The organism is Jeotgalibacillus malaysiensis, assembly GCF_044789845.1.
In the GTDB taxonomy this organism is placed as follows: domain Bacteria; phylum Bacillota; class Bacilli; order Bacillales; family Jeotgalibacillaceae; genus Jeotgalibacillus; species Jeotgalibacillus malaysiensis_A.
In genome coordinates, this window is sequence record NZ_CP085252.1 from 1,674,943 (window position 1) to 1,732,613 (window position 57,671).

Sequence of the window (57,671 nt, forward strand, 5' to 3'; positions counted from 1 at the left end):
CTTGACCGGATCAGAAGTGAAAAAAAGTTTAACGGTGTAGATGAGCTGATCGCCCAAATAGAAAAAGATAAACAAAAGGCGATTGCTATCCATCAAAGATAGGCCTGTGCCTCAGCAACTCCAGGTTGCAACGGCATTTAGCTTATGATAGTATATTCATGTACGAATGAACCTTTGCTTGGCATCGCGGTTTCTCCGCCGTCTGCTCGGTAACAGGGGATTTTAATAAAAATAATAGGAGGCTATTTACTATGGCTATTACTCAAGAACGCAAGAACGAAATTATTCAGGAATTCCGTACACACGAGGGAGATACAGGATCTGTAGAAGTACAGGTTGCGATTCTTACTGAAGATATCAACAACCTGAACCAGCACCTTCGTACTCATAAGAAAGACCACCATTCACGTCGCGGACTATTCAAAATGGTAGGACGTCGCCGTAACCTGTTGTCATATCTTCGTAATAACGACGTAGCTCGTTACCGCGAACTGATCAACAAGCTTGGTCTTCGTCGATAAGAATGCAATGATGAAAAGCGGGCCTCGTCCCGCTTTTTTATTAGGATAAAAATGATACATTTTGTACATAGTGAAAAGAACAGTAAATTGATTTACTATGTTTAATACAGAAAGGGGTTTTTAGATGGACCAGAACAAACAGGTTTTTACAACCACCTGGGCAGGAAGAGAGCTTACAGTTGAAGTTGGCCAGCTTGCAAAGCAGGCGAGCGGAGCTGCTCTTATCAGATATGGTGATACAGTTGTACTAAGTACAGCTACAGGTTCTAAAGAGCCTAAGCCACTTGATTTTTTCCCGCTGACAGTTAACTATGAAGAAAGAATGTATTCAGTAGGTAAAATCCCTGGTGGATTTATTAAACGTGAAGGCCGTCCAAGTGAACGTGCTGTTTTAACGAGCCGTCTGATTGACCGTCCGATCCGTCCATTGTTCCCGGATGGTTTCCGTAATGATGTGCAGATCATGAGTATGGTCATGAGTGTAGACCAGGACTGTTCATCAGAAATGGCAGCAATGCTTGGATCTTCACTTTCACTTTCCGTATCTGACATTCCATTCGGCGGACCGATTGCCGGAGTAATGGTTGGTTTAATTGATGAAGAATTTATTATTAATCCTACAATTGATCAGCAGAATAAGAGTGAAATGGAATTAATCGTTGCAGGAACAAAAGATGCAATCAACATGGTTGAAGCAGGAGCCTTTGAAGTGTCTGAAGAGAAGATGCTTAAAGCGATTATGTTCGGTCATGAAGAGATCAAAAAACTAATTGCATTCCAGGAAGAAATTGTTGCTGCATGCGGTAAAGAAAAAAGAGAAATCGTTTTAGCAGAGCTGAATCCTGATGTTGTCAGCAGAATGCAGGAAATGGCTGGAGAAAAGCTTGTTTCAGCTGTTCAGACACATGAAAAGCATGCGCGTGAAGAAGCAATTTCAACAGTGAAAAAAGAAGTGCTTGCTGTTCTTGAAGAAGAAGAGGCAGACGAGGACTATACAAAAGACGCGAAGAAAGCACTTGATCAGATGGTCAAAGCTGAAGTTCGCCGACAGATCACTCAGGACAAGCTTCGTCCGGATGGTCGTAAACCAGAAGAAATCAGACCGCTTTCTTCTGAAGTTGGCACACTGCCAAGAACACACGGTTCAGGTCTGTTCACACGTGGACAAACGCAGGCTCTAAGTATTGCAACACTTGGACCTCTAGGAGATGTTCAGATTATTGATGGACTTGGCCTTGAAGAGTCTAAGCGTTTCATGCATCATTATAATTTCCCGTTATTCAGCGTAGGGGAAACAGGACCAATCCGTGGACCGGGTCGTCGTGAAATCGGTCACGGTGCGCTTGGAGAGCGTGCGCTTGAAAAAGTGCTTCCTGATGAAAAAGACTTCCCTTATACAATCCGTCTGGTATCAGAAGTACTTGAATCAAACGGATCTACATCTCAGGCAAGTATCTGTGCGAGTACGCTTGCAATGATGGATGCCGGGGTTCCTTTAAAAGCGCCAGTAGCCGGTATTGCAATGGGTCTTGTGAAATCAGGGGAAGATTATACGATCCTGACAGATATTCAAGGTATGGAAGATTTCCTTGGTGACATGGACTTTAAAGTTGCAGGTACAGCTAAGGGTGTAACAGCACTTCAAATGGATATTAAGATTGAAGGTCTAACAAAAGAAATTCTAGAAGAGGCACTGATGCAGGCGAAAGAAGGCAGAATGCATATTCTTGATTCGATGCTTGCGACAATCAGTGAACCGAGAAAAGAACTTTCTGAATACGCACCTAAGATCATCCAGCTGAAAATTAATCCGGATAAGATCCGTGATGTAATCGGGCCAAGCGGCAAAACAATTAATAAAATCATTGAAGAAACCGGCGTTAAAATTGATATCGAGCAGGATGGTACAGTTTTCATTGCGTCAGCTGATTCTGAAATGAATGCGAAAGCGAAGCAGATTATCGAAGATATGGTCAGAGAAGCAAAAGTTGGCCAAAATTATCTCGGTAAGGTAAAGCGGATTGAAAAATTCGGTGCTTTCGTTGAAATCTTTAACGGAAAAGATGGTCTTGTGCATATTTCTGAACTTCAGGAAGAGCGCACTAATAAAGTGGAGGATGTCCTTTCACTTGGAGATCAGATTGAAGTAAAAGTGACAGAAATTGATAATCAGGGACGCGTTAATTTATCGCGTAAAGCAGTTATCAAAGAGCAGAAGGAAAGAGAAGAACAAAAATAGAGTATATAAACCGGCTGAATAGCCGGTTTTTCTATGTAATAAACTCTTCCTGAAGACATTTAAAAGCTTTTTTAGATGAAAAAATCCATTAACCATAGTAAAATGTTTCATTAAGTGCAATAAGTTTAGGAGATGTTTTAAATGATTACACGACATACTTGTAAAAACGGTTTACGAATTGTTTATGAGCATATTCCATCAGTCAGATCAGCTGCAGTTGGCATCTGGATTGGAACAGGCTCAAGGGATGAAGATCAGAATAATAATGGGATCTCCCATTTCATAGAACATATGCTGTTTAAAGGAACGAAAGAACGTTCAGCACGAAGAATTGCGGAGGAATTTGACAGAATCGGCGGACATGTAAATGCTTTTACGTCAAAAGAATATACCTGCTATTATGCGAAAGTACTTGATAATCACGCGAAGCATGCGTTAGAAGTGCTTGCTGATATGTTCTTTCATTCAGTGTATGACCCTGAAGAGCTTGAAAAAGAAAAAAATGTGGTGCTGGAAGAAATTAAGATGTATGAGGATACACCTGATGATATTGTTCATGACCTTTTAGGAGAAGCTGTTTATGGCAATCATCCACTCGGCTATCCGATCCTCGGTACTGAATCAACTTTAAAATCTTTTACAAGTAATGATTTGAAAAAATATGTCTTTGAGATGTATCGTCCTGAAGATGTAGTTGTTTCAGTGGCGGGTAATATTACTGAGGAATTCATCAAAGAAGTTGAAGCATTATTTGGGGATTATACTGCTTCTAAGGAAGAAAAAAGAAGTAACGAACTGCCCGAATTTAATGATACTCACCTTTCAAAAAGGAAAGAAACTGAACAGGCGCATCTCTGTCTCGGCTATGACGGACTTCCGATTGGACATGAAGATACTTACAGTCTGATCGTTATGAATAACGTGTTAGGCGGCAGTATGTCTTCAAGACTGTTTCAGGATGTAAGAGAGGATAAGGGACTTGCTTACTCAGTATTTTCTTACCATTCAGCCCACCGTGACAGCGGTTTATTAACAATTTATGCAGGAACGGGTGCTGACCAGCTGGATGCGCTGTATGAAACCATTCAGTCAACAACAGCTAAATTGAAAGCCAGTGGCTTAACAGATGACGAGCTTCATTCCTCAAAAGAGCAATTAAAAGGAAACCTGGTGCTTGGTCTTGAAAGTACGAATGCAAGAATGAGCAGAAACGGTAAAAATGAATTAATGCTCAAAAGACACCGGTCAATGGATGAATTGATCGAAAAAATTGATCAGGTATCTCAAAACTCAGTAAAAAGGGTAGCTGATCAGATACTTGGAGCCAGATTTGCTTCTTCAGTCATCTCTCCTCAGGGGGAAAAGGTATCAATCTAATCATGGATATAAGGATGAGACCTCAGCGTCTCATCCTTTTGTTTATATATTTTTTTCTTTCTTCATATAGTTAATGATCAAATGATTTAACTTAGAGGAGGAAGAAAAATGAGAATGAGCGAACTGTACAGAAAAGAAATGATCGATATAGATCAGGCTGAAAGAATGGGCATTCTTGGTAATGCGGATATTGAGTTTAACGATGAAACAGGAGAAATTATTAACATATTAGTACCAGCCGGTAAAATCAGTCCCTTTAAAAGCGCTAAAGAGGAATATGCAATCCCGTGGAAAAGTGTTCATGCTGTAGGAAAAGAACTGATTCTTATTAAGGGTAAACAATCACAAACAGACCAGCAGTTACATAGTATACCGGAGAATAAAGAAGAATGAAGTGAGTGAATGCTGAGTGAAAAACGAGGAACTGAGGGGTAGAAGAACCGCTGTAATCGGTGGGGATGCAAGGCAGCTTGTAATCGCTGAAGCATTATGTAAAAAAGGAGCAGAAGTTTTCCTGTGCGGCTTTGATCAGCTCAACCTTTCTGAGCCTGGCTATCGAAAGACATCCTTAGATCAGATTCCTTTTGAAGAACTTGACGCACTGATCTTTCCGGTAAGCGGAATAGGGGTAAATGGGGATATTAAATCGTCATTCAGTGCCAGTAATCTTTATATACATGAACAACTATTGAATCGGATACCGGAAAATTGCTTATTATTCACAGGAATTGAGACATCATGGTCGACAGCCAGTAAAAGAAACTTCGTATATTTGTTTGAAAAAGATGAGATTGCAATTCTAAATTCAATCCCGACGGTTGAGGGGATCATCTGGCTGATCATTCAGCATACGGAGTATACAATTCACGGCGCTCAGATCGTCATTACCGGATGTGGAAGAGTCGGACTGACAGCAGCCAGGGTACTTCATGCACTCGGTGCAAAAGTGACAGCCTTATCAGAAGTGAAAGCTGAAGTTGCACGAATGAGTGAAATAGGTGTAAAAACAAAACCGCTGAAAGAGTTACAAACCTGTTTAAATCAGGCTAATATCTGGATTAATACAATCCCGTCAATTGGAATTATTAATCAGCAAACTTTAACAGCATGCAATCCAAATGTTTTTATTGTGGAACTTGCATCCCATCCACCTGCAGTCCAAAAAGAATTAGCCCGGGAGAAAAATATTAATTATCTTGAAGCACCGAGTCTGCCGGGCCTTGTGGCACCAAAAACTGCAGGTGAAATTCTGGCGAAGTCCATTCTTGATCAGATCATTGAAAAAGGGGAATAAACAGATGTTAAAAGGAAAGAGAATTGGTTTTGGATTTACGGGTTCTCATTGTACCTATCATTTGGCATTGCCTGAATTAATCAGGCTGAAAGAGCTTGGAGCGGAGATCGTACCGGTTGTAAGTTATACAATGCAAACAACGAATACCCGTTTTGGTGAAGGTGAAGAATGGGTAGAAAAAATTGAAAAGGCAGCGGGACAGCCATGTATCAGATCCATAGCAGATGCAGAGCCCCTGGGTCCTGGAAAGCCGCTTGACTGTATGGTGATTGCGCCATTAACGGGGAATTCCCTTGCCAAGCTTGCGAATGCATTAACAGATTCACCGGTACTAATGGCAGCAAAAGCAACGATGAGAAATCATAAACCAGTTGTCATTGCCATCTCGACAAATGACGGCCTGGGACTGAACGGGATGAATATAATGAAACTGATGGGTGCAAAAAACATATATTTTGTCCCATTCAGTCAGGATGATCCTTTTAATAAACCGAACTCTCTTGTAGCCCATATGGACGAAATTCCGGAAACGGTCATAAAGGCTTTAAAAAGAGAACAGCATCAGCCTGTCATAACATTAAGCACTTTAAGTAAAAGAGATTGAGAAAATCAAAGAATAAGTGATACAATGTGTTGTATGAATACACATTAGTGCTTTACCTGTCTAACGCATTACAGGGAAAGAGTGGAAGGGAGTTTTTTATATGAAGGGTACAGGATATAACGTAGCAGTAGTAGGTGCAACAGGAGCAGTCGGAACTCAGATGCTCTCAATGCTTGAGCAGAGAGATTTTCCAGTCGGAACAATTAAACTCCTTTCATCGGCAAGGTCAGCGGGTCAGACAATCCAATTTAATGGTGCGCCAGTCACAGTAGAAGAGGCAACTCCTGACAGCTTTGAGGGAATTGATATTGCATTATTCTCAGCAGGAGGCAGTATTTCAAAACAACTCGCGCCTGAGGCAGCAAAGCGCGGTGCGATCGTAATAGATAATACGAGTGCATTCAGAATGGATCCGGATGTACCTCTGGTCGTTCCTGAAGTAAATGAATTGGATCTGCAGCAGCATAAAGGAATCATCGCGAACCCAAACTGCTCAACAATTCAGATGGTCGCAGCTTTGGAACCGATCAGAAAAGAACTTGGTCTGTCAAAAGTAATTGTTTCTACTTATCAGGCTGTTTCAGGGGCCGGCGTACAGGCAATTGATGAGATGAGAGCACAATCACAGGCCATCCTTAACGGAGAAGAACCTGAAGCGAACGTTTTGCCGGTTAAAGGAGATAAAAAGCATTATCAGATTGCCTTCAATGCAGTACCACAAATTGATGTATTTGATACAAATGGCTATACATTTGAAGAAATGAAAATGATTAATGAGACTAAGAAAATTATGCATATGCCTGAACTTAAAGTATCAGCGACATGTGTAAGGCTGCCAGTAGAAACAGGTCATGCAGAGTCTGTTTATATCGAAGTTTCCGAAAAAGGAAAAAACACTGCGGATATTCACAGAATTCTTTCCGGGGCACCAGGTGTGACCCTTCAGGATAATCCTGACCAGCAGGAATACCCGATGCCAAGCACGGCTGCAGGCAAAACAGATGTGTATGTAGGCAGAGTCAGAAAAGATCCGGATGAGGATCATGGATTCCATATGTGGATCGTGTCAGATAACCTATTAAAAGGAGCTGCGTGGAACTCAGTACAAATCGCAGAAAGCCTGATTAAACTAAAACTTGTATAATACGCACTGAAAGAGAGGAGCGTAACATTGCCAATTTCAGTATTGAAATTCGGTGGAACTTCGTTATCTGAAGCATATAAAAGAGATGCAGCAGTACGGAATGTAAAACGTGAGCTGGATCAACACCATCAGGTGATTTCAGTCGTTTCAGCGATGGGCAGACTGGGAGACCCTTATTCCACTGATACATTATTATCACTAACTGATCCGGATTGCCTTCCTTTCCACCAGCAATCTCTTTTACTTTCATGTGGAGAGCTCATTTCAGCTGCTGTATTTTCATCTGCTCTTCACAGAGAAGGTATAAAAAGTGAGATCCTGACGGGGAAGCAGGCGGGTATTAAAACGGACAAAACGTATAATGCCGATATTTGTTCAGTAGATACCAGTGTGCTGATAGAAACATTAAAACACGCTGAAGTGATCATCGTGCCCGGCTTTCAGGGAGAAGATGATAAAGGTAGAATTTCTACTCTTGGCAGAGGTGGAAGTGATACATCAGCGTGTGCGATCGCTGCAAGTTTAAAAGCATCTTCATGTAAGCTCTACACAGATGTAGCGGGGATTATGAGCGGGGATCCGCGAATTGTCGATCATGCATCAGTTGTGAAGCGGCTACATTATGATGAGGCCTTCCATGTTGCGCATCAGGGTGCAAAGATTATTCATCCTAAAGCGGTCGAATGGGCGAGAAAAGGAAATGTACCGGTCTGGACTGGAGATTTATCCGGTGAAGGTGGAACGTGGATCGGATCAGAAGCTCATTCTGAATCCATCCATTCTGTTACTGCTGTAGAAGATCTTGTACAGATATCCGTTCAGGCTCAGGATTGTGATTATATATTCAAGATACTTGCTGAAAAAGGGATCAGTATTGACCTGATCTCCATTCAGCCGGTTGAAGTGAAATTTACAATTCAATCTGAAGATTTTCAAGATTTAAACAATACTTTAAAGCAGCATCAGGTTTATTTTAAATTCAGAAAGAACGTGTCAAAAATCGCGCTGATTGGCAGCAGTATCGCTGGACGCCCGGGAGTTGCATCAGCAATTGTTACACTGCTCACAGAAAATAAAATCAGTATATGGCAGACAGCTGACAGTCATATGACTTTTTGGATACTGCTCGACAGTGACAAATCATTTATCGCTCAGCAGCTGCTGCATCAATTCTTTATTAATCATGAACTAGTAACTATACAGGAGTGAAGAAGATGAACTTTGGCAGAGTTTCCACTGCAATGGCGACTCCTTTTGATCAGGATAATCGCATTGATTACAGCAGATTGGAAAATCTTATCAACCACTTAATCGAAAACGGCACCGATTCACTTGTCGTAGCAGGTACAACTGGAGAATCACCAACACTTTCGTCAGAAGAGAAAGTGGAACTTTTTAAAGAGACAGTAAGAATTGCAAATGGCAGAGTACCAGTGGTAGCAGGAACAGGAACAAATAATACTGAGTCGAGCATCAGCCTTTCCCTTGCTGCAAAAGAAGCTGGAGTAGATGCTATTATGCTGGTGGCTCCTTATTATAGCAAGCCGAGTCAGGCTGGTTTAAAGAAACACTTTAAAACAATTGCAGAGCAGATTGGTCTGCCTGTAATGATCTATAATATTCCGGGACGTTCAGCTGTAAATATTGAACCGAAAACAATCATTGAATTGTCTGAAGTGCCGAATATTGTTGCTGTGAAGGAAGCGAGTGGAAGCCTGGATCAGATGACTGAAATCATCGCAGGAACAGATGAACGCTTCCTCATATACAGCGGTGACGATGGATTGACATTGCCGCTTCTTTCAATTGGTGGAGCTGGCGTAGTATCTGTCACTTCACACGTTGCAGGAAATGAAATGCAAACCATGATCAGATGCTTCCAAAACGGAGAGCTTTCAAAAGCTGCATCAATTCATCAACTGCTTTTACCTTTGACAAGAGCGCTGTTTGCACAGCCGAGCCCGGCCCCGGTGAAGTCAGCACTGAACCACCAGGGAGTATTATGCGGGGGTGTCAGACTTCCGTTAGTTGAACTTGATCAAAATGAAGAGAGCAGTCTGTTAAAGGCAGTCAGCCATTTTCGATCAGAAATGTCCAGTATTTCATAAAGATCACCAGAAGGTCTTTTTCCAATCCGGAAAAAGACCTTTCTGATTTCCAGCACCGGCAGTTCACAAATACATGTACAGTTTTCCAATCTTACAGTATAATGAACACAGCTGTTTTAAAAGGTCGGATAACATTTTTGTAGGAGGAAATTAGTTTGTCTAAAGATAAAAACGAAAAAGTAAAAATCATTCCTCTCGGCGGCGTAGGCGAGATAGGAAAAAACATGTACGTCATTGAAGTAGACGAAGATTTATTTATTATTGATTCAGGATTAATGTTTCCTGAAGATGAAATGTTCGGAATTGATATTGTCATCCCGGATTTTCAATATATTGAAGCAAATAAAGAGCGTGTGAAAGCGATCTTCCTGACACATGGTCATGATGATTCGATTGGTTCACTGCCTTATTTACTTGAAAAAGTGAAAGTGCCTGTATATGGTTCAAAGCTGACTGTGGCACTTGCTAAAGCGCTGTTAAAAGAATATGGATTTAAAGAACGCGTAAAGTTCTATACAGTTCATGAGAAAAGTAATATGAAATTTGATTCTGTGAATGTCACATTCTTCAACACAACTCACAGTATCCCGGATTCACTCGGAATTGCGATTCACACATCTGAGGGTGCAATTGTACATACTGGTGAATTTAAATTTGATCAGGCTTCAAAAGGTGGATATGCATCCAATATTGGAAAAATGGCTAAGCTTGGTGACAAGGGTGTCTTTGCACTACTTTCAGATAGTACTGAAGCAGAAAAGCCAGGACACACTACTTCTGAAGCTGTCATTGAGAAGCACGTTTCTAACAGCATTAATCAGGCAAGCGGAAGAGTGATTGTCACATGTTATGCTTCAAACCTGATCCGTATTCAGCAGATTTTTGATGCAGCTCAAGCTTCAGGCAGAAAAGTCGCTGTTATCGGAGAGGCTGCTGAACGTGTAGTCAATGTTGCCTCTAGACTTGAACACTTAACGTATGATGAAGATACGCGCATTAAGCCGAACGAAATAGATCAATATCATAACGATGAAATTGTTATTATTTTATCAGGAACACATGATGAGCCGTTTAAAGTAATGGAGAGTATGGCGAATCAGACACACCCGATCGTTAACATTCAGCAGGGTGATACCGTATTAATTACGTTTACACCGTCACCTGGAATGGAAGTATATCTGTATCGATCGGTAAATGAAATGACGAAAGCAGGGGCAAACGTACTTACATCAAGTAAAAATGTCCATGTTTCCGGTCATGGCAGTCAGGAAGACCTGAAAATGATGATGAACCTGATGAAGCCAAAATACTTTATTCCAATTCAGGGAGAATACCGTCATTTAATTACGCATGGACGTCTTGCTGAAGAAATGGGTATACCGCGCACTAACATATTTATTGCTGACAAAGGTGACATTGTTGAATATCAGGCAGGCAAAATGAAAATGAGCGGCAGAGTCCAGACAGGTAATGTCCTTATTGATGGTAAAGGTGTAGGGGATGTCGGTAATATTGTCCTGCGCGACAGAAGATTACTGTCCCAGGATGGAGTACTACTGGTTGTCGTTACATTAAACCGCAAAACTAAAACAATTGCTGCAGGTCCTGAAGTGATTTCAAGAGGCTTTGTTTATGTTAGAGAATCAGAGAAGCTGATGGAAGAGTCAGTTACTGCAGTTCGCAATATTGTAGAGAAAAACGTTGAAAACCGTACATTTGACTGGTCTGGTATTAAGCAGGAGATCAGGGATTCACTTAACCATCTGCTATATACACGTACAAAGCGTCGTCCGATGATATTACCAATTATTATGGAAGTTTAAATTCAGCAGAGTCTGAATGAAGTAATCAAAAACAGACAGATTTTTCTGTCTGTTTTTTTCAGCCGGAAAAGGAGGTTGTTCATATGGCTGAAGCCAAAAGAAAGCCGGTAAAAAGAAAAACGCAAGCACGCAAAAAAACAAAAAGATCTCGTAAGGACACACCGCTTACATATGAATTAACAGGTATAGTGATGATTGCACTGGCGCTGATTGCCGCTTTTCAGCTGGGGGCAGCCGGGCGTATACTGACGCTGATTTTTACTTATTTAATCGGTAATTTTCAGCTTCTGATTCCGATTGTGATCATTTTACTGTCTGTTTACGCTATTCTTTACAGAGGTCTCCCATCACTTAAAGGCTCAAGGATGATTGGCACGCTGCTGATATTAATCAGTTTACTTCTTTTAAGTCACGTTTTATTATTTGATCAGCTTGTGCGCGATCAAATGATTACGAGCAGCAGTGTACTGGTTCAGACACATACAATTCTTACAGATGAGTTTACAGAAAACGCCGGAGCCGGGATGGTTGGTGCATTTATTTATGCCATATTTGACCTTTTGTTTGGTTCAACAGGTTCAAAGGTTGCCTCAGCTACACTGATGATTATTGGTCTAATCATGTTATCAGGTAAATCAATCGGGGAAACAGGGAGAAGCATAATAGGTTGGTTTGGAGAAAAACTGAAAGAGTTAATTTCCCTGTTTACTGATTGGTTAATTGAAAAACGCCAGACAAAAAAAGCCAAAAGAAAGCAGACCCAGATTTCAAGACGATCTGCTTCAAAACTAAAAGCTGCACCGGAAGAATGTATTGAAGAGCCGGATGATGAATCGGAGGGCTTTGAACCGCTGATCTCCAGCTTTGCTGAAAAAGCAGCACCTGTGCAGGAAGATCATTCAGCAGTAATACCGGCTGATGAAAAAACGAAACCGGAAGAAGACATTCCGGATCCTGCACTTGAAGAGTTTACATCATCTCCTGGGGTTGAAGAAGTCGAAAATAAAGAATATAAAGTCCCGCCGCTTGACCTGCTGGCAGTACCGCCACACGCTGATCAGAGCAGTGAATATAAGGCGATTCAAAAAAATGCATCCAAGCTTGAGAAAACATTTCAAAGCTTTGGGGTCAGAGCTAAAGTTACACAGGTTCACCTTGGACCGGCTGTCACGAAATATGAAGTGCATCCTGACGTCGGCGTGAAGGTGAGTAAAATTGTGAATCTGAATGATGACCTCGCACTGGCGCTTGCAGCAAAGGATATCCGAATAGAAGCGCCAATCCCGGGTAAATCTGCGATCGGGATTGAAGTGCCCAATACAGAGGTTGCCATGGTGTCACTTAGAGAAGTGCTCGAAGCGAATAAAAACAAGCGTGATGAAGCGAAGCTGCTGATTGGACTGGGAAGAGATATTACCGGTGAAGCAGTAGCAGCTGAGCTGAATAAAATGCCACATATGCTTGTAGCAGGTGCAACAGGAAGCGGGAAATCCGTTTGTATTAATGGCATTATCGTTTCTATTCTGATGCGTGCAAAGCCCCATGAAGTAAAGCTGATGATGATTGACCCTAAAATGGTTGAGCTGAATGTCTATAATGGAATCCCTCATTTACTGGCGCCGGTTGTGACAGATGCCAGAAAAGCATCACAGGCACTTAAAAAAGTAGTCAGTGAAATGGAAAGAAGATATGATCTTTTTTCACACACGGGTACAAGAAATATAGAAGGCTACAATGAATACGTAAGAAAGCATAATGAAAAAAATAAAGAAAAGCAGCCTCAGCTTCCATTTATCGTTGTCATTGTGGATGAGCTTGCCGATCTGATGATGGTTGCCTCCAATGATGTGGAGGATTCTATCACAAGACTCGCTCAGATGGCACGAGCAGCGGGCATCCATTTAATTATTGCAACGCAGAGACCGTCTGTTGATGTCATTACGGGAGTCATTAAAGCGAATATTCCTTCAAGAATTGCGTTTGCTGTTTCTTCACAAATTGATTCAAGAACAATACTTGATACCGGTGGAGCAGAAAAGCTGCTCGGCCGGGGGGATATGCTGTTTATGCCGGTCGGTGCGAATAAGCCGGTCCGTGTGCAGGGGGCATTCCTGAGTGATGAGGAAGTTGAGAAAGTAGTAAATGCAGTCATTGAGCAGCAAAAAGCACAATATCAGGAAGAAATGATTCCTGATGAAGTGGATGAATCCAAACCTGAAGAGTCTGATGATGAATTATACGGGGATGCGGTAGATCTGGTGACTGATATGCAGACTGCTTCAGTTTCAATGCTTCAGAGACGATTCAGAATTGGTTACACACGTGCAGCAAGATTAATTGATGCAATGGAACAGCAGGGAATTGTAGGTCCATATGAAGGCAGTAAGCCGCGGACAGTTTTAAAAGGTAAAATAGAAGATGAATAGATTAAAGAGCGGGTCATCAATTCCCGCTCTTTTTTAACTGAAAAAGTTACTGAATAAAGAATTTTAAAGATTTATGCCAAAAAAATCAGACCTTTGATGTCAGACCTATATACAAAGAATAGATGAATAAGTTATACTATTGTTACCGCTTTCAAAAATACTATAACGTTATAAAGAAATATTTATTTTCCTTTAATTTACAATGTTGAGGGTTTCATTTCACTGATTTTTATAATCTTGTAACAAATGTAATTATTATGTAACTTAATAGAAAGAATTTTTGTGAAAACTACACAATTGTATTCCTTTTAGAAAAGAAAAGTGTTATAGTATTTTCGATTAGTAGGAATGAAATACATCAGATGTCTGATGTCAAAAGAGTTGGTGGTGTCTTTATATGACTATTAAATCAGATAATCGGCATCTGTATCTTCAGGTGATTGACCGACTGAAGAAAGATATCGACAAAGGCGTTTATAAAGAAAAAGAACGCCTGCCTTCAGAGTTTGAACTTTCAAGGCAGCTGGGTATCAGCAGGGCTACACTGAGAGAAGCGCTGAGAATTCTCGAAGAAGAAAACAGAATTGTCAGGCGTCACGGTGTAGGAACATTTGTTAATGCGAAACCATTATTTTCCTCAGGAATTGAACAGTTATACAGTGTAACTGATATGATTCGAATGGCAGGAATGGAGCCTGGGACAGTATTCTTAAGTTCCTCTGTTCACCAGCCTACTGATGAAGATATTAACCGTTTTAACTGTACACCCGATGATGATATGACGATCATTGAGCGTGTAAGAACAGCTAACGGTGATCCGGTGGTCTATTGTGTTGATAAAATCCCGTCAGATCTGATGCCTACTTCATTTACACATCAGGACCGGTCGATTTTCTCACTGCTTGAGGAAAGTGGGGGTATGTACATATCTTATGCTGTGACCCACATTGAACCTGCCGGCTATCATGAGAAGGTGTCGCCAATCCTTGGATGTGAACCTGAAACTGCTTTACTCGTTCTAAAGCAGCTTCATTATGATGATAAGGATCAGCCTATTCTGTATTCTCTGAATTATTTTAAAGCTGATCGATTCAGTTTTCATGTTGTACGTAAGCGTGTTTAATGCATTTATGCATTCCTACTAATACACGAAAAATTTTTAGGGGGTAACAAAATGAAAAAGCGTAAGTACGGAGTAGCACTTTCAATGATCCTTGCAGCAGGTACTGTTCTTGCAGCGTGTGGAAGCGATGAAGCTGACACGGGTACTGATGAAGGCAATGGCGGCGGAGAAGGCACTGAAGAAACAAGTGACTTTAAAGTAGCAATGGTAACAGATACTGGCGGTGTAGATGATAAGTCATTTAACCAGTCAGCGTGGGAAGGTCTTCAGCAGTTCGGTGCTGATAACGGTCTTGAAGAAGGTACAGACGGTTTCACATACTTCCAGTCAAATAATGATGCAGATTATGTAACAAACATGAACACTGCAGTACGTAATGATTTTAATCTCGTTTTCGGTGTTGGTTTCCTTTTAAATCAGGCACTAACAGAGGTAGCAAGCCAAAACACTGATACAAACTTCGCTCTGATTGATGATGTATCGGAAGGCGAAAACGTAGCTTCAATTACATTTAAAGAGCATGAAGGTTCATTCCTTGTTGGTGTGGCAGCAGGTCTTGCAACTGAATCTGATCAGATCGGTTTCGTAGGTGGGGTTGAATCTGACCTGATTAATAAATTCGCAGCAGGTTTCCAGGCTGGTGTTGAAGCAGTTAACCCTGATGCAGATGTTCAGATTGAATTCGCTGGTGACTTCAACGATGCAGCACGCGGTCAGCAGATTGCAGCTTCAATGTACGGATCAGGCGTTGACGTTATTTATCACGCTGCAGGCGGTACAGGTAACGGCGTATTCACAGAAGCTAAAAACCTTAAGCAGCAGGACTCGGATCGTCAGGTTTGGGTAATTGGAGTTGACCGTGACCAGTGGGAAGAAGGTCAGGTTGGAGAAGATAACGTAACACTTACTTCAATGGTTAAGCGAGTTGATGTTGCTGTTCAGGATATTTCAACTCGTGCTATGGAAGGCAACTTCCCAGGCGGAGAAATAATTGAATACGGTATCCAGGAAGAAGGCATTGCAATCGCTGAGAGCCAAGACAACCTTTCACAGGAAATCCTTGATGAGATTGCTAATTACCAGCAGCAAATCGTTGATGGAGAAATCGAAGTACCATCTACACTTGAGTAATAACAAATGCATAGGGAATGGAGGGGCTGTTACAGTCCTGAAATTCCCTTTTTTTTTGCAAGAATGTTAACTGAATAAGGGAAAAATTCTTCCTTCTTCATTTAGCATTTTTCTGAAAAGGTCTGGTAAAAGAAGTCAGACCTCATTCAACCTACCACCGTACGATAAATAAAGGAGTGATAACGGATGGATTATGTAATAGAAATGCTCGACATCCGAAAAGAGTTCCCGGGAATTGTAGCGAATGACAATATCACACTTCAATTAAAGAAGGGTGAAATTCATGCGCTGCTTGGGGAAAACGGAGCAGGAAAATCTACATTAATGAATGTTCTTTTCGGACTTTATCAGCCTGAAAAGGGAGAAATAAAAGTACGTGGAGAAAAAGTAAATATTACGAGTCCAAACGTTGCAAATGAACTGGGGATCGGAATGGTACACCAGCACTTTATGCTTGTGGACACTTTCACTGTGACAGAGAACATTGTTTTGGGCCTTGAACCTAAAAAAGGTTTGAATATTGATATGAAAAAGGCTGAGCGCGAAGTTCAGGAGATTTCCGACCGCTATGGCTTAAAGGTTGATCCTAAAGCAAAAATAGCTGATATCTCAGTCGGGATGCAGCAGCGTGTTGAAATTCTGAAAACATTATACCGAGGTGCAGAAATTCTAATTTTTGATGAGCCGACCGCTGTACTGACGCCTCAAGAAATTAAAGAATTAATACAGATTTTCAGAACACTGATTGCAGAAGGAAAATCAATCATCCTGATCACTCATAAGCTGAAAGAAATTATTGAGGTGTGTGACCGCGTAACCGTTATCCGTAAAGGGGTAGGGATCGATACGCTGGATGTGGAAGGCGCCACACCAACACAGCTTGCAAGTCTGATGGTAGGACGTGAAGTTACTTTTAAAACAGATAAAACAGAAGCAAATCCCAAGCATGATGTACTTGAAATTTCAAAACTGAATGTGAAGGATTCACGCGGAGTAAATGCAGTAAAAGATCTTGATCTGAATGTCAGAGCAGGTGAAATTGTTGGTATTGCCGGCGTTGATGGTAATGGACAATCTGAATTGATCGAAGCCATTACAGGGCTTAGAAAGATCACTTCAGGAAAAATCAAGCTGAATGATAAAGATCTGTCTTCTTATAAGACAAGAAAAATTACTGAAGCAGGGGTAGGGCATATTCCGCAGGACAGACATAAACACGGTCTGGTGCTTGACTTCCCGATCGGTGACAATATGGTACTTCAGACGTACTACCATAAACCATATTCAAAATACAGTCTTCTAAATAATAAAGAGATCAATAAACAGGCAAAAAAACTGATTCAGGAGTTTGATGTGCGTACGCCGTCAGAAACAACACCTGCACGTGCACTTTCAGGTGGTAATCAGCAAAAGGCCATTATCGGTCGGGAAGTTGACCGCGATCCTGATCTTCTCATTGCTGCTCAGCCTACACGTGGACTTGATGTAGGGGCAATTGAATTTATTCATAAGCGTCTGATTGAGCAACGTGATAACGGCAAGGCAGTTTTACTTATTTCATTTGAACTTGAAGAAATTATTAATGTCAGTGACCGGATTGCAGTGATTTATGATGGTAACATCATAGAAATCGTTGATCCTAAAACAACTACAGAACAGGAGCTGGGATTACTTATGGCAGGCTCTAAGAATAAGGCGGGTGAAACAGAGAATGTTTAATCAATTCAGCAGATGGCAGAAGATCCTGATTCCTGTTATCTCAGTCATTCTCGGTTTACTGGTTGGAGCCATTGTCATGCTGGTTTCAGGCTATAATCCGATTGAGGGATATTCCGCACTATTAGCGGGCTCACTGGGTGAAGGGTTTTACATCGGTGAAACAATCAGACAGATTACACCGTATATTTTCGCAGGGCTTGCAGTAGCATTCGCTTTCCGTACAGGGCTATTCAATATCGGTGTTGAAGGTCAGCTCTTAGTCGGCTGGGTAGCATCAGTTTGGGTAGGTCTTGCATTCGACCTCCCGAAAATCATCCACCTGCCAATGGCGATTTTAGCCGGGGCTGTAGCGGGAGCGCTTTGGGCATTCGTACCAGGGCTACTAAAAGCAAAGCTTCGTGTACATGAAGTAATTGTTACCATCATGATGAACTATATTGCACTTCACTTGTGTAACTATCTTATCCGGTATGTGATTTCTGATCAGCAGAATACTACAGACCGCGTACCTGAGTCAGCATCACTAAAGTCACCATTCTTTGAAACGCTGACTGAATTTTCAACGATGCATTATGGAATCTTCCTGGCACTTGCAGCAGCAATTATATACTTTGTAGTGCTTGAGAAAACCACTACTGGTTTTGAGCTTCGTTCAGTAGGGTTTAACCAGCATGCTTCTGAGTATGCGGGAATGAACGTTGATCGTAATATTATTTTATCCATGGTCATCTCAGGGGCTTTTGCCGGTCTTGGTGGAGCGATGGAGGGACTTGGAACATTTGGTTACGGATTTATACATGGCGCGTTCTCTGGTGTAGGGTTTGATGGGATCGCAGTTGCACTTTTAGGTGGTAACGTAGCGATCGGTGTTATTTTAGCAGCTGCTTTATTCGGAATCCTGAAGCAGGGTGCATTAATTATGCCGCTTCAGTCAGGCGTACCAACTGAACTTGTTGAAATTGTTATTGCCATCATTATTTTCTTTGTTGCATCCAGCTACATTATCGCGTACCTGCTGCAGCGTCTCAAAAAGGGGGCAAAATAAATGGATGTTTTATCAGCAATTGAAATTTTAGTTAAATCCATGCTATTTGCATCAGCCCCGCTAATTTTTACAGCTATAGGCGGTGTCTTCTCAGAGCGGTCTGGTGTTGTTAATATCGGCCTGGAAGGTTTAATGGTAATCGGTGCATTTGCAGCTGTTGTATTTAATATTACATTTGCTTCGGCACTTGGAGGCTGGACACCTTGGATGGCGCTGGTAGTTGCAATGGTGATCGGCGGACTCTTTTCGCTGCTTCATGCAGTTGCATCAATAACATTCCGCGCGGATCAGGTTGTTAGTGGTGTTGCAATCAACTTCCTTGCTCTCGGTCTTGGTGTGTATCTAATCAAAGACTGGTATGGAGCAGGACAAACACCAAAAATTCCAGAGCCGCTATATTATGAGAGAATTCCATTGCTTTATGATATTCCTGTTATTGGGCCGATTTTCTTTAATAACTATGTTACTTCTTACATTGCGATTTTTGTTGCAATCGGCGCATGGTTTGTACTTTTCAAAACGCCGTTTGGTCTTCGCTTACGTTCAGTAGGTGAACATCCAATGGCTGCTGATACTATGGGGATTAATGTTTACAGAATGCGTTATATCGCTGTTTTCCTTTCCGGAATATTCGGCGGCCTTGGTGGTGGCGTGTACGCACAGACAATCACTCAGGATTTTAGCGCAGGTACAATTACAGGACAGGGCTTTATTGCACTTGCAGCTGTAATTTTTGGTAAATGGCATCCGCTCGGTGCAATGGGAGCAGCGATGTTCTTCGGACTTGCTCAATCCCTTGCGATTATCGGTTCAAGCTTCCCACTGCTTGCAGACGTGCCGAACTGGATTTTACTTTCAGCACCATACATTCTGACAATTCTTGCCCTTGCAGGATTTATCGGACGTGCTGACTCACCAAAAGCAATTGGTAAACCTTATATCAAGGGAAGCCGCTAACATGATGAAACCGTCTGATTCTCAGTCAGACGGTTTTCTTATAGCTTTAAATGCTTGTTGTACAAGTATCAAGAAATGTATAGTGAAGGAAGAGAATATAAATACTATATAGCAATCACGAATCCGGGAGGAACCTGTATGCATTTAGATGAACATAAAATTCAACAGAACGGCCTGAATATAAGAATAATTAAAACAGAAAAATTCAAAACAAATCAGTTTGTATTTAAATTTAAGTCTTTATTATCCAAAGATAATGTAACAGCTAGAGCGCTATTGCCATATGTCCTCCAAAGTAGTACCGCGAAATGGCCGACGACAGCTTTATTCAGAAGTCATCTTGACGATCTATATGGTGCAAGTGCTTCAGTGGATGTGAATAAAAAGGGTGAATATCATATCCTGACTTTTGCAGTAGACGTACCGAATGAAAAGTATCTGCAGGATAAAACGCCGCTTACCGAAAAGGCTTTGGAAGTATTAAATGAAATGATTTTTAACCCGTTAGTTGAAAACGGGATATTCAGTGAAAAAGTCACTGAAGCTGAAAAACGGACGCTGAAGCAGAAATTAAAAGCTGTAAAAGACGATAAAATGCGATATGCATCCCAAAGGCTGGTTGAAGAGATGTGCGGGGATGAAGCTTATGCTTTGCATCCTAATGGGATTGAATCTGAACTTGAGCATGTAAAACCTGAGAGCCTTTTTGAAACCTACCAGCAGATGATTCATCATGATGAAGTGGACTTATACGTTGTGGGTGACGTCGATATTGCTCAGATTGAAACACTTTGTAAAGAGAAATTTTCGTTAGCAAACCGCAAAAACATTTATGCAGATCATCATCTGGTTCATGTGGATGAGTCTAAAAAAGTCGTAGAAAAACAGCAGATTAAACAAGGTAAATTAAATATCGGATACAGATCACAAACTGTGTATGGTGATGCAGATTACCTTCCAATGGCAGTAATGAATGGCATCCTGGGCGGTTTCCCGCATTCAAAGCTGTTTATTAACGTACGTGAAAAAGAAAGCCTTGCATATTACGCAGCAAGCCGTCTTGAAAGTCACAAGGGGCTGATTGTCATTATGTCCGGTGTAGATCCGGGTAAGATTGATAAGGCTGAAGAGATTATCGAGCAGCAGCTTGAAGCAATTAGAAACGGAGATATATCCGATCAGGAGCTGAGTCAGACAAAAGCCGTCATGACCAATCAAATGCTCGAAACGCTGGATTCTCCAAGAGGGATAGTAGAAGTACTGTATCAGGGGGAAACAGCAGGAATCCCTGTTCATATTAATGAGTGGTTTAAAGGAATAGAAGAGGTCACAAAGGATCACGTCATTAAGGCGGCTAATAAGCTTGTGAAGGATACGACATATGTATTAACTGCTAGGGAGGTGGCTGAAAGTGCGTAAAAAAGAATTTTCTCAGCTTAACGAAGAATTATTTATGGAAACGATGGAAAACGGGTTGCAGGTATGTATTTTGCCAAAGAAAGATTTCAATAAAACTTTCGCTACCTTTACAACAAAATATGGGTCAATTGATAATCAGTTTATCCCGCTTGGGGAAGAAGATTTTGTTCGTGTGCCTGACGGGGTTGCACATTTTCTTGAGCATAAAATGTTTGAAAAGGAAGAAGGCGACGTATTCCAGAAATTCAGTATGAATGGTGCTTCTGCCAATGCATTTACCTCCTTCACACGGACAGCATATTTATTCTCAAGTACCTCACACTTTGAGAAAAACCTCGATGTCCTGATTGATTTTGTTCAGTCTCCTTATTTTACTGAGGAAACCGTTGAAAAAGAAAAAGGCATTATTGGCCAGGAAATTACGATGTACGATGATAACGCAGATTGGAGACTTTATTTCGGTGCAATTGAAAACATGTTCAAGCACCATCCGGTAAAAGTCGATATTGCAGGAACAATAGATTCAATTTCTTCAATTACAAAAGACCACCTTTATCAGTGTTATCATACTTTTTACCATCCATCTAACATGATGTTATTTATTGTCGGTTCAGTAGACCCGGAAGAAATGATGAACTATGTCAGGGAGAATCAGAAGAAAAAGCACTTTGATCCTGAAGAGACCATTGACAGGAAGTTTGAAGAGGAGCCTGACGAGGTCAATAGAGCCCACCACGAGCTTCATATGGACGTTCAAGTGGTAAAGTGCATGGTAGGCATCAAGTCAAATGAAAAAGACATAAGCGGCAAACAGTTAATGATAAAAGAGTTATCTATTAATACGGCGCTCGATGTATTATTCGGGAAAACTTCCGATCATTATACCTCTCTTTACGATGAAGGGCTGATTGATGACCACTTCTCCTATGACTTTACGCAGGAAAGCAACTTTGGCTTTGCCTTAGTAGGCAGCAACTCGGCAAACCCTGAGAAACTGTCAGAGCGGGTCAAAAACATCCTGCTTGAAGAAGTAAAGTCTCCTTCTATCACAGAAGAGCAACTGCAATCAGTTAAAAAGAAAAATATTGGTGGATTCTTAAGATCATTAAATTCACCGGAATTTATTGCGAATCAGTTCACCAGATATGCATTTAATAATATGGACCTGTTTGAAGCGGTGCCGGTTCTTGAGACATTAACATTAGAAGATGTGCATAAAGCATTCTCTGATCTTGTAAAAGAAGACAGGATAACCAGCTTTTATATCCTGCCGAAAGTTAATGGGTAAAATTGCTTTAGTGCTCGGCAGCAGCGGTGGTATCGGCTTTGAAATTTGTAAAAAACTATTGCAGACAGACCATACTGTTCTTGCTCAATATTATTCCAATAAAGATGCTATCAATGGCTTATCACAGTTTGCCAGTCAGCAGGGGCATCTGGTCCCGCTTAAACTGGACCTTACTGATGGTGCAGCTGTTGATCAGGTCGTAACAAATCTTTTGCAGCCGGACATGATTATTCATGCCGGGGGTCAACATTTCGAAGGTTTATTTGAAGACACCCCTGATCATGTGATTGAAAATCTGTGGAATGTCCATTTGTATCAGCCTGCGAGAATGATCCGGAGGCTGATCCCGGGGATGCGCCATAAAGATGGAGCATCTATTGTGTTTGTCAGTTCAATATGGGGGGAAGCCGGCGCTTCATATGAAGTGATGTATTCTGCTGTAAAAGGTGCTCAAATTTCTTTTGTAAAAGCGCTTGGCAAGGAGCTTGCACCGAATGGTATCCGTGTAAATGCGGTAGCCCCCGGCGCAGTCAGTACAACGATGACAGCCCATTATGATGCTAAAGTTAGACGTGATCTAGAAGGAGAGATCCCGGCCGGCAGATTCGCGCGACCCGAGGAAATAGCAGATGCAGTGATGTTTTTGACCGGTAAACAATCCACTTATATCAACGGTCACGTACTGTCAGTTAATGGTGGATGGTATAGCTGAATCGAATAATTTTACCTTCTGTGACCATACTATTGATGAGCCCTACACGGTTCATGAATAAAGGAGGAGAATAATATGTCGATTCTGGAAAACTGGCAGCAGTGGAAAGATTTTCTTGGGGATAAAGTCATTGCAGCTCAGAAGCAGGGAATGGATAAAGAAAAAATGTCAGAAGTAGCTTTTCAGATTGGAGACTACCTGGCGAAGAACGTTGACCCTAAAAACGAACAGGAGCGGGTCTTAGCGGACCTGTGGAGAGCCGCCGATGAGAATGAACAGCATGTGCTTGCCAACCTGATGATCCGTCTGTCTGGCGGTTCTGTCAGACATTGATGCAAAAATTGCCTTCTCAATCACATGAGGAGGCAATTTTCTACTTATTTCGATGCATTTTCTGTTTTTCCTTTTCTAATCCATTCAAATGATTTATTATTAACCTTATAGATAGGAAAGTTTTTATATTAAGGAGCTGACACCATGGAGAAGAAGGAATGGTATCTCGAATATGAAATTCAAAAAAACCGTCCTGGTCTGCTTGGTGACATTTCATCTTTACTTGGTATGCTTTCAATTAATATTGTAACGATAAACGGTGTCGACGAAGGTCGAAGAGGTATGCTTCTGCTTGCCAGAAGCGATGAGCAGATTGTCAGGCTTGAACTGATCCTGCGCACCATGGATACCATTCAGATGACAAAGCTGAGAGAACCTAAGCTTCGCGACAGAATGGCAGTGCGTCATGGCCGGTATATTCAAAGAGATGCAGACGATAAAAAAACATTCAGGTTTATCAGAGATGAACTCGGTTTGCTTGTTGACTTCATGGCGGAGCTTTATAAGCAGGATGGTCATAAGCTGATTGGCATACGCGGATTACCGCGTGTCGGGAAAACAGAATCAATCGTGGCAGCGAGCGTCTGTGCGAATAAAAAATGGCTGTTTATGTCTTCAACGTTATTAAAACAAACAGTCCGTGATAAATTAATTCCGGATGAGTATAATGAAAATAATTTATTTATTATAGACGGGGTCGTTTCAACCCAGCGTGCCTCAGATAAGCATTGGCAGCTTGTACGGGAAATTATGAGAATGCCATCCATTAAAGTCATTGAGCATCCGGACATTTTTGTAGAGAACTCTGAATACTCGATTGATGATTTTGATTATATTATTGAACTCCGACACGATCCGGATGAGGAAATTACATATGAATTAATGCATAAAAACGCGATGTTCAGCGGATCGGATTTCGGGGAATTTGACTTTTAAGTATTGGCAGGTGTAAACATTGACAGAACTAGGCAGCCGCCTGAAAGAAGCCAGAGAAGCCAAGGGCTACTCACTAGAAGAGCTTCAGGGTTTAACTAAAATTCAAAAAAGGTATCTCCAGGGAATTGAAGAGGGAGATTATTCAATGATGCCCGGTGCATTTTATATTCGGGCGTTTATTAAGCAATATGCTGAAGCGGTGGATTTGAATGTAGAAGAACTATTTGAAACCTATTCTTCAGATATTCCTAAAAACCAGGATGATCATATTCCATCACAGCTATCAAGAGTGAAAACAAGAGGAAGTAAGAACACATCAACAGCATTCAGATTTATTCCAACAGCCGTTATGGCTGTATTTGTAGTTGGAATTGTTGCACTCGCATATATTCTGGTTCAGTCATTCATGTCAGCTGACAGTGATGAACCACAGGGAAATGAAGAGGTCCGGCAGGAGGAATCTGTGTCGCTTGATCAATCAGATGATACTGAACAAGCAGCTGAAGAGGTAGAGGCTGAAGATTCTGCTGAAGAACCTGCCGAAGAGGATCCTGCAGAAAATGAAGAAGAGCCGTCAGAGCCTCAGGAAGCTGAATTAGCGATTGAAAATACAGGAACTGAAGGCGATACAACGAACTATCAGATTACGTCGACTGAAGAATTGACTGTAACGATTAATTCTGAATCTACGTGGGTTGGCATTACTGATCAGTCGGGCAATCAGCTTATTGATCAGATGCTCTCAGGCAGTGAAGAACTTACTTTTGACGCATCAGAGCTTGAATGGTTCCGCATCCGCGTTGGAAGTGCACCGGGCACAACTGTTTCTATAAATGGTGAGCAGGTGGATTTCGGTGCTTCAGATATCATTACGCAGAATATGATTTTTGAAGTGCAAAACCCATCATAATTTTCAAAATAGTCATCATGCGTGATGACTATTTTTTTGATTGGGGTTTACATAGACGTATGGTAAGGCTATTAATTAATAATAACGAAAAATATTAGATTTAAAGGAGCACTTATATGAATGTACCTAATAAGATTACGATTTCGAGAATTTTTCTGATTCCTTTATTTATGGTGATCATGCTTGTTGATTTCGGCTGGGGTGAGATGACGCTTTTAGGCGCTGAGATGCCGGTCGCTCATTTTGTTGCCGCGCTGATCTTTATCTTTGCCGCAACAACTGACTGGGTGGATGGGTATTATGCAAGAAAATATAACCAGGTAACAAACCTTGGAAAGTTTCTCGACCCTCTGGCAGATAAACTGCTTGTATCAGCTGCTCTGATTATTTTAGTGGAGCTGCAAATGGCGCCGTCATGGATTGTGATTATCATCATCTCAAGAGAGTTTGCGATTACAGGCCTCAGACTGGTTCTTGCAGGATCAGGTGAAGTGCATGCCGCTGCTATGCTTGGAAAAATTAAAATGTGGATGCAGATTGTAGCGATCTCAGCATTGCTGCTTCATAATATCTTCTTTGAAATGTTTAACATTCCTTTTGACATCATAGCCCTCTACATTGCAGCATTTTTTACTGTATGGTCAGGTGTAGATTACTTTATCAAAAACTGGGGTGCTTTCAAAAACTCCAAATAAGGAGATGCTTGTATGAATGCAGAAATTATCGCGGTAGGATCTGAGTTACTGCTTGGTCAGATTGCAAACACGAATGCTCAATTTATCTCCGCAAGACTGGCAGAATCAGGTGTTAATGTTTATTATCACTGCGCAGTGGGAGATAATGAGGAGCGGCTTCTAGAAACATTCTCCACTGCTGAAAAGAGGTCTGATCTTGTCATCATAACTGGTGGTCTCGGACCGACGAAAGACGACTTGACTAAGGAAACTGCAGCTAAGCATCTTGGCTGCAGTCTTTCTTATGACCAGGAATCTTTAAAAGCAATTGAGCAGTACTTTATACAAACCGGAGTACCGATGACTGAAAATAATAAGAAACAGGCGCTGGTGTTGGAAGACAGTACTGTATTCTTTAATTTTCATGGCATGGCTCCCGGGATGCTGAAGCGTCATCATAACACTACCTATCTTTTGCTTCCGGGACCGCCAAGGGAAATGAAGCCGATGCTTGTCGATCAGGTGCTACCCTATTTAAATGATCAGAAAACTGATCGGAGCTCAATACACTCGAAAGTTATGCGCTTTTTTGGTATAGGTGAAGCAGATCTGGAATCACGCATTGAAGATATCCTGAGCGAACAGACGAACCCGACAATTGCACCGCTGGCTGAGGACGGGGAAGTAACACTCAGAGTAACTGCAAGAAGCAGTGATTTAAAGGAAGCTGAATCACTTGTTAATCAAATGGTTACTGTGATTGAAGACAGGGTGGGTGACTATTGCTACGGCTATGATCAAAATAACCTCCTTCAGAAAATTATACTGCTGCTTGAGCAAAAGCGCCTGACTATTGCATCTGCTGAAAGTTTGACCGGGGGGCTATTTTCTTCCGAGGTTGCTTCAATTCCGGGTGCAAGCAGCTACCTTTTGGGTGGAATGACGGTATATTCCAATGAAGCGAAACAAAGTGTGCTCGGTGTGCCCGGAGATCTGCTTAATCAATATGGTGCAGTGAGCCGGGAATGCGCTGAAAAAATGGCGGATCAGATCCGCACAAAGTATAACAGCGATATTGGGATCAGTTTTACCGGTGTGGCAGGTCCGGGAGATTATAATGGTATTCCAGAGGGAACAGTCTGGATAGGTATAGCACTTAAAAATGGGATGAATTCTTCCTTTAATTTAATGCTGAAGGGAGATCGCAACTTTAAAAGAATCAGAGCAGTAAAGCACGGGATTTACGCCTTGATTAAACTGCTTGAAGAAGAAACAGGACCTTTTGTTGTGAAGAAAGATTAAATGACTGCGCTTTATAGCAGGTTTGAAAAGTAACATTTTTCATACAAATCAGCATTTTTTAAAAGCAATTCTGCTTAAAATGACCTTTTAAAAAAATACGAATAAATGTTCGGTTTTTACTTGTTATCTGTTCTGAAAAAGAGTATAGTATAGTTAGGTTATGAGACGTCACTAAGACGTCTATTTCAAAGGAGGAATTAATGTGAGTGATCGTCAGGCAGCGCTGGATATGGCGCTTAAACAAATAGAAAAACAGTTCGGAAAAGGTTCAATCATGAAGCTTGGAGAACAGACGGACAGAAGAGTAAATACAGTATCAAGCGGATCTGTCTCATTAGATGCAGCACTTGGGGTAGGCGGATATCCACGAGGCCGTGTAATCGAGATTTATGGTCCTGAAAGCTCAGGTAAAACGACTGTAGCGCTTCATGCAATTGCTGAGGTTCAGGCGAATGGCGGCCAGGCTGCTTTTATCGATGCTGAACACGCCCTTGATCCTGTATATGCTCAGAAGTTGGGTGTTAATATAGATGAACTTCTTTTATCACAGCCGGACACAGGAGAGCAGGCACTCGAAATTGCAGAGGCACTTGTGCGGAGTGGAGCGGTTGAAATTGTCATCATTGACTCAGTAGCAGCCCTTGTACCAAAAGCGGAAATTGAAGGTGAAATGGGTGATTCACACGTTGGTCTTCAGGCGCGTCTGATGTCTCAGGCGCTTAGAAAACTATCAGGTGCAATCAGTAAGTCTAATACAATCGCAATCTTTATTAACCAGATTCGTGAAAAAGTCGGTGTTATGTTCGGAAGCCCGGAAACAACGCCGGGTGGTCGCGCACTGAAGTTCTATTCTTCAGTCCGCCTCGATGTGCGCCGTGCTGAAACACTTAAGCAGGGTAACGATATGGTCGGAAACAAAACGCGTATTAAAGTCGTTAAAAATAAAGTTGCACCGCCATTCCGTATTGCAGAAGTTGATATCATGTATGGTGAAGGGATCTCTAAAGAAGGAGAGATCATTGACCTTGGTGCTGAAGCGGATATCGTTCAAAAGAGCGGATCTTGGTATTCATATGAAGGAGAGCGTCTCGGACAGGGACGTGAAAATGCAAAGCAGTTCCTGAAAGAAAATACTGAACTCCGTCAGCAGATTCTCCTGAAGATCCGTGAGCATCACGGTATGGATCAGCCGCATGCTGCGCCTGAAAGTGAAAAGGAAGAAGCGGAAGAATTTGATCTGCTAGAAGATAAGTAATATGACTTTTAAGAGGCAGGAAATTGATTCCTGTCTCTTTTCTTATTGAAATGTAATGAGTTAGATTATTCTAGGTTACTTGACAATGAAATTTTGCAGATTTAAAATTAAGATTGTATATTTTTCAATTTTTCTAATTGATAAGTAAATGTCATGAAGTCTTCCGGAAGCATTCGGAAGATCCTGAAAAGACAAAGTATGAAGAGATTAAGCAAGAGGAGGTGAATACGATGGGAGCACTCGAAATCACCTTCATTTTGGCTGGCATTATCGTAGGTGTGTTTGTTGGTTATTTGATACACAAATTCATGATGGACGCGAAAGTCGGCGGTGCGAAAGGTACTGTTGAACAAATCCTGGCAAACGGGAAGCGTGAAGCAGAAGCACTGAAGAAAGAAGCGCTGCTAGAAGCGAAAGATGAAAATCATAAGCTTCGTTCAGAAATTGAAGCAGAACTCCGTGAACGCAGAAATGAACTGCAAAAGCAGGAAAACCGCCTGATGCAGCGGGAAGAAAACCTGGATCGCAAAGATGACTCGCTGAATAAGCGGGAATCAATGCAGGAACGAAAAGATCAATCACTGCATGAAAGACAACAACATATTGAAGAGATGGAAAGCAAAGTGGAGGAGATGGTTCAAAAGCAAGAGCTCGAACTTGAACGTGTATCTGGACTGACGCGTGAAGAAGCGAAAGCAATTATACTTGATCAGGTAGAGAAAGAACTGTCACAGGACATTGCAATTATGGTGAAAGAACAGGAAAACCGTGCAAAAGAAGAATCAGAGAAGAAAGCAAGAGAATTGTTATCTCTGGCAATTCAGAGATGTGCGGCTGATCATGTTGCTGAAACCACTGTTTCTGTCGTAAACCTGCCGAATGATGAAATGAAAGGACGCATCATCGGAAGGGAAGGACGAAACATCAGAACGTTGGAAACGCTGACAGGAATTGATCTGATTATTGATGATACACCGGAAGCGGTAATCCTATCAGGGTTTGACCCGATCAGAAGAGAAACAGCAAGAATCGCGCTTGAAAAACTGGTACAGGATGGGCGCATTCACCCTGCAAGAATTGAGGAAATGGTTGATAAAGCACGTCGTGAAGTAGATGAGCATATCCGAGAAATCGGTGAACAGACAACATTTGATGTTGGTGTACACGGACTTCATCCGGATCTCATCAAAATCCTTGGCAGGCTGAAATACCGTACAAGCTACGGACAGAATGTACTCAAGCATTCTACGGAAGTTGCTTATCTCTCAGGACTGCTTGCAGCTGAGCTTGGTGAAGACGTTGCGCTTGCCAGAAGAGCAGGGCTGCTTCATGACATCGGAAAAGCGATAGATCATGAAGTGGAAGGCAGCCACGTTGAAATTGGCGTGGAGCTTGCAACCAAGTATAAAGAACACCCTGTAGTCATTAACAGTATCGCTTCCCATCACGGTGATTATGAAGCAACATCAGTCATCGCGGTATTGGTTGCAGCAGCTGATGCACTTTCAGCAGCACGACCAGGTGCAAGAAGTGAAACGCTTGAAAACTACATCAGAAGACTTGAACGTCTTGAGGAAATCTCCGAAGGATATGAAGGCGTAGAGAAATCATTTGCCATTCAGGCGGGCAGAGAAATCCGTATTATGGTTCGTCCTGAGCAGATTGATGACCTTACTGCTCACAGGCTTGCGCGCGATATACGTAAGCAGATAGAAGAAGAGCTGAATTATCCGGGTCATATTAAAGTAACAGTGATCAGAGAAACCCGAGCTGTAGAATACGCAAAATAATTAAAGCGATGTGCCGTTGGCACATCGCTTTTAAATTGTGCAGATCATACTCAATCAGCAGCCGGTATTGTTGAAACGGTGGTATTTTCATGCTAAAGTTTGAACAAAGTCCATAATTAGAAAGAGGAATATGATGAAAATACTTTTTATTGGAGACGTTGTAGGTTCTCCCGGAAGAGAAATGATAGATGAGTACCTTCCAAAATTAAAAGAAAGACATGAACCGGATGCTGTTATAGTAAATGGAGAAAACGCTGCATCCGGAAGAGGGATTACACAGAAAATATATGAACAGCTGCTCCAGGCTGGTGCCGATATGATTACACTCGGAAATCACACGTGGGATAATAAAGATCTATTTAACTTCATCGATAAAGCCGATCAGTTAGTCAGACCGCTGAATTATCCAAAAGGAACACCAGGAAAGGGCATCCGCTTTTTTCAGGCTGGCAGTGCAGAAGTAGCCGTAGTTAATGCGCTTGGCAGAACGTTTATGAACCCGGTAGACGATCCCTTTCCGTCAGTCAGACAGGCCGTTACGGAAGCAAAGAGACAGACACCATTTGTCTTTATAGATTTTCATGCAGAGGCTACAAGTGAGAAGCAGGCTATGGGCTGGTACCTTGATGGTAAAGCCTCGGCAGTTGTTGGTACGCATACACATGTACAAACTGCTGATAACAGAATTCTCCCTGGAGGAACAGCATATTTATCAGATGTAGGAATGACTGGACCTTATGATGCCATTTTAGGCATGGAAAAAGAAGCAGTATTAAAGCGGTTCGTTACAGGTTTACCTTCAAGATTCGAAGTACCAAAGATGGGCAGAGCGATTTTAAGCGGCTGTCTGATTACGCTGGATCGAAAATCAGGTAATGCCCTGTCTATAGATCGGATTTTAATTAATGAAGATCATCCTTTTTAAAGACTGTAATATTGCTTCCTTCTGCATATCTTCACGCTAAATGGAATATAGTGAATGGACACTAGCACATGTTAGCGGTTGAAGAAGGGGGATCTGCAGTTGAATGTATTAAAAGTATCGTCAAAATCTAATCCAAATTCAGTGGCAGGTGCATTAGCAGGTGTATTAAGAGAAAAAGGATTTGTAGAAGTGCAGGCAATTGGCGCAGGCGCACTTAACCAGGCAGTAAAAGCAGTTGCGATTTCAAGAGGATTTGTTGCACCATCAGGAATTGATCTGATTTGTATTCCTGCATTTACAGATATTTTGATTGAAGGGGAAGAAAGAACCGCAATCAAACTGATTATTGAACCAAGGTAAGATAGGGCCGTTGCTTAAGCAGCGGCCTTTACTATTTATATACAATAATATTATTATGTTAACTAATTTTCAATCAAAGGGCTGAATTTCACTCGTTCACTTTCAAAAAGATGTGTCACATCATTAAACGTGATAAAATGAACAATGATGAATTTATACATATTGCATGGTTGAAGGAGAGATTAGAATGAAACAGCAGCTTTCCTGGAAAGTGGGCGGTCAGCAGGGAGAAGGTATCGAAAGTACCGGGGAAATCTTTTCAATGGCAATGAACCGTCTGGGTTATTTTTTATATGGCTACAGACATTTTTCTTCAAGAATAAAAGGCGGACATACCAACAATAAAATCAGAGTCAGCACAACACGTATAAGAGCGGTAGAAGACCGTTTAGATATATTAGTAGCATTTGATCAGGAAACAATTGATGTGAATTATCATGAAATGGGTGCAGACGGTATTATTATTGCTGATGCGAAATTCAAGCCTGCAAATCCAGAGGACTGTCAGGCGGAACTGATTATTGTACCCTTTACTGAAATTGCCTCTGAACTGGGCACGTCCCTAATGAAAAACATGGTTGCAATTGGTGCAACGTGTGCCATTATGGATCTTCCGACAGACGTTTTCACTAAAGTATTACAAGAGACATTCAGCCGCAAAGGTGAAGTGGTTGTTCAGAAAAATATGGAAGCGATCGAAGCAGGTTTTAAAGCAGCTTCAGAACTGCTTGCAGATAAAAAAGGTTCGCATAAGCTGGCTAAAGCAGATGGCATTCAGAGAATGTATATGATTGGAAATGATGCAATTGCACTCGGAGCAATTGCAGCCGGTGTAAGATTTATGGCAGCTTATCCAATTACTCCGGCTTCTGAGATTATGGAATACTTAATTAAAAAACTCCCTGCACTCGGTGGTGCTGTCATTCAGACAGAGGATGAAATCGCTGCAGCTACAATGGCAATTGGTTCAAACTATGCAGGTGTACGTGCCTTTACAGCATCAGCAGGACCTGGACTGTCATTAATGATGGAATCAATTGGACTGTCCGGTATGACTGAGCAGCCGCTTGTCATAGTCGATACGCAGCGGGGTGGACCATCTACAGGACTTCCAACAAAACAGGAACAGTCGGATCTGATGCAGATGATTTATGGTTCTCATGGAGATATCCCAAAAATTGTTTTAGCACCGAGTACAGCTGAAGAAGCGTTTTATGACACGATCGACGCTTTTAATCTTTCAGAAACTTATCAGTGTCCGGTTATTGTGCTGTCAGATTTGCAGCTTTCGCTTGGGAAGCAGTCTGTTGATCCTTTAGATTATTCAAAGGTTCAGGTTGGCAGAGGGAAGCTTGTAACAGATGAATCAGAGCTTGAGGAACTTGAGCCGAAACAATATTATAAGCGGTATGAAGTAACTGAAGACGGGGTTTCACAACGTGTGCTGCCCGGTATGAAAAATGGTATACACCATGTAACAGGTGTTGAACATGATGAGACCGGAAAACCGTCAGAATCCTCACTGAATCGTCAAATGCAAATGGATAAACGTATGAGAAAGCTTGATCATGTCTCACTTTATAAAGCAGTGGATATAGATAATGCAAAACACGGGGAATCGGATATTCTGCTAGTTGGTTTTAATTCGACTCGCGGAGCGTTAGAAGAAGCACAGGAAAGACTTGAAGCCGATGGGTTAAAGGTTAATCATGCGCATATCAGATTGCTTCACCCTTTTCCTGCTGATAAGCTTGCGCCATTGATGGAAAGTGCTAAAAAAGTTGTAGTAGCTGAACATAATGCAACGGGGCAGCTGGCATCATTGATTAAAATGAATGTTGGAATGGCTTCAAAGATTCACAGTCTGAAAAAATATGACGGTACGCCATTTTTACCTTCAGAGGTTGAGTTGCTGACAAAGGAGCTGATTTAATTGGTTACATTTAAAGATTTCAGAAATAATGTGAAGCCAAACTGGTGTCCGGGATGTGGAGACTTTTCAGTGCAGGCTGCAATCCAGCGTGCTTCAGCTAATATTGGCTTAACGCCTGAAAGTCTTGCAGTCGTATCAGGGATCGGATGTTCCGGCAGAATTTCCGGGTATATCAATTCCTACGGCTTTCACAGTATCCACGGTCGCGCGCTGCCACTTGCCCAGGGCGTGAAAATGGCTAATAGAGATTTGACCGTCATTGCTTCAGGCGGAGATGGAGACGGATTTGCCATCGGTCTTGGACATACCATTCATGCGATCAGAAGAAATATTGACATGACTTATATTGTTATGGACAACCAGATCTACGGCTTAACAAAAGGACAGACTTCCCCAAGATCTTCAGCAGGGTTTAAAACGAAATCAACACCTAAGGGTGCGATTGAGCCATCCATTAATCCGATGGAAATGGCACTGACTTCAGGTGCAACCTTTGTCGCGCAAGGCTTCTCATCAGATTTAAAAGAGCTGACGAGCCTAATTGAGCAGGGGTTAAATCATAAAGGATTTTCTCTTATTAATGTCTTCAGCCCTTGTGTCACCTATAATAAAGTGAACACATATGACTGGTTCAAAGAAAATCTGGTCAAGCTTTCAGAGATTGAAGAATATGATGCCCACAGTAAAGAAATTGCAATGCAGACGTTAATGAAGCATGATGGTCTAGTTACAGGCCTGATCTATCAGAATACAGAACAGCCTTCATATCAGGAGCTGATTGATGGTTATGATGAGGAGCCTCTCAGCAATCAGAATCTGCAGCTGGATGAAGATTACTTTAATAAACTTGTAAAAGAATTTATGTAAAACCATGGCGCACGTGAATCAGCGTGCGCTTTTCTGCTGAATGATATAATTGAGTCAATTTATCGACATCATCATCAGTTGTGTTGTCAGTATGTACATTAACATTTATACTTGTGTAACATGGGGTTTTTTAACTCTGTTTATGAATATAGACAGTAAGAAAGGGGACATCAGGATGAATGAAGAGCAGCGCATTGCAAGCGGGGATGCCACTCAGACATCTCAGGGACATAAGAAAGAAAAAGACTATAGTCAATACTTTCAGACTGTTTACAGCCCGCCATCATTAAAAGATGCAAAAAGACGCGGTAAAGAAGATGTAAATTATCATGAAGATTTTAAAATAGATCAGACATTACAGGGAATGGGCGAGGGACGTAAATTTTATATCCGCACCTATGGCTGTCAGATGAATGAGCACGACACAGAAGTGATGGCTGGGATCTTCCTGCAGCTTGGTTATGAGCCGACAGATACGACAGAAGATGCTGATGTGATTTTATTAAATACATGCGCAATACGTGAAAATGCTGAAAATAAAGTATTTGGTGAGATCGGTCACCTTAAGCCATTAAAGCTTGAAAAGCCGGATTTACTGATTGGTGTATGTGGATGTATGTCTCAGGAAGAATCAGTTGTTAATAAAATTCTAAAAACCCACCCTCATATTGATATGATCTTTGGTACACATAACATTCACAGGCTTCCAAACATTTTGAACGAAGCTTATATGAGTAAGGAAATGGTTGTTGAAGTATGGTCTAAAGAAGGCGATGTAATTGAAAATCTCCCTAAAGTGAGAAAAGGTGCTATCAAAGGCTGGGTTAACATTATGTATGGCTGTGATAAATTCTGTACATACTGTATTGTTCCTTATACAAGAGGCAAGGAACGCAGTAGACGTCCCGAGGATATTATCAGGGAAGTTAGACATCTCGCTGCACAGGGCTATCAGGAGATCACACTTCTTGGACAGAATGTAAATGCTTATGGTAAGGATTTAAAAGATACAGATTACGGACTCGGTCAATTAATGGATGAGCTGCGTAAGATCGATATTCCAAGAATTAGGTTTACCACAAGTCATCCGAGAGACTTCGATGATTATTTAATTGAGGTTCTTGCAAAGGGTGGTAATCTTGTTGAGCATATTCATCTGCCTGTACAACATGGTTCCTCTGAGGTACTTAAGCTCATGGCAAGGAAGTACACGAGAGAGCAGTTCCTGACGCTCGTCGGTAAGATCAGAAAGGCAATACCTAACGCAGTGCTGACAACTGACATTATTGTGGGTTTTCCAAATGAAACTGAAGAACAATTTGAAGAAACACTTACATTGTATAAAGAAGTAGGATTTGAAACAGCATTTACTTATATCTATTCTCCGCGTGAAGGTACACCTGCAGCAAAAATGCAGGATAATGTACCGATGGAGGTTAAGAAAGAGCGCTTGCAGCGTCTAAATAACCTTGTGAATGAAATGTCACTTGCAGCAATGAAAAAACTTGAAGGGCAGACGATGGAAGTGTTAGTGGAAGGCGAAAGCCGTAAGAATGCTGAAGTCCTGTCAGGCTATACAAGAACGAGCAAGCTCGTTAACTTTAAAGGACCAAAGGATATTGTCGGAAAAAGAGTGATGGTCAAAATTACTGATGCTAGAACCTGGAGCCTGAATGGTGAATTGGTTGAAGCGGAAGAACCAGCAGGAGTGAATGGATAATGGAAAAGAGATATACAAAAAAAGAAATTATTGCTCGTGCAAAAGAACTTGCACAGATGATTACAGAAACAGAAGAAGTGGACTTTTTCAAACGAGCTGAAGCGCAGATTCAGGAAAATCAGAAAATCAGAGAAAAAATTGCCAGCCTGAGAAGTCTTCAAAAGCAGGCGGTTAATTTCCAGCATTACGGTAAACATGAAGCGCTGAAAATGATTGAAGCCAAAATTGAAAAAGTAGAAAATGAAATTGATGAAATTCCAATTGTACAGGAATTTAAGCAGTCACAGACTGAAGTGAATGATCTGCTTCAAATGGTCGCTAACACTGTTTCTAACACTGTAACTGATGAAATTATCCGTCAGACAGGCGGAGACATCATGAAGGGTGAAACCGGGGCACAGGTTAAAAATGTGCCAGGCGGCAGCTGCTCATAATCATTTGTAAAACGATCCGGGATAAAAACCCGGATCTTTTTTTGATTTATCGTGTTCTGAAAATTGACAATGATCTTAATATTTGATAAAAATAACATACAGCTCAATTTAAGAGCTTACTATTTTTTATTAAAATGAAAGCGATTACATAAAGGGGGATAGAGATATATTCAGTAAAATGACTATTAATAATAGGGGGAAAAGTAATGACTTACGCAAATCCGAATACTGATGGATCTCTAGTAAATTTTAAAGATAAATATGATAACTACATAGGGGGAGAATGGGTAGCACCTGTAAAAGGTCAATACTTTGATAATCCTTCTCCGGTAGATGGCAAAGTGTTTTGCCAGATTGCACGCTCCACAGAAGAAGATGTTGAAAAAGCACTTGATGCGGCGCATGCAGCAAAGGATGCGTGGGGAAAGACTTCTGTAACTGAAAGATCAGTTATATTAAATAAAATTGCTGACCGTATGGAAGAAAATCTTGAAATGCTTGCAGTAGCTGAAACGTGGGAGAATGGTAAGGCGGTTCGTGAAACGCTTAATGCAGATCTGCCGCTTGCGATTGATCACTTCAGATATTTTGCAGGGGTCATACGTGCGCAGGAGGGAACGCTTGGTGAAATTGATCATGATACAGTTGCATACCACTTCCACGAGCCGCTTGGAGTTGTAGGACAGATTATTCCATGGAACTTCCCGCTGTTAATGGCTGTTTGGAAGCTTGCACCTGCACTTGCTGCGGGTAACTGTGTTGTATTGAAACCGGCAGAACAGACACCTTCATCTATTTTAGTCTTAATGGAGCTTGTCGGAGATCTTCTGCCAAAAGGTGTCATAAATATTGTAAATGGTTTCGGTCTTGAAGCAGGTAAGCCGCTTGCATCCAGTAAGCGCATTGCAAAAATCGCATTTACAGGAGAAACAACTACCGGACGTATGATCATGGAATATGCATCTCAAAACCTGATTCCTGTTACACTTGAGCTTGGTGGTAAATCACCAAACATTTTCTTTAAGGATATCATGGATCAGGATGATGAGTTTGTTGATAAAGCAGTAGAAGGGTTATTAATGTTCGCTCTCAACCAGGGAGAAGTATGTACATGTCCTTCCAGAGCCCTGATTCATGAAGACATCTATGATGAATTCATGGCGCGTGTAGTTAAAAGAGTAAAGGAAATCAACACAGGTAACCCGCTTGACCCTAATACAATGATGGGTGCGCAGGCATCTACTGAGCAGATGGAAAAGATCCAGTCATACCTTCAAATCGGTAAAGAAGAAGGTGCGGAGCTTGTTACAGGCGGAGATATCAATAAAAAAGAAGGGGAATTTGCTGAAGGGTATTATATTCAGCCAACCATCTTCAAGGGAACGAATGATATGAGAATCTTCCAGGAAGAGATTTTTGGACCGGTTCTTTCTGTTACAACTTTTAAAACAGATGAAGAAGCGATGGAAATTGCAAACGATACGCTATACGGTCTTGGTGCTGGTATCTGGACAAGGAACGTAAATACAGCATATCGCTTTGGAAGAGGCATTCAGGCAGGACGTGTATGGACAAACTGCTACCACCAGTATCCTGCACACGCAGCATTTGGCGGTTATAAGATGTCAGGTATCGGACGTGAAAACCATAAGATGATGCTTGATCATTATCAGCAGACTAAAAACATGCTGGTCAGCTACAGCCCTAAGAAATTAGGATTCTTTTAAAATACAAACGGCTCCGGTTTTATACCGGGGCTGTTTTATTTTACAGAGTTTTTATAAGGACAGAACAGCCTGAATGGTTTAAAGGGGTTGATTAAGGGTAAAATTCTGTAAATCGTATTGATGAGGAGGATGATTATGGAACATCATTTACAAGCATATTTTAAAAATGAAAGTGATGCTGAATCTGCACTGGCTAAACTGCAGAGATGCCCAATCAGAGATGCAAGGATAGATTCAATTCCTGATACTGACAGCAATCCTTTTTTACTCCCTGCTTTGAGCTTCACATCAAACTCAACCCCAAATACAGGTATTATTACAGATCGTGATGTCATCAGCCGGGCTGACTCGTCTGACACATTTCACTATCTGCTTGAGTTTTATGTAAAAGAAGAAGACAGAAAAGAAGCCGTTTCAATTTTAAGTAAGACAGACGCACACCTCGATAAAGAAGCATACGAAAAAATAAATAACAATTAAGTAAAGCTCTAATAATAACAACGTTATTATTAGAGCTTTACTGTGTAATTAAGTAACATTTCTGATTTTAAGTTTACATAATCATATTCCTGTTCATTAATTTTTGCGAAAATGAAATCCGCAGTCACTTCTGAAACTTTCTCTATTGAGTATCCAAACATTGAAACGGGGGAACTGGGATCGACATTATCATCATAAGCTATTAGAGAACTATCCTCAGGGATGTTCAGTCCCAAGCTTTTGCTGACGAGCAGAGTCAGCTCAGCCAATTTACGGCTGGAGCATATGATAGCGTCTGGCATTGTCTGATCGAGTGTGGTTTTAATTACAGTAAAAAACCGCTCAAGGTCCCCGGTGCTGATATACACATGATTAACTGCATCAAATTCATTTTCTCTTTTAAGCACTTGATTGATCCAGTCATCATCGTATTCACTTACTATAAGAACTGACCTGTGTCCAGAATGGACCAGCAGAGATGCCGCTTTTAGAGCTGCATCTTTTTTTAATGAGTACTGATTGATCCCTGCAACATCAGAAGTATCAATATATGGGTTGTATGTGAATTCAACGTTAGGGAAGTGTACTTCTTTTTTATCAACTACGATCACGTAGGCCGTTTTTAAACGCGAGAACATCTCCTTTGCATCTTGAAATGCGGAAGTAGAAAGGGCAGGTAAAAAACCGCGTCGTTTTAATTGTTTGCTTAATTCATGAACATACGATGCGTACTCCGGAGCGGTAATCCCGGGACAGTAAATGCCGACTGCATTCGATTTACCTGTAGCAAGAATCTTAGCAGATGTATTTATTTCATAACCCATTTCTTTAGCAAGTGCTACAATCCGTTGTTTTGTTGGTTCTTTTACTAACGGACTGTCATTCAATGCTTTAGAGACGGTAGAAAAGCTGACGTTTGCCTCTTTCGCTATATCTTTTATCGTCACAGACATGTGATCACCTCGTAAAATAATAACGTTGTTAATAATATTAGTATAAACACGAAGCACAATAATAACAATGATTATTACACACTTTAAAAATAATAACGTTATTATTTTAGATAAACCAGGTTATTTGCACATGTTTTTATCATGGTGCATAAGATAAGGGAGAAATGAAAGGAGGCCGCTTTAATGACGGAATACCGTGAGATAATTACGAAGTCAGTGGTGGCAAAGGGCCGTAAGTACGTGAAGTCTAAACATACTGTTCAGCCACCCCATAAACCGTCAAGTATACTCGGCTGCTGGATTATCAATCATAAATACGCTGCTAAAAAGACCGGGCACAAAATTGAGGTAAATGGATCCTATGAGTTAAATGTTTGGTATTCTCACCATCACAACACGAAAACCTCTGTCATTATTGAAAATGTGTCCTACAATGATGAAATCAGCCTCAGATACCGGGATAAAGATGCAAGGAATGATCACGAAGTCATAGCGAGGGTGCTGCAGCAGCCAAACTGCATTGAGGCCGAGATTTCAGAAAAAGGTCAGCATATCGTTGTTCATGCGGAAAGGGAAATTGCTGCTGAATGTGTAGGGGAGACGAAGGTGTGTGTAGCATTTACGAATGAATACCCTGGAGATGATGACTGGGAGGATTATGATCTGGACGAAGAACTTGAACATATCAATCAGAATGTGTTTGACCATGAGTAAAACACTGTCTCCGGACAGTGTTTTTTTGATGGTCCAAATAAGTGATCAATGTCCATTTATGCTATACTCTTCACATAGAAAATGTTGATGAACGGGGAGAATTGTTTTGACGAAGTATACACCAATGATGCAGCAATACTTAAGAATAAAGGCTGAAGTACCGGACGCCTTTTTGTTTTTCAGGCTTGGGGACTTTTATGAAATGTTTTTTGATGATGCGCTTAAAGCATCTAAGGAGCTTGAGATTACGCTGACAGCAAGGGGCGGTAATAAAGAAGATAAAATCCCGATGTGTGGTGTGCCTTATCATTCGGCGGCATCGTACATAGAAAAACTGGTTGACAGAGGCTATAAAGTTGCGCTGTGTGAACAGACAGAGGACCCTAAGCACGCTAAAGGGGTTGTGAGAAGAGAAATCGTTCAGATGATTACGCCCGGAACAGCTGTGAATGCTGTGAATGAACGTGAAAATCATTTTCTTGGTTCAGCGGTTCAGCTTCCGGGCGACCGTTACAGTGTTGCTTATCTTGATCTGTCAACCGGAGAATCAAAAGCGTCAGTCGTTGAAAATGAAGAACTGCTCCTGCAGGAAATTACATTAATTAAAGCAAAAGAATTAATTCTTCCGGCGTCAGTCAGCGAAGAGCTGATCAGTAAATTTAAAGATAGAGGGATAACTGCTATATCAAAAGTAGAACAGGAACATTTATCATTTGATGAAGCTTTACTTTCGCTGCTTGAAGGAGAGGAAGTAAGGCAGGGTATCAGTCTGCTTTTGCATTATACAGCTGATACCCAAAAGAGATCACTGGATCATTTACAGAAAACCGAGCAGTACGAAGTAAGCGCGTATTTACAGATTGATCCAAACTCAAAAAGAAATTTAGAGCTGATTGAAAATAACCGTAGTGGCTCAAAAAAAGGTTCTCTAGTCTGGCTGTTGGATGAAACAGTTACTGCAATGGGCAGCAGGCAGTTGAAATCATGGATTGAGCGCCCGTTAATTAATCAGAGTCAGATTAATGAGAGATTAGATCTGGTCGAGAGCTTAAAAAACCATTTCTTTGAACGGGAGTCATTAAGAGAGCTATTGCAAAATGTATATGACCTCGAACGGCTGGCTGGCCGGGTTGCATTTGGCTCAATCAGCCCGAGAGATCTTGTGCAATTAAAACGATCTATACAACAGGTTCCTTATATAAAAGATAAGCTGAAAGAAATACCGGATGAAGGATTAATCAAAAGAGCTGATGCAATGGACGCCTGTGCTGATGTAGCAGATTTACTCGATGCTTCAATAGATGACCAGGCACCGATTACAATTAAGGATGGAAACTTTATTAAAGATGGATACTCCTCAGAACTTGATCAATATAAAGATGCCAGCCGGAACGGAAAAAAGTGGATTGCTGAGCTTGAGCAGAAGGAAAGAGTGCTGACTGGTATTAAGTCGCTCAAAATCGGTTACAATCGCATTTTTGGCTATTATATAGAAGTAACTAAAGCAAATCTTTCTTCTTTAAATGATGAGCGCTATGAAAGACGGCAGACCCTTGCGAATGCGGAGCGATATATTACACCCGAGCTGAAAGAAAAAGAGACACTGATTTTAGAAGCAGAGGAAAAGTCAGTTGAACTTGAACATGAGATTTTTCAGGTTGTCAGAGATCAGGTGAAAACAGAAATACCGCGTATTCAGCAGCTTGCAAAAGATATCAGCGAAATCGATGTACTTCAGTCATTTGCTTACATCAGTGAAAAAAGACACTATGTTAAGCCAGTATTCTCCGATCAAAGGGTATTGAATATTGAAGAAGGCAGACATCCTGTGATTGAGAAAGTAATGAATGTAAATGAGTACGTGCCGAATTCTTGCAGAATGGATCCAGACCGCTCAATGCTATTAATTACTGGTCCGAATATGTCCGGTAAAAGTACGTATATGCGACAGGTAGCTCTGATTTCTGTTATGGCACAAATGGGATGTTTTGTTCCTGCTGATTATGCGGAGCTCCCTGTGTTTGACAGAATCTTTACGAGAATTGGTGCTGCTGATGATCTGGTCAGCGGACAAAGTACCTTTATGGTTGAGATGCTTGAAGCCAAACACGCTCTCGAGCATGCGACCGAAAACAGTTTAATTCTGTTTGATGAAATCGGCCGGGGTACATCCACATATGACGGAATGTCACTTGCTCAGGCGATTATTGAGTATGTGCATGATACCATTCAGGCAAAAACCCTGTTTTCAACGCACTATCATGAACTTGTAGAATTATCTTCAAAACTGACACGTCTGAAGAATATTCACGTAGCAGCTGCTGAACAGCATGGAAAGGTAATCTTCCTTCATAAAGTGAAGGAAGGTCCTGCTGACAAAAGCTATGGAATCCATGTAGCTGAGCTTGCAGAATTGCCACCCTCACTCATCAGCCGGGCAAATGAACTGCTATCCCTGTTTGAAGCGGATAAAGAGGAAAGCGGATCAAAACAGCAGATGACGCTATTTGACCTGCCGGAAAAATCCAATCAGTCCGAAAGCAAAGTGTTAAAAGAGATTCAAAAAATAAATGTGCTCGAGATGACGCCAATGGAAGCGATGAACGAGCTTTATAAACTCCAGAAAAAAGCAGGAAAAATATTAACTAAATCTTAATGAGGGAGGGGGTTCATAATGGGACATATTCAGCAGCTGGATGAATTTTTATCAAATAAAATTGCTGCAGGTGAAGTGGTAGAGCGACCTGCATCGGTCGTAAAAGAGTTGATGGAAAACGCCATTGATGCCCACTCTACCATTATAGAAATTGATATTGTGGAAGCGGGCCTAGCAAGCATCAGAATTAAAGATAATGGCGATGGAATTTTAGAAGAAGATCTGCTCACCGCTTTTTCAAGGCATGCCACAAGTAAAATTAAAAATGAGCATGATCTGTTTAGGATTAAAACGTTAGGCTTCAGAGGGGAAGCGCTGCCGAGTATTGCTTCAGTATCTAAAGTTGAAATCACTTCATCTACCGGTGACCAGGGGACAAAAGCTGTTATTCACGGCGGAAAAGTAATTAGTCAGTCTGCAGCGTCAGCTAGAAAAGGGACAGATATACGGGTCGAAGAACTTTTTTACAATACACCTGCAAGACTGAAATATATGAAGACAATTAATACCGAACTTGGTAACATCACAGATATTGTAAACAGACTCGCGCTTTCACATCCTGAAATTTCAATCAGACTGATCCATAATGGCAGAACGCTTCTTCATACAAATGGTCAGGATGATATCAGGCAGGTGCTCTCTGCCATTTATGGTATGCAAACCGTTAAGAAGATGGTGCCTTTTGAAGGAGAATCGCTTGATTTTAAAATCTCAGGATGGGCTGCGCTTCCTGAAGTGACACGCGCGTCAAAAAGTTATGTGTCTGTACTCGTTAATGGCCGCTACATCAAAAATTACGGGATTACTCAAGCTGTTCTTGAAGGGTATCGAACAATGCTTCCGATCGGCAGGTTCCCAGTTATTCTTTTATCAATTGAAATGGATCCGGTCCTTGTGGATGTAAATGTCCATCCATCCAAGCAGGAGGTCAGATTCAGTAAAGAAAAAGAACTGCAGCATGTGATCTCGGATACTATCAGACAAACATTCAGAAAAGAAACGCTGATTCCAAGCGGTGTAACAGAAAAGAAAGAACCAAAAAAGTACAGTGAACAAACCTCTTTTCAATGGGGCATAACAAATGAGCAGAAAGCACCAGCCAATCCCCCGTTTCAAAAAGAGGAAGAGCGAACGAAAGAAGCATCACATCTTCAGGCAGAAGAAACTCCTGATCCGATTGTCGCATCAGTGATCAATAAGCAGGAGGTACAGGAGCAGCCTGAAGAAAAAGAAACGTATCACCCGGAAAGAAGAATGCCTGAGCTTTCTGTAATTGGTCAGGCTCACGGTACTTATATTATCTGTCAGAGTAAAGAAGGATTATATATGATTGATCAGCACGCTGCTCAGGAAAGAGTCAAGTACGAATATTTCAGGGAAAAGCTTGCTTATGATACAGGTGATATCCAAGATCTGCTTGTACCGCTGACGTTTGATTTTTCAAGTGATCAATTTATAAAAATAAAAGAAAATATTCATTTACTTGAGAAATCAGGTGTGAGTGCTGAAGAGTTTGGACATAACAGCTTAATTGTGAGATCACATCCTGTCTGGTTTCCTGAAGGTGAAGAAAGTGAAATTATAGAAGAAATGGTTGAGCAGGTATTGAGAGATAAAAATATTGACCGCTATAAGCTTAGGGAAGAGGTAGCGATTCTCATGAGCTGTAAGAAGTCAATAAAGGCAAACCACTTTTTGAAAAAAGAGGATATGGAGCACTTGATCAGTCAACTATCTGAATGCGTGGATCCTTTCACTTGCCCTCATGGAAGACCTGTTATTATTCATTTTTCAACTTATGAGATGGAGAAAATGTTCAAAAGAGTTATGTAAATGAAAAAGAAGGTGACTTATGGAGTTTGATAATCAAAAAATTCTGCCTGCAGTTCATTCAATGAAAGATTTTGATAAAATGCTTAAATACTCATTTGAATATGGTGTTTTTTTGGATCTTCATGTAGGCATGATTAAAAGTGTATTCGAATATGCAAACAGTAAAAATAAAAAAATGTTTCTTCATTTGGACTTAATCCAGGGGCTCGCAAATGACGAATATGCATGCGAATATATCTGTCAGACAGTAAAGCCTTTTGGCATTATCTCCACGAGAAAAAATGTTGTCAAAAGAGCCCGAGAATTAAATGTAAAAGCAATTCAGCGGACTTTTGTCATTGATTCCAATGCCTACAGAAGGAGTGTGGAACTGATCAGGCAGTCAGACCCGGATTATATTGAACTGCTGCCTGGTGTGGTGCCGAAGATGATAGAAAGGATAAAAACTGAAACCGGTAAACCGATCATTGCCGGGGGACTGATCGATGATCCTGAAGAAGTGACTGCTGCCCTGAAAGCCGGGGCGAGTGCAATCTCTACTTCTTCAAAAGAACTTTGGACATATTTCGGGAAATAGTTTGACAGCGTTTTCAGAAGCTGATAATATTGTTTTCAAGTTAATACAACGTGAAGAGACTAAGAGACTCACAGATCCTATCGCTTAAAAAGGGGGGAATCTGTGAGTCTTTTTCTATTCACTAATTTAGGAGGATTAGAGATGAATGAATACATCGCAGAGTTTATTGGAACAGCTATTCTAATCTTATTCGGGGGAGGCGTTGTTGCAAATGTCAGCTTAAAGAAATCTTTTGCTGAAGGTGCAGGCTGGGTTGCAATTGCATTTGGATGGGGCCTTGGTGTAGCAATGGGTGTTTATGCAGTTGGCCAGTTTAGTGGTGCTCATCTTAATCCGGCCGTAACACTTGGTCTGGCATTTAATGCAGATTTTGAGTGGGTTAAAGTTCCGGGTTATATTCTAGCGCAGATTGCCGGTGCATTTATTGGTGCAACGCTTGTCTGGCTTCATTTTCTGCCACACTGGAAGGTTACAGAAGACCAGGGAGCCAAGCTTGGAGTTTTTTCTACAGGTCCGGCGATCCCGCACAATTTCTCAAATTTATTAAGCGAAATCATCGGCACGTTTATTTTGGTTGTCGGTATCCTGTTTATTGGGGCGAACGATTTCACGGAAGGATTAAATCCTTTCATTGTTGGTATGCTGATTGTAGCCATTGGTTTTTCACTTGGGGGAACAACGGGGTATGCAATTAACCCTGCCCGTGATCTTGGGCCGAGAATTGCACATTTTGTTTTACCAATCAGCGGGAAGGGTAATTCTAACTGGGGATACAGTTGGATTCCAATCCTGGGACCGGTTCTTGGAGGTTCATTCGGCGGATTATTTTACCGTTATATTTTTTCAGGAGAATTTCATATTATGTTCTTTATCGTTGCAGCGGTAACGTTATTATGTTTGCTGGCTGCGTACTTAGTTGACAAAAAACAGACTTCATTAATTCAATAATCTATCAGGGAGGAATTTTGAATGAAAAAATTTATTTTATCACTGGATCAGGGCACGACGAGTTCAAGAGCGATCCTGTTTAACAAAAAAGGGGAAATCGTTAAAATTGCACAAAAGGAATTTGAGCAGATTTTTCCTAAGCCGGGCTGGGTTGAACACAATGCGAATGAAATCTGGGGGTCAATCCTGTCAGTTATTGCATCAGTACTTTCTGAAGCGGAGGTAAAGCCTGATCAGATTGAAGGAATTGGAATTACAAATCAGCGTGAGACAGCTGTCGTCTGGGATAAAAATACGGGTATACCGGTTTATAATGCAATTGTATGGCAGTCAAGACAAACTTCTGATATTTGTAATGAACTGAAGGATAAAGGATTAAATGATACATTTAGAGATAAAACAGGTCTTTTAATAGACGCTTATTTCTCCGGTACAAAAGTGAAGTGGATTTTGGATAATGTAGACGGAGCAAGAGAAAAAGCCGAGAACGGGGATCTGCTGTTTGGAACAATTGATACTTGGTTGATATGGAAGTTATCTGGCGGCGAAGCTCACGTAACAGATTATTCAAATGCATCAAGAACACTGATGTATAACATTTATGATCTGAAGTGGGACCAGGAGTTATTAGAACATTTAACAGTTCCTGAATCCATGCTGCCTGAAGTAAAAGCTTCTTCAGAAGTTTATGCAAAAACAGCGCCGCATCATTTCTTTGGAAAGCAGATTCCGATTGCAGGTGCAGCCGGTGACCAGCAGGCCGCGTTGTTCGGTCAGGCATGCTATAAAACAGGTATGGCTAAAAACACGTATGGTACAGGCTGTTTTATGCTGATGAATACAGGGGAAAAATCAGTTAAATCTGACAGTGGCCTTTTAACAACTCTTGCGTGGGGAATTGATGGTAAAGTTGAGTATGCGCTTGAAGGCAGTATTTTTGTTGCCGGCAGTGCAATTCAGTGGCTGCGCGATGGGATGCGCATGCTTAAAACTGCTTCAGCAAGTGAAGATTACGCAAAGAGAGTTGACTCGACTGATGGTGTATATGTAGTACCGGCATTTGTAGGACTTGGAACCCCTTATTGGGATAGCGATGTCAGAGGAGCAGTATTTGGGTTGACCCGTGGAACATCAAAAGAGCACTTTGTCCGTGCTGTATTAGAAAGTCTAGCTTATCAGACAAAAGATGTACTCGATGCAATGGAAAAGGATTCAGGGATTGAGCTTAAAAAACTAAGGGTTGACGGAGGGGCAGTTCAAAACGATTTCCTGATGCAGTTCCAGAGTGATATGTTAAATGTTCCCGTAGAGCGTCCGGTCATCAGTGAAACAACAGCTCTTGGTGCAGCGTACCTGGCAGGGCTTGCTGTTGGTTTCTGGGAAAGTAAAGATGAAATCGCGGAGATGTGGAAAACTGATAAGGAATTTGATCCTGTAATGGATATAGAGAATCGTGATCAGCTTTACAGCGGCTGGCAAAAAGCTGTAAAAGCAGCTCAGGCTTTTAAGTAAACCTCTAATATGTTATGATTGAGTCAAGTTAATAAACGGGGTAGAGAGCAGAGAGGCCTGGATTCATTATGAGTTTTTTCATATATGGATTCGGTCTCTCTTTTTTTACTTTTAATAAAAAATACAGAGTCAACAATGCTATAGGTTAAAGGAGGATATTTATGAATTTTTCAAGTGTGAACAGATCAGAAAAGCTGAAGAAAATGTCAGAGGATTTATATGATGTAGTCATTATTGGCGGTGGTATTACAGGTGCCGGGATTGCACTTGATGCAGTAACGCGCGGTATGAAAGTTGCTGTGATCGAAATGCAGGACTTTGCAGGTGGAACATCAAGCCGTTCAACTAAGCTCGTACATGGTGGACTGCGTTACCTGAAGCAATTTGAAGTGAAACTCGTTGCTGAGGTTGGGAAAGAAAGAGCGATCGTTTTTGAAAATGCACCACACGTCACGTCGCCCGAATGGATGATGCTACCGATTCATAAAGGCGGTACATTCGGTAAGTTTTCAACATCAGTGGGGCTTCGTGTATATGATTACCTTGCAGGTGTTAAAAAGCAGGAGCGCAGAAAAATGCTTAGTGCATCTGAAGCGACGGAAAAAGAGCCTCTAGTGAAGCAGGAAGGACTGAAAGGTGCAGGCTATTATGTTGAATACCGTACAGACGACGCAAGACTAACGCTTGAAATAATAAAAAAAGCAGTAGAAAATGGTGCTGACTTTATAAATTATGTGAAAGCTGAAAGGTTCACTTATGATAAAAAGAAAGTATCAGGAGTGGAAGTAAAGGACCAGATTACAGGTGATACACAAACAATACTTGGCAGAAAAGTAATCAACGCTGCAGGACCATGGGTAGATAAAGTCAGAAATAAAGACTATTCAACAAATGATAAAGAACTGCAGCTGACAAAGGGTGTACACATTGTAATTGACCAATCAGTATTCCCGTTAAATCAGGCGTTATATTTTGACACACCGGATGGCAGAATGATGTTTGCGATTCCGCGTGACGGTAAAGCCTATATTGGAACAACTGATACTTTATATGGCAGTGATAAAGATACGTCTAATCCTAAAATGACAGCTGAAGACCAGCGTTATTTATTAGATGCGGTTAATTATATGTTCCCTGGCGTGGAGGTAACAGAAGACCACGTTGAGTCCAGCTGGGCAGGTGTACGTCCGCTGATTTTTGAAAAAGGGAAAGATCCATCTGAAATCTCAAGAAGAGATGAAGTATGGGAGCATGAGAGCGGGCTGATTACAATTGCAGGCGGTAAGCTTACCGGTTACCGCAAAATGGCTGAACACGTAGTTGACCTTGCGGCTGAACGTCTGAAAAAAGAAGCGAAAAAATCTTTTTCAAAGTGTAAAACTGTTCACCTTCCTCTATCAGGTGCGGAATTTGGCGGCTCATCAAATTATCAGCAATTTGTTGATGCAAAAGCAAAAGAAGCTGTTCAGTTCGGATTGACTGAGCAGGAAGGTAAGCGAATTGCAGCATTTTATGGCTCGAATGCTGATAAATTATTTACACTTGCGCATGCAGCCAAAGGCATGCAGCTTGAGTCACCAATGACACCTGCACTATATGCTGAGGTTGTGTATGCAATACAGGAAGAAATGACAGTAAAGCCTGTGGACTTCTTTATTCGCAGAACAGGTCGTTTATTCTTTGACATTCATGCAGTGCACGCACAAAAGAATGTTGTGTTAAAATTAATGCAAAACCTGCTTGAATGGGATGAAGCGACTTATCAGTCATATCAGGAAGAGCTTGAAAATGAGCTTCATGATGCTGTTGAGCCGGTTAAATAAAAGCTTTGGGGTGGTTAAATGAAAGAGTCATTTTTCATCAGAACATCAGACGGTCAGAATCTCCATACAGTGATTTGGAATTCCGACCAGCCTCATATAAAAGGATCAATTCAGCTCTGCCATGGAATGGCAGAGCATATTGGTCGTTATGAAGATTTAGCTAAGCGTTTAAATCAAGCTGGTTATCATGTATTCGGGCATGACTGCAGAGGTCATGGGCTGACAGCTGAAAACAACGGGCAATTTGGTGATTACGGCATAAGTGCAGACTTCAACAGACTGGCAAAAGATGTAATTGAAATTAAAAACCGATGTCTGAGTACTGGGAAAGTCTATCTTCTTGGTCACAGCATGGGCTCTTTCATTTCCAGAAGAGTTATTCAGACTCATTCGGCAGAGTATGATGGAGTTATGTTATCAGGTTCTAATGGTCCACTTGGGGTAATAGGAATACCTGCAACGGTTCTTGCTTCAGTGCTGACTGCTTATCAGCCAACTGAAAAAGCAGCGTTATTGAACAGGCTGTCATTTGGCAGTTACAATCAGTCATTTCCTGATTCAAAAACTTCTTTCGACTGGCTTTCATCAGATGAAAAAGAAGTTCAAAAGTATATTGATGACCCATTGTGCGGATTTGTAACAACAAATAGATTTTACAAAGTACTATTTAATGGAATTAGAATGATTTATAATCAAAAGGAAATCGCTCAGATTCGTAAAGATCTACCGATACTGTTTGTAAGTGGAGTAGATGATCCTGTAGGTGATTTTGGAAAAGGTGTTTTTAAATCAGCTCAGATCTACACAGACTCCGCTATTGAGTCAGTTGAAGTACATCTATATGAGAATGGTCGTCATGAAATGCTGAATGAACTTAATTCAGAACAAGTTATCGGTGATATTGTGAATTGGCTTGGAAAAGTAGAGGGATTAAATGAGAAATAAGGTAATTGTTATTGCAGGACCTACAGCTGTAGGTAAAACTGAACTCAGTATCAGGCTTTCAAAAGCACTTAAAGGTGAAGTAATTAATGGGGATGCCATGCAGGTATACAGAGGGCTTGATATCGGAACGGCTAAAATTAAACCTGAAGAAATGCAGGGGGTCCCTCATCATCTGTTTGATATTCTCGGTCCTGAGCAGTCCTTTTCTGCAGCTGAGTATCAGCGGGCTGTCAGAGAAAAAATTTATGAAGTACATACCCGTGGTTCCATACCGGTACTAACCGGAGGGACGGGGCTTTACATTCAATCGGTTTTATATGACTACAACTTCTCTGATAAAGGAAAAGACGATACGATCAGGTTGCAGCTCGAAAAAGCGCATCAGGAGGGAGTTGATCTCCATAAGAAGCTGACGGAGCTAGATGGTGTTACCGCATCTGCAATACATCCGAATAATGTAAGGCGTGTCATCAGAGCGCTTGAAATTATTGAATCAACCGGTATGACGCCAGCAGAGTTAAAATCAATTCAAACGCCTGAGCCGCTTTACAACCATGAGTTAATTGGTCTTGATATGGATAGGGACCTTTTGTATGAAAGAATTAATAAAAGAGTCGACATGATGATTGAAGAAGGGCTTGTAGAAGAAGTAAGAGGCCTCTATAAAAGTGGTATTAGAGATGTAACATCAGTTCAGGCGATCGGCTATAAAGAACTGTATGCTTATTTTGAAGGTGAAATCACTTACGAAGACGCTCTGGACCGGATAAAACAGAATTCCAGACGTTACGCAAAAAGACAATTAACATGGTTTCGTAATAAAATGGACTTCAAGTGGTTTAACATGTCAGAAAACAGAGAAAAAAAGATTAAGGAAATAATTGATTATTTGCAGGAATTTGGTCTTTAAAGGCGAACATGATAGAGACAGTCAATTTTAGGAGGCGCTCAGATGAAACAAGCTGTTAATATTCAGGATCAGGTATTAAATCAATTAAGAAAAGAAAGCACGTTTGTAACGGTCTTCCTGCTCAACGGGTTTCAAATCCGTGGACAGATTAAAGCGTTCGACAGTTTTACAGTCATGCTGGAATCAGAAGGGAAGCAGCAATTAGTATATAAGCATGCCATTTCAACATTTGTTCCTTCTAAAAATGTTGTCATTCAAACAGAAGCCGAATAAAAAGTGCGCCTAAAAGGCGTGCTTTTTTTCATTTATCATGTACTTTTTGAACTTTCATATAATGAGTTATGAAATTTTCCGAGGGGTGAATCATGAACGGGCAGGTTAAATTCATTATCAGCCAGAAACATTCATCTCAACAGATTGAAAGTCAGGAATGGCAAAAGATCGAAAGTGCCTTTAAACATTTTGTTGGCCTTGACCATATCAAAGAAACTTTGAAAACAATAGCCGCCTGGGCTGTCATAAATGAGAAGCGGGAAGAATTTGGCTTAAAAACAGAACGGCATTCACATCACATGCTGTTTTATGGAAACCCGGGCACAGGGAAAACGACGGCTGCAAGAATCATGGCGGAACTGCTAAAAGAATTAAATATACTTGAAAAAGGTCATCTTGTGGAAGCGGAGCGTGCGGATCTGGTGGGGGAATATATCGGGCACACCGCCGTTAGAACGAGGGAACTTCTTAAAAGAGCTGATGGTGGCATTTTATTTATTGATGAAGCTTATTCACTGTCGCGCGGGGGTGAAAAAGACTTTGGAAGAGAAGCAATTGATACGCTGGTGAAGCACATGGAAGATAAAAGTGGAAGTTTTATCTGTATCCTTGCCGGTTACAAAAAAGAGATGAACAGCTTTTTACGGATGAACACCGGTTTAAAAAGCCGTTTTGCACATATTCTGTATTTTCCTGATTACGCGTTAAAGGACCTGAATAAAATTGCGCTCAATATGTTTTATATGAAAGATTATACTTTATCAAAATCAGCAGCTGATATGCTGTTACGGAATATGAGAGAGATGGAGGATCTTTCAGGAAATGGCCGTTTTGTAAGGAATCTTGTTGAATTTATTATCAGGGCCCAGGCAGTTCGTCTTTTAAGGTATGATGGGTTAACGAGAAAAGACTGTATGGGTATTTCTGAAGAAGACGTGATAAAAGGAATTGAAGCATATAAAAAAGAAAAGCAGAATCATTAGGCTGATTCTGCTTAAGAGTGTGCTGTATGAATTGACTTAAAAGGTAATCTCCATTTGTAAATATATGATAAAATACGAAGCGCTGTGGTAATAATGAATAACAGGTATAGCTGCCACGGCTCAGATGCGATGCCCAGTCCGACCGCAAAACCTGCTAAAATAGCCCACACTGCATAAATTTCTGATCTCAGTACGAGCGGTTTTCTGCCTGCGAGCAAATCACGGATTATACCGCCGCCACTTCCTGTCAGCACTGCTGCTACTATGACTGCACTTAATGGGTGATTCATTTCCACTGCATATATCGCACCTTGGATAGCAAAAGCTGCAAGGCCCATTGCATCGAAAATATTACCCCACCGTTTCCAGTGTTTCAGTAAATTATGCGGAAACAGAAATACCGCGGTGATTGACAGAAGTGCGACCTGAAAAAACATACCCTGTTCCCATAAAGCCGAGACAGGAACGCCGATTAACAAATTTCTGATCGCCCCGCCACCAAAGGCTGTGACAATTCCGAGTATATAAACGCCTAAAATGTCGTATTCTTCTTCCATTGCGATAATCGCACCGGAAATTGCAAAAGCGATGGTGCCAATCATACTTAATACTTCCCAGGTCAACGATTATCCTCCTGCCTTTCGCTTGAATTGAACCAAAGTTGATTGTATCATGAATCGAATACAATTCAATCTTAGGAATCCATATTTTAATAAATGTACTGACATCGGAATAAAGGGGTGTGTTTTTGAATGAAAATGGAAAGAGCGATTTTAGTTGGGGTAAATACTGACAGAACAGATCAGGACTTCAATGAATCAATGAATGAATTACATGCTTTAGCTGAAACAGCAGGTGCCGAACCGGTGTTGGATTTAATTCAAAACATGGAAAAAGTTCATCCTGCAACCTATATTGGTAAAGGGAAACTAGAGGAACTTACAACCGCCTCGGAAGAATATGAACCGGAACTGATTATTTTTAATAGTGAATTATCTCCGAGTCAAAACAGAAATTTATCTGAGGTACTTGATGCTAGAGTCATTGACAGAACACAGTTGATTCTCGATATCTTTGCACAGCGGGCCCGTTCTAAAGAGGGTAAGCTGCAGGTGCAGCTCGCCCAGCTTGAGTATATGCTGCCGAGACTTGGTGGACAGGGTATTGAACTGTCAAGGCTTGGAGGAGGAATCGGTACAAGGGGTCCAGGGGAAACAAAGCTCGAAACAGATCGTAGACATATTAGAAGAGAGATCAGGGAAATCAAAAAGAAGCTTGATCAGGTTGTCAGACACCGTTCAATATACAGGGATAGAAGAAAGCAGAATCAGGCATTTCAAATTGCATTAATCGGTTATACTAACGCTGGAAAATCCACGATATTTAATTTACTCACTCATGCAGATTCATTTGAAGAGAATCAACTTTTTGCTACACTCGATCCTTTATCAAGGAAATGTATTCTGCCTAGTGGCTTCGAAACTATTATGACAGATACTGTAGGATTTATTAAGGACCTGCCGACATCGTTGATCGCTTCATTCAGGTCTACACTTGAAGAAGTTAAAGAAGCTGATTTTCTACTGCACGTTGTAGATGCGTCTCATCCTAATCACGCTGATCATGAAAAAACAGTGAAAAAGCTTCTGAATGAACTCGAGATGGACCAGATTCCAAGAATGACCGTTTATAATAAAGAAGACCTTCTCAGCAGTGAGTTTGTAGCCGACCGGAGTGATCCGTTTGTACTGATGAGTGCAGCAAAAAAAGAAAGTAAAAAAGTGCTGACTGAAATTGAAAAAGAGGCTAAACAAATATTAAAGCCATATACGATGACGATTTCATCAGATGATGGAAAGGTTTTAGCCCAGCTGAAAAAAGAAAGTATGCTGTTAAAATTATCATTTGTTGAAGAAGAAGAACATTACCTTGCTGAAGGATATATCAGTAAATACCACCCGTTGGCAAGTAAAATTTAGTTCAGGAGCGTTTGCATGATTGATCAATTCTACTCAGAAGAAACCTTTACATTAAGTAATAACATTGAAAAAAAAATTGCCTGGCGCCATAGAGAAATCGAAAAAATTGCTGAATTTAATCAGCTGAAGGTGCTTCAGGCTTTTAAAAATAAGAAAATCAGTGACAGTCATTTTCACCCGAGCACAGGGTATGGATATGATGATCATGGCCGTGACGCACTGGAAGCAGTTTATGCTGATACATTTAAAGCAGATGCAGCACTAGTCAGGCCTCAGATAATCTCGGGGACTCATGCAATTAATATTGCACTTTTTGGCATTTTAAGACCGGGAGACGAACTGCACTATATAACTGGAAAGCCTTATGATACGCTTGAAGAAATCATAGGTCTGAGAGGATCTGATAACGGTTCTTTAAAAGATTTTCATATTCATTATCAGCAGACGGATCTTAAAGATGGAAAGATAGATGTCGACAGCGTACTTTCAAATATGAAAGGTAATACAAAAGTAATTGGTATTCAGCGTTCTAAGGGATATGCGATCAGGCCGTCATTCACTATTGAAGACATTAAAAAAGCAGTACAGGCAATTAAAAAGCATTATCCGGATGTTATTGTATTTGTGGACAATTGTTACGGGGAGTTTGTTGAATCACAGGAGCCGATTGAAGCCGGAGCTGACTTAATCGCTGGCTCATTAATAAAAAACCCGGGTGGAGGTCTTGCGAAAACAGGTGGCTATCTTGCAGGAAAACAGCAATTGATCGATCTTTGTGCTTACCGAATGACATCTCCGGGAATTGGTGCAGAAGCAGGTGCCAGTCTGAATGCACTTCAGGAAATGTATCAGGGTTTTTTCCTTGCCCCTCATGTAGTCAGTCAGGCACTGAAGGGAGCGGTGTATACAGCTGCATTGTTAGAAGAAGCCGGGATGATTACCTCACCCGCATGGAACGAGTTCAGAACGGACCTCATTCAGGCTGTTGAATTTCGTGACCGAGAAAAAATGATCGCTTTTTGTCAGGGCGTACAGGAGTTTTCTCCTGTAAATGCTCACTTTACTCCTTACCCTGATTACATGCCGGGCTATGAGGACGATGTTATTATGGCTGCAGGAACTTTTGTTCAGGGGTCGAGTATAGAGTTATCGGCTGATGGACCACTGAGACCTCCTTATGCAGCTTATATTCAGGGCGGCCTAACATATGAGCATATTAAAATAGCGATAACTGCTGCGCTGCAAAAAATGAAATCCATATAATTAAAGTTTACAATTATACATTATTAAAAGCTGAGGCAGTAATTGTCTCAGTTTTTTTGTATAAAAATTTGAATAAAAATTATTTATTTTTAACATTTATGCATAAAAGGTATGTAATAAGGGAACAAAAAAATAGTTCGTAAAATATCATGTTATAAAACCTGACATGTTGTTGACAGAAAATTTAACATGTTATATAGTTAAATAGTCGACAGGCAAGAAAGGGGTTATATGATGGGCAGTGATATTAGACGCAGCATGCCGCTTTTTCCTATAGGAACAGTCATGCAGCTGGCCGATTTAACCGCCCGTCAGATTCGCTACTATGAAGAGCATGGGTTAGTCACTCCGGCCAGAACGGAAGGTAACCGCCGTCTCTTTTCATTAAACGATATTGATAAACTGCTTGAGATTAAAGATTTGCTTGAGCAAGGTGTCAATATGGCTGGAATTAAGCGGATCCTGGGGGATGGCACAGAAGCCGATTCAGATCGACCTGCTAAAAAGCCGGACTTATCAGAGAATGAATTAAGAAAACTGTTAAAACAGGAAATGATGGGTAATGGCAAGTACAGCAAAAACAGTTTGAGAGCGGGAGACCTTTCAAGGTTCTTTCGTTAAAAAAATTACATAAAAAACAGGAGGAACTACACATGAGTACGTATTCAAAAGAAGACATTATGAAAATGGCTAAGGAGCAAAATGTAAACTTTATCAGACTTCAATTCACTGATATTCTTGGTACGATCAAAAACGTTGAGATTCCTGTAAGCCAACTGGAAAAAGCACTTGATAATAAAATGATGTTTGATGGTTCATCAATCGAAGGATTTGTACGTATTGAAGAGTCAGATATGTACCTATTCCCGGACCTTGATACATGGGTAGTATTCCCTTGGACAGCTGGTGATGGAAAAGTTGCCCGTTTGATCTGTGATATTTATAATCCGGATGGTACACCATTCTCAGGAGATCCGCGAAACAACTTAAAGCGCGTTCTAGAAGAGATGGAGGAGCTTGGATTTACTGATTTTAATTTAGGGCCTGAGCCGGAATTCTTCCTGTTCAAGCTGGATGTTAACGGTGAACCAACACTTGAGTTAAATGATAAAGGTGGATATTTTGACCTTGCACCAACTGATCTTGGGGAAAACTGCCGCCGGGATATTGTAATTGAACTTGAAAAAATGGGCTTTGAAATTGAAGCTTCTCACCATGAGGTTGCGCCTGGTCAGCACGAAATCGACTTTAAATATGCTGATGCCGTATCTGCTTGTGATGATATTCAAACGTTTAAGCTTGTTGTTAAAACAATTGCAAGAAAGCATGGTTTACATGCAACGTTTATGCCTAAGCCACTATTTGGTGTTAACGGATCAGGTATGCACTTTAACATGTCACTATTCAAAGAGGGTAAAAACTCATTCTTTGATGAAAATGCTGATAAGCAGCTTAGTGAAACAATGAAGCAATTTATGGCGGGTATCCTTAAGCACGCTTCAGGATTTACAGCTGTAACAAACCCTACTGTAAACTCATACAAGCGCCTTGTACCGGGCTATGAAGCACCTTGCTACATTGCATGGTCTGCAAGAAACCGTAGTCCACTTGTAAGAATTCCAGCTTCTCGTGGAATGAGTACTCGTGTGGAAGTGCGTTCAGTAGATCCATCTGCTAACCCATACCTTGCAATGGCAGTTATGCTTAAAGCGGGACTTGATGGCAT

At 41.1% G+C, this 57,671-nt stretch carries 52 protein-coding genes (2 of these 52 only partly in view); 50 read left to right on the plus strand and 2 right to left on the minus strand.

Annotated elements, in window-relative coordinates; translation table 11 throughout:
• From ribF to LG330_RS09230, 35 genes are all read left to right on the plus strand, one after another.
• Window positions 1–102, plus strand: partial view of a bifunctional riboflavin kinase/FAD synthetase gene (gene ribF, locus LG330_RS09060; protein WP_404409244.1) — the 3' portion only. It extends 840 nt beyond the left edge of the window; the window shows 102 of its 942 coding nt (coding positions 841–942); its start codon lies beyond the left edge, outside the window; the stop codon is at window positions 100–102.
• Between the two features lie 149 nt (window positions 103–251).
• Window positions 252–521 (plus strand): 30S ribosomal protein S15, encoded by a 270-nt coding sequence (gene rpsO / locus LG330_RS09065; RefSeq protein ID WP_134371748.1) that lies wholly within the window; start codon window positions 252–254, stop codon window positions 519–521.
• A gap of 124 nt (window positions 522–645) precedes the next feature.
• Window positions 646–2,760, plus strand: a complete 2,115-nt coding sequence (pnp, locus tag LG330_RS09070) for a polyribonucleotide nucleotidyltransferase (protein ID WP_404409246.1) — start codon at window positions 646–648, stop codon at window positions 2,758–2,760.
• Between the two features lie 141 nt (window positions 2,761–2,901).
• Window positions 2,902–4,137 (plus strand): M16 family metallopeptidase, encoded by a 1,236-nt coding sequence (locus LG330_RS09075; RefSeq protein ID WP_404409248.1) that lies wholly within the window; start codon window positions 2,902–2,904, stop codon window positions 4,135–4,137.
• Between the two features lie 108 nt (window positions 4,138–4,245).
• The gene (locus LG330_RS09080; RefSeq protein ID WP_404409249.1) at window positions 4,246–4,530 is read left to right on the plus strand and encodes a YlmC/YmxH family sporulation protein; all 285 of its coding nucleotides are present in this window, start codon (window positions 4,246–4,248) and stop codon (window positions 4,528–4,530) included.
• Between the two features lie 16 nt (window positions 4,531–4,546).
• The gene (gene dpsA, locus LG330_RS09085) at window positions 4,547–5,431 is read left to right on the plus strand and encodes a dipicolinate synthase subunit DpsA (protein ID WP_404409251.1); all 885 of its coding nucleotides are present in this window, start codon (window positions 4,547–4,549) and stop codon (window positions 5,429–5,431) included.
• A gap of 4 nt (window positions 5,432–5,435) precedes the next feature.
• Window positions 5,436–6,035: a dipicolinate synthase subunit B gene (locus LG330_RS09090; protein WP_404409253.1), complete on the plus strand. Its 600-nt coding sequence runs from the start codon at window positions 5,436–5,438 to the stop codon at window positions 6,033–6,035.
• Window positions 6,036–6,135: 100 nt separating this feature from the next.
• The gene (locus tag LG330_RS09095; RefSeq protein ID WP_404409255.1) at window positions 6,136–7,179 is read left to right on the plus strand and encodes an aspartate-semialdehyde dehydrogenase; all 1,044 of its coding nucleotides are present in this window, start codon (window positions 6,136–6,138) and stop codon (window positions 7,177–7,179) included.
• 27 nt (window positions 7,180–7,206) lie between these two features.
• Window positions 7,207–8,388: an aspartate kinase gene (locus LG330_RS09100; protein ID WP_404409257.1), complete on the plus strand. Its 1,182-nt coding sequence runs from the start codon at window positions 7,207–7,209 to the stop codon at window positions 8,386–8,388.
• 5 nt (window positions 8,389–8,393) lie between these two features.
• On the plus strand, window positions 8,394–9,287 hold the full coding sequence (gene dapA / locus LG330_RS09105) for a 4-hydroxy-tetrahydrodipicolinate synthase (protein WP_404409259.1): 894 nt from the start codon (window positions 8,394–8,396) through the stop codon (window positions 9,285–9,287).
• 155 nt (window positions 9,288–9,442) lie between these two features.
• A complete protein-coding gene (locus LG330_RS09110) occupies window positions 9,443–11,110 on the plus strand; it encodes a ribonuclease J (protein ID WP_404409261.1) in 1,668 nt (555 codons plus the stop codon).
• Window positions 11,111–11,193: 83 nt separating this feature from the next.
• Window positions 11,194–13,536 carry a DNA translocase FtsK gene (locus LG330_RS09115; RefSeq protein WP_404409263.1) on the plus strand — a complete coding sequence of 781 codons (2,343 nt, stop codon included), beginning with the start codon at window positions 11,194–11,196 and terminating at the stop codon, window positions 13,534–13,536.
• A 397-nt stretch (window positions 13,537–13,933) separates the two neighbouring features.
• Window positions 13,934–14,659, plus strand: a complete 726-nt coding sequence (locus LG330_RS09120; protein ID WP_404409265.1) for a GntR family transcriptional regulator — start codon at window positions 13,934–13,936, stop codon at window positions 14,657–14,659.
• Between the two features lie 51 nt (window positions 14,660–14,710).
• Window positions 14,711–15,790, plus strand: a complete 1,080-nt coding sequence (locus LG330_RS09125) for a BMP family protein (protein ID WP_404409266.1) — start codon at window positions 14,711–14,713, stop codon at window positions 15,788–15,790.
• Window positions 15,791–15,976: 186 nt separating this feature from the next.
• On the plus strand, window positions 15,977–17,509 hold the full coding sequence (locus tag LG330_RS09130) for an ABC transporter ATP-binding protein (protein WP_404409268.1): 1,533 nt from the start codon (window positions 15,977–15,979) through the stop codon (window positions 17,507–17,509).
• On the plus strand, window positions 17,502–18,554 hold the full coding sequence (locus LG330_RS09135) for an ABC transporter permease (protein ID WP_404409270.1): 1,053 nt from the start codon (window positions 17,502–17,504) through the stop codon (window positions 18,552–18,554). Before LG330_RS09130 ends, LG330_RS09135 begins: the two co-directional genes overlap by 8 nt.
• Entirely contained in the window at window positions 18,555–19,511 is a 957-nt protein-coding gene (locus LG330_RS09140) for an ABC transporter permease (RefSeq protein ID WP_404409272.1), read from the plus strand.
• A gap of 138 nt (window positions 19,512–19,649) precedes the next feature.
• Window positions 19,650–20,930 (plus strand): EF-P 5-aminopentanol modification-associated protein YfmF, encoded by a 1,281-nt coding sequence (gene yfmF, locus LG330_RS09145; protein WP_404409273.1) that lies wholly within the window; start codon window positions 19,650–19,652, stop codon window positions 20,928–20,930.
• A complete protein-coding gene (yfmH, locus tag LG330_RS09150) occupies window positions 20,923–22,218 on the plus strand; it encodes an EF-P 5-aminopentanol modification-associated protein YfmH (protein ID WP_404409275.1) in 1,296 nt (431 codons plus the stop codon). The genes yfmF and yfmH overlap by 8 nt, the downstream gene beginning before the upstream one ends.
• Window positions 22,211–22,930, plus strand: coding sequence for an elongation factor P 5-aminopentanone reductase (gene ymfI, locus LG330_RS09155; protein ID WP_404409277.1), 720 nt, complete (start codon window positions 22,211–22,213; stop codon window positions 22,928–22,930). Before yfmH ends, ymfI begins: the two co-directional genes overlap by 8 nt.
• Window positions 22,931–23,005: 75 nt before the next feature.
• The gene (locus LG330_RS09160; RefSeq protein WP_404409279.1) at window positions 23,006–23,263 is read left to right on the plus strand and encodes a DUF3243 domain-containing protein; all 258 of its coding nucleotides are present in this window, start codon (window positions 23,006–23,008) and stop codon (window positions 23,261–23,263) included.
• A gap of 144 nt (window positions 23,264–23,407) precedes the next feature.
• Window positions 23,408–24,199: a YmfK family protein gene (locus LG330_RS09165; RefSeq protein ID WP_404409281.1), complete on the plus strand. Its 792-nt coding sequence runs from the start codon at window positions 23,408–23,410 to the stop codon at window positions 24,197–24,199.
• 19 nt (window positions 24,200–24,218) lie between these two features.
• Complete coding sequence (locus LG330_RS09170) at window positions 24,219–25,109, plus strand: helix-turn-helix domain-containing protein (protein WP_404409283.1); 891 nt, start codon at window positions 24,219–24,221, stop codon at window positions 25,107–25,109.
• A gap of 116 nt (window positions 25,110–25,225) precedes the next feature.
• Entirely contained in the window at window positions 25,226–25,804 is a 579-nt protein-coding gene (gene pgsA / locus LG330_RS09175; protein ID WP_404409285.1) for a CDP-diacylglycerol--glycerol-3-phosphate 3-phosphatidyltransferase, read from the plus strand.
• Between the two features lie 12 nt (window positions 25,805–25,816).
• Entirely contained in the window at window positions 25,817–27,085 is a 1,269-nt protein-coding gene (locus LG330_RS09180) for a competence/damage-inducible protein A (RefSeq protein ID WP_404409287.1), read from the plus strand.
• A 202-nt stretch (window positions 27,086–27,287) separates the two neighbouring features.
• Window positions 27,288–28,340: a recombinase RecA gene (gene recA / locus LG330_RS09185; protein ID WP_404409289.1), complete on the plus strand. Its 1,053-nt coding sequence runs from the start codon at window positions 27,288–27,290 to the stop codon at window positions 28,338–28,340.
• Window positions 28,341–28,570: 230 nt separating this feature from the next.
• Window positions 28,571–30,130: a ribonuclease Y gene (gene rny, locus LG330_RS09190; RefSeq protein WP_404409291.1), complete on the plus strand. Its 1,560-nt coding sequence runs from the start codon at window positions 28,571–28,573 to the stop codon at window positions 30,128–30,130.
• Between the two features lie 133 nt (window positions 30,131–30,263).
• Window positions 30,264–31,055, plus strand: a complete 792-nt coding sequence (locus LG330_RS09195; protein WP_404409293.1) for a TIGR00282 family metallophosphoesterase — start codon at window positions 30,264–30,266, stop codon at window positions 31,053–31,055.
• 99 nt (window positions 31,056–31,154) lie between these two features.
• Window positions 31,155–31,415 carry a stage V sporulation protein S gene (locus LG330_RS09200; RefSeq protein ID WP_404409295.1) on the plus strand — a complete coding sequence of 87 codons (261 nt, stop codon included), beginning with the start codon at window positions 31,155–31,157 and terminating at the stop codon, window positions 31,413–31,415.
• Between the two features lie 187 nt (window positions 31,416–31,602).
• Complete coding sequence (locus LG330_RS09205; protein ID WP_404409297.1) at window positions 31,603–33,348, plus strand: 2-oxoacid:acceptor oxidoreductase subunit alpha; 1,746 nt, start codon at window positions 31,603–31,605, stop codon at window positions 33,346–33,348.
• On the plus strand, window positions 33,349–34,215 hold the full coding sequence (locus tag LG330_RS09210) for a 2-oxoacid:ferredoxin oxidoreductase subunit beta (RefSeq protein ID WP_404409298.1): 867 nt from the start codon (window positions 33,349–33,351) through the stop codon (window positions 34,213–34,215).
• A gap of 175 nt (window positions 34,216–34,390) precedes the next feature.
• Window positions 34,391–35,935 carry a tRNA (N6-isopentenyl adenosine(37)-C2)-methylthiotransferase MiaB gene (gene miaB / locus LG330_RS09215; RefSeq protein WP_404409300.1) on the plus strand — a complete coding sequence of 515 codons (1,545 nt, stop codon included), beginning with the start codon at window positions 34,391–34,393 and terminating at the stop codon, window positions 35,933–35,935.
• Window positions 35,935–36,369: a RicAFT regulatory complex protein RicA family protein gene (locus tag LG330_RS09220; RefSeq protein WP_404409302.1), complete on the plus strand. Its 435-nt coding sequence runs from the start codon at window positions 35,935–35,937 to the stop codon at window positions 36,367–36,369. The genes miaB and LG330_RS09220 overlap by 1 nt, the downstream gene beginning before the upstream one ends.
• A 206-nt stretch (window positions 36,370–36,575) precedes the next feature.
• Window positions 36,576–38,096, plus strand: a complete 1,521-nt coding sequence (gene adh, locus LG330_RS09225; RefSeq protein WP_404409304.1) for an aldehyde dehydrogenase — start codon at window positions 36,576–36,578, stop codon at window positions 38,094–38,096.
• Window positions 38,097–38,231: 135 nt separating this feature from the next.
• Window positions 38,232–38,576, plus strand: coding sequence for a hypothetical protein (locus LG330_RS09230; RefSeq protein ID WP_404409306.1), 345 nt, complete (start codon window positions 38,232–38,234; stop codon window positions 38,574–38,576).
• A 29-nt stretch (window positions 38,577–38,605) separates the two neighbouring features.
• On the opposite strand, the gene LG330_RS09235 is transcribed toward LG330_RS09230, so the two are convergent.
• Window positions 38,606–39,523 (minus strand): LacI family DNA-binding transcriptional regulator, encoded by a 918-nt coding sequence (locus LG330_RS09235; protein ID WP_404409308.1) that lies wholly within the window; start codon window positions 39,521–39,523, stop codon window positions 38,606–38,608.
• A gap of 189 nt (window positions 39,524–39,712) precedes the next feature.
• Between LG330_RS09235 and cotE the strand changes: the two genes are divergently transcribed.
• The 11 genes from cotE (at window position 39,713) to LG330_RS09290 (ending at window position 52,703) form a co-directional block, all read left to right on the plus strand.
• Entirely contained in the window at window positions 39,713–40,243 is a 531-nt protein-coding gene (gene cotE, locus LG330_RS09240; RefSeq protein ID WP_404409310.1) for an outer spore coat protein CotE, read from the plus strand.
• Between the two features lie 106 nt (window positions 40,244–40,349).
• Complete coding sequence (gene mutS, locus LG330_RS09245) at window positions 40,350–42,899, plus strand: DNA mismatch repair protein MutS (protein ID WP_404409311.1); 2,550 nt, start codon at window positions 40,350–40,352, stop codon at window positions 42,897–42,899.
• Between the two features lie 18 nt (window positions 42,900–42,917).
• Window positions 42,918–44,732, plus strand: coding sequence for a DNA mismatch repair endonuclease MutL (mutL, locus tag LG330_RS09250; protein ID WP_404409313.1), 1,815 nt, complete (start codon window positions 42,918–42,920; stop codon window positions 44,730–44,732).
• A gap of 19 nt (window positions 44,733–44,751) precedes the next feature.
• The gene (locus LG330_RS09255) at window positions 44,752–45,309 is read left to right on the plus strand and encodes a glycerol-3-phosphate responsive antiterminator (protein ID WP_404409314.1); all 558 of its coding nucleotides are present in this window, start codon (window positions 44,752–44,754) and stop codon (window positions 45,307–45,309) included.
• A 141-nt stretch (window positions 45,310–45,450) separates the two neighbouring features.
• Window positions 45,451–46,257, plus strand: a complete 807-nt coding sequence (locus LG330_RS09260) for an MIP/aquaporin family protein (protein WP_404409316.1) — start codon at window positions 45,451–45,453, stop codon at window positions 46,255–46,257.
• 21 nt (window positions 46,258–46,278) lie between these two features.
• Window positions 46,279–47,769 (plus strand): glycerol kinase GlpK, encoded by a 1,491-nt coding sequence (gene glpK, locus LG330_RS09265; RefSeq protein ID WP_404409318.1) that lies wholly within the window; start codon window positions 46,279–46,281, stop codon window positions 47,767–47,769.
• 161 nt (window positions 47,770–47,930) lie between these two features.
• Window positions 47,931–49,592 carry a glycerol-3-phosphate dehydrogenase/oxidase gene (locus LG330_RS09270; RefSeq protein ID WP_404409319.1) on the plus strand — a complete coding sequence of 554 codons (1,662 nt, stop codon included), beginning with the start codon at window positions 47,931–47,933 and terminating at the stop codon, window positions 49,590–49,592.
• Window positions 49,593–49,610: 18 nt separating this feature from the next.
• The gene (locus tag LG330_RS09275; RefSeq protein WP_404409320.1) at window positions 49,611–50,537 is read left to right on the plus strand and encodes an alpha/beta fold hydrolase; all 927 of its coding nucleotides are present in this window, start codon (window positions 49,611–49,613) and stop codon (window positions 50,535–50,537) included.
• A complete protein-coding gene (gene miaA / locus LG330_RS09280; RefSeq protein WP_404409322.1) occupies window positions 50,527–51,447 on the plus strand; it encodes a tRNA (adenosine(37)-N6)-dimethylallyltransferase MiaA in 921 nt (306 codons plus the stop codon). The genes LG330_RS09275 and miaA overlap by 11 nt, the downstream gene beginning before the upstream one ends.
• A gap of 42 nt (window positions 51,448–51,489) precedes the next feature.
• Window positions 51,490–51,720 carry an RNA chaperone Hfq gene (hfq, locus tag LG330_RS09285; RefSeq protein ID WP_322420816.1) on the plus strand — a complete coding sequence of 77 codons (231 nt, stop codon included), beginning with the start codon at window positions 51,490–51,492 and terminating at the stop codon, window positions 51,718–51,720.
• A gap of 92 nt (window positions 51,721–51,812) precedes the next feature.
• Entirely contained in the window at window positions 51,813–52,703 is an 891-nt protein-coding gene (locus tag LG330_RS09290; protein WP_404409324.1) for an AAA family ATPase, read from the plus strand.
• An 11-nt stretch (window positions 52,704–52,714) separates the two neighbouring features.
• Here LG330_RS09290 and LG330_RS09295 read toward each other — a convergent pair whose 3' ends face one another.
• The gene (locus LG330_RS09295; protein WP_404409326.1) at window positions 52,715–53,326 is read right to left on the minus strand and encodes a trimeric intracellular cation channel family protein; all 612 of its coding nucleotides are present in this window, start codon (window positions 53,324–53,326) and stop codon (window positions 52,715–52,717) included.
• A 129-nt stretch (window positions 53,327–53,455) separates the two neighbouring features.
• Between LG330_RS09295 and hflX the strand changes: the two genes are divergently transcribed.
• From hflX to glnA, 4 genes are all read left to right on the plus strand, one after another.
• On the plus strand, window positions 53,456–54,682 hold the full coding sequence (gene hflX / locus LG330_RS09300) for a GTPase HflX (protein WP_404409328.1): 1,227 nt from the start codon (window positions 53,456–53,458) through the stop codon (window positions 54,680–54,682).
• Between the two features lie 15 nt (window positions 54,683–54,697).
• Window positions 54,698–55,945 carry an aminotransferase class I/II-fold pyridoxal phosphate-dependent enzyme gene (locus LG330_RS09305; RefSeq protein ID WP_404409329.1) on the plus strand — a complete coding sequence of 416 codons (1,248 nt, stop codon included), beginning with the start codon at window positions 54,698–54,700 and terminating at the stop codon, window positions 55,943–55,945.
• A 234-nt stretch (window positions 55,946–56,179) separates the two neighbouring features.
• Entirely contained in the window at window positions 56,180–56,566 is a 387-nt protein-coding gene (locus tag LG330_RS09310; RefSeq protein ID WP_404409331.1) for a MerR family transcriptional regulator, read from the plus strand.
• A 32-nt stretch (window positions 56,567–56,598) separates the two neighbouring features.
• A protein-coding gene (gene glnA / locus LG330_RS09315) for a type I glutamate--ammonia ligase (protein ID WP_404409332.1) crosses the window boundary here: on the plus strand, window positions 56,599–57,671 show its 5' portion. Its footprint extends 262 nt past the window's final position; the window shows 1,073 of its 1,335 coding nt (coding positions 1–1,073); its start codon is at window positions 56,599–56,601; its stop codon lies off the right edge, out of view.

Coding starts and splice junctions, on each gene's coding strand:
- rpsO (WP_134371748.1), top strand. CDS start 252: ATGGCTATTACTCAAGAACGCAAGAACGAAATTATTCAGGAATTCCGT.
- pnp (WP_404409246.1), top strand. CDS start 646: ATGGACCAGAACAAACAGGTTTTTACAACCACCTGGGCAGGAAGAGAG.
- LG330_RS09075 (WP_404409248.1), top strand. CDS start 2,902: ATGATTACACGACATACTTGTAAAAACGGTTTACGAATTGTTTATGAG.
- LG330_RS09080 (WP_404409249.1), top strand. CDS start 4,246: ATGAGAATGAGCGAACTGTACAGAAAAGAAATGATCGATATAGATCAG.
- LG330_RS09090 (WP_404409253.1), top strand. CDS start 5,436: ATGTTAAAAGGAAAGAGAATTGGTTTTGGATTTACGGGTTCTCATTGT.
- LG330_RS09095 (WP_404409255.1), top strand. CDS start 6,136: ATGAAGGGTACAGGATATAACGTAGCAGTAGTAGGTGCAACAGGAGCA.
- dapA (WP_404409259.1), top strand. CDS start 8,394: ATGAACTTTGGCAGAGTTTCCACTGCAATGGCGACTCCTTTTGATCAG.
- LG330_RS09115 (WP_404409263.1), top strand. CDS start 11,194: ATGGCTGAAGCCAAAAGAAAGCCGGTAAAAAGAAAAACGCAAGCACGC.
- LG330_RS09120 (WP_404409265.1), top strand. CDS start 13,934: ATGACTATTAAATCAGATAATCGGCATCTGTATCTTCAGGTGATTGAC.
- LG330_RS09125 (WP_404409266.1), top strand. CDS start 14,711: ATGAAAAAGCGTAAGTACGGAGTAGCACTTTCAATGATCCTTGCAGCA.
- LG330_RS09130 (WP_404409268.1), top strand. CDS start 15,977: ATGGATTATGTAATAGAAATGCTCGACATCCGAAAAGAGTTCCCGGGA.
- LG330_RS09135 (WP_404409270.1), top strand. CDS start 17,502: ATGTTTAATCAATTCAGCAGATGGCAGAAGATCCTGATTCCTGTTATC.
- LG330_RS09140 (WP_404409272.1), top strand. CDS start 18,555: ATGGATGTTTTATCAGCAATTGAAATTTTAGTTAAATCCATGCTATTT.
- yfmF (WP_404409273.1), top strand. CDS start 19,650: ATGCATTTAGATGAACATAAAATTCAACAGAACGGCCTGAATATAAGA.
- ymfI (WP_404409277.1), top strand. CDS start 22,211: ATGGGTAAAATTGCTTTAGTGCTCGGCAGCAGCGGTGGTATCGGCTTT.
- LG330_RS09160 (WP_404409279.1), top strand. CDS start 23,006: ATGTCGATTCTGGAAAACTGGCAGCAGTGGAAAGATTTTCTTGGGGAT.
- LG330_RS09165 (WP_404409281.1), top strand. CDS start 23,408: ATGGAGAAGAAGGAATGGTATCTCGAATATGAAATTCAAAAAAACCGT.
- pgsA (WP_404409285.1), top strand. CDS start 25,226: ATGAATGTACCTAATAAGATTACGATTTCGAGAATTTTTCTGATTCCT.
- LG330_RS09180 (WP_404409287.1), top strand. CDS start 25,817: ATGAATGCAGAAATTATCGCGGTAGGATCTGAGTTACTGCTTGGTCAG.
- rny (WP_404409291.1), top strand. CDS start 28,571: ATGGGAGCACTCGAAATCACCTTCATTTTGGCTGGCATTATCGTAGGT.
- LG330_RS09195 (WP_404409293.1), top strand. CDS start 30,264: ATGAAAATACTTTTTATTGGAGACGTTGTAGGTTCTCCCGGAAGAGAA.
- LG330_RS09205 (WP_404409297.1), top strand. CDS start 31,603: ATGAAACAGCAGCTTTCCTGGAAAGTGGGCGGTCAGCAGGGAGAAGGT.
- miaB (WP_404409300.1), top strand. CDS start 34,391: ATGAATGAAGAGCAGCGCATTGCAAGCGGGGATGCCACTCAGACATCT.
- LG330_RS09220 (WP_404409302.1), top strand. CDS start 35,935: ATGGAAAAGAGATATACAAAAAAAGAAATTATTGCTCGTGCAAAAGAA.
- adh (WP_404409304.1), top strand. CDS start 36,576: ATGACTTACGCAAATCCGAATACTGATGGATCTCTAGTAAATTTTAAA.
- LG330_RS09230 (WP_404409306.1), top strand. CDS start 38,232: ATGGAACATCATTTACAAGCATATTTTAAAAATGAAAGTGATGCTGAA.
- cotE (WP_404409310.1), top strand. CDS start 39,713: ATGACGGAATACCGTGAGATAATTACGAAGTCAGTGGTGGCAAAGGGC.
- mutL (WP_404409313.1), top strand. CDS start 42,918: ATGGGACATATTCAGCAGCTGGATGAATTTTTATCAAATAAAATTGCT.
- LG330_RS09255 (WP_404409314.1), top strand. CDS start 44,752: ATGGAGTTTGATAATCAAAAAATTCTGCCTGCAGTTCATTCAATGAAA.
- LG330_RS09260 (WP_404409316.1), top strand. CDS start 45,451: ATGAATGAATACATCGCAGAGTTTATTGGAACAGCTATTCTAATCTTA.
- glpK (WP_404409318.1), top strand. CDS start 46,279: ATGAAAAAATTTATTTTATCACTGGATCAGGGCACGACGAGTTCAAGA.
- LG330_RS09270 (WP_404409319.1), top strand. CDS start 47,931: ATGAATTTTTCAAGTGTGAACAGATCAGAAAAGCTGAAGAAAATGTCA.
- LG330_RS09275 (WP_404409320.1), top strand. CDS start 49,611: ATGAAAGAGTCATTTTTCATCAGAACATCAGACGGTCAGAATCTCCAT.
- miaA (WP_404409322.1), top strand. CDS start 50,527: ATGAGAAATAAGGTAATTGTTATTGCAGGACCTACAGCTGTAGGTAAA.
- hfq (WP_322420816.1), top strand. CDS start 51,490: ATGAAACAAGCTGTTAATATTCAGGATCAGGTATTAAATCAATTAAGA.
- LG330_RS09290 (WP_404409324.1), top strand. CDS start 51,813: ATGAACGGGCAGGTTAAATTCATTATCAGCCAGAAACATTCATCTCAA.
- hflX (WP_404409328.1), top strand. CDS start 53,456: ATGAAAATGGAAAGAGCGATTTTAGTTGGGGTAAATACTGACAGAACA.
- LG330_RS09305 (WP_404409329.1), top strand. CDS start 54,698: ATGATTGATCAATTCTACTCAGAAGAAACCTTTACATTAAGTAATAAC.
- LG330_RS09310 (WP_404409331.1), top strand. CDS start 56,180: ATGGGCAGTGATATTAGACGCAGCATGCCGCTTTTTCCTATAGGAACA.